Raw genomic sequence first — 50,362 nt, forward strand, 5'->3', positions numbered from 1 at the left:
GGGTGAAGACGGCCCGACGCACCAGCCGGTGGAGCAAATCGCTTCGCTGCGCCTGACCCCGAACATGAGCACCTGGCGTCCGTGTGACCAGGTTGAATCTGCCGTGGCCTGGAAACTGGCCATTGAGCGTAAAGACGCACCGTCAGCGCTGATCTTCTCGCGTCAGAATCTGGCTCAGCAGGAGCGTAACGACGCGCAGGTTGCGGATATCGCAAAGGGTGGTTACATCCTGAAAGACTGCGCCGGCAAGCCTGAGCTGATTTTGATTGCTACCGGCTCTGAAGTAGAGCTGGCTGTGAACGCAGCGGCCGAGCTGAGCGCCGAAGGCAAGCAGGTGCGCGTGGTGTCTATGCCATCAACCGATGCATTCGACAAGCAAGACGCCGCTTACCGCGAGTCTGTGCTGCCATCGGATGTGACCGCCCGTATCGCTATCGAAGCCGGTATTGCCGACTTCTGGTACAAGTACGTGGGCTTTGACGGCCGCATCATCGGCATGACCGGCTTCGGTGAATCGGCCCCGGCTGGTGAGCTGTTCAAGCTGTTCGGCTTCACCACTGAAAACGTGGTCAGCACAGCGAAAGAGCTGCTGGCGTAAGTTAACCAGACACGCACCCAAAGCCAGTCTGCGGACTGGCTTTTTTTTATCTGTAGGTCAATACACCACCTTCGGATACCACATCTACTGGTAATTGACTCTGGTTTGCTAATTCTACTAATACGCTGACAGGTTCAAGATACAGCGCATAGGTAGAGTGATGAATCGGCAACGTTCTTCCCGGCTGCAACTGCAAAATTGCCTCCCTAACTTCCTGCGCACCCATTGATATCATTCCCAGCGGTCCGGTTGTCCCTACCCTGCCGACATGAGGCACAAATACATCTGGCTGACCCAATTTACGTACCGTACTGATCAATTCTGGAGTCATGAAACTGTCGCCACTCCAGTAAAGTGATTTTCGCCAGTCGCCCTGCTCAAAAGTCATCCAGTAACCATTACCATGGCCCAGCAACGATTCCATTGCTGGTGCTAGCGTATGATAAGCAGGTATAGCCGTTATCGTAACTTTATGGCTGCCATCTTCTAATCGCCAAGTATCCCCCCAGATTAACGCCTGACTGTTGCTGAACTTCAGCGAAGACATTAAAGCAATATCAGACTCAGGTATCACCACAGGTAAGGATTTAGGCAAAATATCACGCGCCACCTGATCAAAATGGTCTTCATGCGTATGACTGATCAGTACAGCATCGACCTGCTGGAGATCGAAATCAGGCAAAGGGGCTAATCGAGCATGATCCTTCACATTTGGGCCTTGTTTAAGATCAAACGCTTCATTAGGATCCGCCATTCGGTAAGCTTTCTCTCCTTCACCCAACATAGGATCTGTCAGTAATTGTATGTTTCCAAACTCAATCAGCATTGTTGGTCCACCCAACCACTGTATATTCAACTCATTTGCTTGAGCTATGGGCAAGCTCATAACCATAGCAGCAGCAATCGCAACCCGTTCAAATCTCATTTTTATTCCTTTTTACTGTTCATCGACAATAAGTGAAGAATACGCTGAGATTTAGTGGTAAAAAATATGAGATATTCGATACAACTTGGCTGATTATTTTAGACAATGAACTTACTCGCCCCTTTTAACAGCTTTATACTGGTCGCTGAATGTTTAAACTTCTCAGAAGCAGCGAGGCGCCTGAACGTACCCAGAGCAACAATCAGCGCACGGATAAACGAACTGGAAAAACAATTAGGTGTCCGGTTATTTCTGAGAAATACACGGCATGTCTCTTTAACGCCAGAAGGCGAACAATACCTGCTGGCCTGCAAAACAGCTTTAAATACATTAGAGGCGGCAGGGGCACAATTTACGCAGGCAGCAACACTGGCAGGAGCCATCCGTTTATCCGTACCGGCAAGTTTACCAAATGCACACTTTCTCTCATTGTTACAGTCTTTTCACCACAAATACCCGCTAATTCGCATCGAATTAGTATCAAAAGATGATGTGCTGGATTTGGCTGAACACCGGATTGATATTGCCATCAGAGGCAAAGATCCTGTCAATACTGAACTTATAGCCAGACCGCTGCCACCGGCCGAGATGCTACTGGTTGCCAGCCCTGAGTGGCTGGAAAAACATGCGCCAATCAGTGAATGGCATAACGTCGAACTGCATGACCCGCTTGGCCTTAGCCCGTTCAGCGGCCAAAACCCAGCCATTCGTTCTTCCAATCTGGAACAGTCGTTATCCTTATGTCTGTCTGGTACTGGTATCGCACTACTGCCATTGCCGCTTTGCCAAAGCAGCTTGCAATCATCTGCCTTGAAAGCCGTTCCTCCGCCTGTACCTTTACCCTCCTTACCGCTGTTTCTGATTTATCAGCAACGTCGGCTACTGCCTCAAAGAGTTAAAGTGCTCATCGACTTTCTGCTTTCAGCGATGAGACCCTAACCAACCAGACACTGGTGATTCAGCCCAGTATTCTGGGCTACCCGCCACTGCGCCTGAAAACCTGTCGCCGTATCTCTTTTCCATCAGTCAAAGATTTTCGCAGTTCTGCGTCGACAATATTCTGATCCAGCCCTATATCATCCAGTAAATAGTCAGGTAATTCACTTAAGTGGCGTAAGTCACGCTCCCGCTGACGCCAGCGTCGATAATAAGAAAAGCCAGACTTAATCATATTCACCACTTCTCTGCTCGCGGTAAACGCAAGCTTATATGTTGTCATCCCCATATCAACCACCTATCATCATCGAAAGATAGATTTATCTTCGACCAGAGTCAGCCGTTCCTCAAACGATAGATCCTGACAGTCAGTTAAGGAAAACTAATGTCATCGCCAAATGAACTCCGACACCGTATGCCACCATTACAGGGTTTATATTATTTTTATCAGGCGGCACATTACGGCAGTTTTAAAGCCGCTGCCGAGCACCTGCATGTCACTGCGGCTGCCATCAGCCAGCAAATCCGGTTATTGGAGGACTGGTTGGGTACCGCCTTGTTTTACCGCCAGCACCGGCGAGTGGTACTAACCCCGGAAGGTCAGACTCTGTTTGAGCACAGTCAGGAAGGCTTCAAACACATTCAGAATGGCGTTTGGCTGATCAACAATGACCCGGAACCCCAACGTTTATCCCTGTCGACACTGCCCTCTTTTTCTGTCCATTGGCTGGTACCTCGCATGACAGCATTTCGTTCGGATCATCCAGACATCTCTGTGTTAGTTGAGTCGAAAAATGAACTGGTGGATTTTGAGCAATCTTCGTTAGATCTCTGCATCCGATACGGTGAAGGCTGCTATCCGAATTTAACCTGTCAGTGGCTGATGGATGACTTGCTCTACCCCGTCTGCCATCCGATTTATCAGAAAGAACATCAGATTTTTGCGGTTGAGGACTTACAAGATGCTCATCTGATTGGTGATCTTTTACCGGATATGGATTGGGAACGCTGGATGTCGATTGTTGGCGTTAAAGGTGGTTCCACCTCATTGGTATACGATGGCGCCAGCTATGTGCTTGAAGGGGCGTTGTCAGTGCAGGGCGTTGCACTGGCTCGGCACAGCCTGGCTCACCGATTTGTCGAAGATGGCACCCTGGTGCGTATCGGTAACATTGCGGTACGGCCCAATTACAGTTATTTCCTATGTGCACCGGAAGGTTATTTTAAACGTGAAAAGATCCGGTTATTCAGTGACTGGATTCGCCGGCAGGCAGAAGCGTTTCAGCACACTCGGCCTGCCGATCTGGTTATCAAAGAAGCATGAAGGCAGTAAACAAGGGGGGATAACAAGTACTGTTCGCTATCTCTGTCACTGCCTCTGCCTCTGCCTCTGCCTGAACATTTTACTACCTGCTATTTTTTCAGCGCCGCCTGTAACAGGGCAATGACAGCTTCAGGAGCAGGTAACGAGGGATGACCAACCATACGACTGAGCGACGCATCAAAATTCTCATGCCAAACCGGTTCAACCACGTCATAACCGTCTTCTCGCAGTTGCTGGACATTGCGCTGAACCGCCGGCTTCTTCCACATTACGGCTCCCATCACGGGCAAAAAGCACACGGGAAAATCCGCTGCCAGGATCACGGTCGTCAACCGATTGGTCGCACCACCCTGTGCCGCAGTCGCAAGTGTATTTGCTGTGGCTGGCATCACAAACAGCACATCATGATCGGCGACGATCCGGGAAGGTTTATCCGTCGGCCAGTCCCGGGGCTGCTCACCCGCGATCACCCGGTCACAATACAATGCCATGCTGGATGCGGGTATGAATGTTTCTGCCGTCGGTGTCATCAGAACGGTCAGTTCACAATCAATTCCCCCTTTGATCGCCTGTAAATACTTTGGCAACAACATAATATCCACAGAACCTGATGCTCCGATCAGTATCTTAGGCTTTGCTGTTGGTTGGTTCTGGAGCTTGTCCATATTTGATTTCCTTAATTATTGCCGAATCTGTCCCTGACACAGCTCAACATTTCTGTAGTGCTGTTCGATCTGAAGCCTTACATCAAGAGTGTGTCGAGTACCGTTAACATGCCGGACGCATCACGGCCATGTCTGTCTTTCGGGTAACCTAAAGACACTTCAACATGCGGTATTCCTTCCAGTACCGTGGAACCATGCATATGAAGATGCCCGTACACGACAAGGCAGACCGGATAACGGCTTAACCAGGATGCAACCTGTTGTGTGCCGCACCAGATTGAAAACTCCTGCGGTTGCACAGACTGAGTCAGGACCTGCAGCATTGGAAAATGATTGATAAATATCATGGGAAGCTGTCCCGATACTGCATTCAGTCGGGCTTCTGTGTACTGAACACGCTCGGTACACCAGCTTCGGATATCCGGATAGGGATACGTTTTGAGAAAAAACGCGTCTGAGCAAACCGCACCTGCCCGTCTTGCTCTCTCCAACCCCTGCTCTGGCGTGAAGTCAGAAGGGTGGCGAAACGAGTAGTCATACAAGGTGAAAATAGGGGCAATCAAAAATGATTGCCCATTCTCAGCGGTATAAACCGGATAGTCATCCTCCGGGGTCAGGACGCCATATTGGTGACAAATCTCGATAAGCTGGCGATATCGCATTTCACCGGGTAACGCCATTGGCTCTTTGGGTGTACACCAAAGCTCATGATTACCGGGCACCCAGATGACCCGGTAAAACCGCGCGGCGACCAATCGAATAACCCACTCAAAATCGGTGAGATCGTCGGCCACATCACCACCCAGAATAAGCCAATCCTCGCAATGTCCAGCGCACAGTGCTTCTACAGCCCGCCTGTTTTCCGGGTGAGAGACATGCAAATCACTGACAGCCACCAACATAGCTTTGCTCCTAAAGTGTGCCCGGAGGCGCTTCTCCCCATCCCCATCTGGGCACGGTATCTCGCTTCGAAGGCTTAGCGCCCGGTTGTGAATTAGCCATTGCCCTGCGAGATCCCCACTCTATGTATGCCGTAAACGCTGACCGGAATTCCGGATCACTTGGCAGTTCAATTTCATCCGCACTCTGCATCATCAAAGATACCCAACGATCACGCTGTTCCGCCTGAATCGAACGCCCCCTGTGCTTGCGGATCATATTTTTGAACCCTCCTCTGTCATTGGTATACAGGGGCTCACCGCCAAAGACTTCTTCAAACCACATAGCAACATGGACATGGTGATCTGGCGGCATATGCTGAAAAAGGGGCTGAAGTAAGTCATCTTTTTCGACTTTTGCGTAAAACACTTGCAGCAAGTGACGGATCGCGTCGCGTCCCCCCATCCACTCCAGCAATGTGGGTGTTGATGTACTCATCGCTTGGCCTTGTTCAGCTGTCTCAACGTTCTCAGCCATGGTTTCTGTCATAGTTTCTGTCATAGTGTTTTCACTCATGATTAACCAAGCTCCAATGACGCAATGCACCAAACCTTGTGCTCCTGCTCTTTCGGCGGCTCGCCGCGATACATACGAAGTGTATGGAAGATGGATTCAAATCCATGCTTTTCTGCCAGCTTGATCAACGTTGGATCTGCTTTTTCAGGGACATCTAATGTGACTTGTCTCCCCTGCGGTACAGCGGATAATGCCGCGACGAACAGAGATTCCACCAGTTCGGGAGAATTAGCGAACAACGGACCAAGCCGGTAACCGTCTTGCGACTGACGAACGCCGATAATACCCGTCACTTCCTGACCGGTTCGGCAAATGAAGCCGTAACGTTTTTCCCCGATGAACCAGTGTTTCAGTAAGGCACTGCGGTCGGTACCCGTACAGCTTTTATCGTATGCGATGAGATCGTCGATATCCGCAGCCTGTACCAACGCAATATTATCGGGGCAATGGTAATCCTGCTGGACCTGGCCCACCATGCGCAGATTATTCCTGTCCCCTGCAAACCCCCATTTGGCATAGTTATCAACCTGGACCGGCATGCCATCCAGTCCCATGCAACGGTCCCCACCGTGGTAGAACGCAGTTTGACATAACTTCAGGCCATAGCCTTGCCCACGGTACGCCGGGGAAACCAAATAGTGCCCGAGGAAACTAAAGCTGGACGAATAATTAACAACTGACATCGCAGCGACAGGCTCTTTACCCAAATAACCGATAAAAAAGCCCTGATCATCAACCTCAAAAAAGGCGTTGGCATCACCAATGCCCATATCCCAGCCTTCATCTTTTGCCCACGCCATCACCGCTTGCCATTCCGCCAGAGTAGCGTGTTCTACATGCCAGACGCTGTTGGATGTTTCCGTTTTGTTTTTTACGATATCCATTATTTCCTCTCTAAAGCCCCATGGATTTACTGACGACTTCCAGCATGATTTCACTGGTGCCGCCATAAATTTTCTGAACCCGGCTGTTGACCCACAATTTGCCGATCGACGAATCGCTCATATAAGCACTGCCGCCATGCAGTTGCAGACATTCATCCGCCACTTTGTTCTGCACTTCTGTTGCCCACCATTTCAGTCGGGCTGTATCTTCCAGACTTAACGATCCCGCATTAAAACGTTCAATGGCATCATTGAGATAGCTGCGGGTGACTTTGATTTGAGTATCCAGTTGCGCCAGCAAAAAGCGGTTGTACTGAAACGCACCGATCGGCTGACCAAACGCCTTGCGCTGCTTAACGTAAGTCAGCGTCTCTGCCATCATGATTTCCGCGCTTGCCACCGCCACGGTACTGATACTTAAGCGTTCGCGTGTCATTCCTGTCATAAAGTAATAACTGCCAAGATTTTCACGTCCGAGCAGGTTACTTTTTGGCACAACACAGTGATCAAACGCTAAGTTCGCCGTATCACTGGCATGCCATCCCAGCTTTTTCAGCGCTTCACCCTGAGAAAAACCAGCCATGCCTTTTTCCACCACCATCAGGCTGATTCCCTGCCCTCGCGGCCCGGCGTCAGTCTTCACAGCGACGATGAACAGATCTGCATTCACGCCATTGGTGATAAACGCTTTACGGCCATTGAGCACATAGTTATCGCCGTCTGCTGTTGCTTCCGTGCTCATCCCGGCCGAATCTGAGCCACCGCCTGGCTCGGTAATGGCAATGGCGGCAATCCGACGGCCACTGCACAAATCCGGTAACCAGCGCTGTTTCTGCTCTTCGGAAGCAAACTGGTTGATATAGCTGGCAATCACATCGTTATGGGAAATCACAATCGGCGCTGTCATTCCAATAGCCAGCATTTCTTCAGTGAGTGCCAGCGCGTAGCGATAATCTGATTTATCTTTTCCTCCCAGCTCCTGGCTGACGCCCATACCCAGCAAGCCATGCGCTCCCATGGTTTGCCAGAAATCGCGGTCAACCAGGCCCTGCATCTCCCATTTTTCAAGATGGGGCTTCGCGTAATGGTCAAAACACTCCCGGCAAGACAGCCGGAATTCCTTTAGCTCATCTGTGGTTGTACTCACTGAAACACACTCCAACTGTCCATTTTGTTTTCCGCCGCCAGCCTTAATGAGGCTTCGGTATCCATTGCCTGCTGAATCACAGGCCAGTGCCGGTAAACCGCAAAATGATCGCCATCCACCCGGATCATGCTTGTACGTTCCGAGGTATGCTGCCGCCACTTCTGAAGCTGCTCCTCAGTAACGTGCGGATCGTCCGATGCGGCCACCAGCAGCAGGGGCTGCACGACTCGAAGATCCCTGAGCGAAGGAAACTGACTGCGCACCAGAAAATCACAGCGCAACTGAGCCACATAGCGCCTGGCCAGCGCCGGTTCATTCAGCACAGTATTCGGTGTTCCCTGATCCTCACGCATTTTTTGCAGCAGCGATTCATCCGACCATAAGTGCAAATCATCGGTATCTTGCTCACTGGGCGGGACTGATCCCGACACCATGCTGTACACAGGCTTGATCCCATACTTTTTATGCATAACGTCTGTGACTGCTACACTGAGCACACCGCCGAAGCTGTGGCCAAATGTCGCCCAGCACTGAATCCCCTGCTGCTGCTTATGCCGAAAATCGCTATAGAGGGTATCTGCCAGTTTTTCAGCCAGCGTTTGCAGGCATGTCACCTCAGGTTCACGACCCAGCATCCCACGTCCGGGTATTTCAACCGGATGTAAAACAGCCGTCCCCTTGTCCTGATGAAGCTGGCAGAAAGGGCGGTAGACATTGGCACTGGCCCCGGCATGGGGGAAGGCATACACAACCAGATTTTTATTTGCTGACATCCAGGCCTCCTGTTTTCAATGCATGCGCGATACGCTCTGCTACCATGATGGTGGTTAAATTGGTCGGCATGGAGGGAATCACAGGAAACAGTGAGGCATCGGCAACAGTCAGACCACTGACCCCGTACACTCTGCCGTTCTGATCTGCCGCGCAATCCGGGTTATGTTCAGGCCCCATCCGAACCGTTCCGGATGCGTGCCAGCCCGGGTTGAGCATGTTTTTTACCGCGCTGTACATCACACGATCACTGTTAATCATGGCGTCAGACCAGAACTGAACCCCATCCAGAAAGCGGGCAACATCCGGGTCATGCAGTGCGCGCCACATTTGCCGTACAGCACCTACCATGCGGTGAACGTCCTGCTCGTTTTCACGTAACGGGAGCTGGATAGATGGCAGCACTTCTGCCTCGCGGCTGGTGATAAAAACCTGTCCCCGCGCAGCAGGCTGCATCAGCATGGCAGAAGCGCCAACGATCATGGGATACTCAAGCCTGTGCCTGAATTTGGGAACGGTATGACTTTCGACATTGTTGAGCAGACCAATCTGGACATCGGTTTCCTCACCTGCACCACTGCAAATACGGGCGGCAATCTGGCGCCACGGCAAGCCACGACGGCAGACACCGGCTTTGGGAAGCGCCCAGATCACCAGAGAGGCATGATCCTGCAAATTGCGGCCAACGGCTGGCCGGTCAACCCGCACAGGAATGTTCAGGGAATCCAGGTGGGCCGGATCACCAATTCCGGAACGCTGTAACAGAGCAGGGGTGCCTATTGCTCCTGCTGCCAGTACAACTTCACTGGCTTCAAAGCTATGGCAGCGCCCCTGATAAATCGCTTCAATGCCTGACACCGCCGTCCCGCTGAACCTGATGGCAGAGACAAGAACATCTGTCAGTACCGTTAAGTTCGGTCTGTCCTGAACCGGTGCCAGATAAGCCTGATAGGCATCCAAACGCTGGGCCTGCTGTTTAACGTTGGAAGGTACAGGACCGATACCGGGTGCTTCGCCAGCATTCAAATCTTCTACATAAGGAACGCCTTGCTTCTGGCAGGCGACAGAGAAAGCCACATCTAACGGATGCAAGCTGTCTGTGTCGGGACGACGCAGTACCATAGGCCCCTGATCGCCATGCAGGTCATCACCAGAAAAATCCGTATCGGTTTCCAGACGGCGATACCAGGGTAGTACGTGTTGCCACGACCACTGCGGACATCCCATCTCTGCCCAACGCGCAAAGTCACGAGGAAAAGTCCGCAGTGCAACGGCGCCATTCACTGCTGATGATCCGCCCAGCACTTTCCCCACTCTGTAGTCAAAGGGAGGCGGATATGTCTCCTTCTGTTGACCACGAACCAGGTCACAGGCCGGGCTAAGGCTGCCTTTTAATTGCGCTTGATACGACCAGTTGTAACCTTCGAGCACCAAACGTGATGCATCAGCAAGCGGACTGTCAGCAAGGTGAGCATCTGACTCGGGTCCGGCTTCGAGCAACAACACCCGTTTATTGCTGTCTTCCGTCAGGCGGGCTGCGAGCACACAGCCCGCAGACCCTCCACCGACAATGATGAAATCAAACTGGCTCTGAGCCAGTGGTTCTTCGGCTAGAGCACTCATCCCAGACTGACTCCATCCAGTTGTTTCATTGATTCAATAATCTGGGCAAACTGACGGATGCTGGTGTTCATGAAGAGGCCTTCGATCAGATCCTGTTCCTGTACAGCCGTGACCTTGAACTCTTCGCGCAGCGTGCTTAACAGCGCCACGGCAATCAGCGAGTCTCCGCCAACATCAAAGAACCCGGCATTCACATCCAGATCATCATGTTGAAGCAGATCCCGCCAGAGATTGAGCAACCGGCTTTCCGTAACAGAAACGGGGGTGCTCTCTGCTGGCTGTGCATGCTCTTCAGGCCAGGGTGCCGGCAATGCTTTTCGATCTATCTTTCCGTTTGCGGTGAGTGGCATGTAAGGCAGAATAACGAAGTAAGTGGGCACCATATAGGGTGGCAAGGTACTTTGTACCTGCTCCCTGCAGCGCTGTTTCAGGGTTTCATGGTCATAAGAATCCGCGCTCTCATGCAGTACCAGATAGGCGACCAACTGCCGTTGTCCCGATTTAGGATGAGCCGGCGCATCAATCACAACATGGTTGACAGCTTGCAAACCCAGCAAAGCAAATTCCACTTCACCCAGCTCAACCCGGTAACCATTGATTTTCACCTGGTTATCTTCCCTGCCCAGAATTTCTATCAAGCCATCCTGGATATAGCGCCCCAAATCCCCTGTTTTATACAGACGCTCTCCGGTTTTCGGATGGGTAAAAAATCGCTGCGCCGTTTTCTCCGGATCGGCCCAGTAGCCTTGAGCAACCCCTTCACCCGCGATATACAGCTCACCAATCCCCCATTTGGGACAATCTTCCAGCCACTCGTTAAGCACATGAAAGCGCTGGTTGGCCAGTGGCTTACCATACGGAATGCTGACCCAGTCTTGCTCAACATGCTCAATGGGATAGCAGATAGACCAGATGGAGCCTTCCGTTGCACCGCCAAGGCTGATTACCTGAGCGTCCGGCAGTGCGTTGCGGATCGCATCCGGTAAATCCACCGGAATCCAGTCTCCGCTCATTAAAATCAGTCGCAACTTGCTGCTGGCTAGCAGATCACTGGCCCTGTCAACCATCACTTTGACCGGGGCAGGAACGCTGTTCCAGATTGTGATGCCGTGATGAATCAGAGTCTCACACCAGATTTTGGGATCGTTCTGGGCATCTGCAGCCTGGAACACCAAACGGCCACCTGCACCCAACACCCCGAAATAGTCATACACAGATAAGTCAAACCCTGCCGGTGCAATAGAAAGGACGGCATCGTCGGCTGTAACCTGGAAGCGACGGTTAATGTCCTCAAGGGTATTGACGGCATTGTTGTGACTAATCATGACGCCTTTCGGCTCGCCGGTAGAGCCGGAAGTGAAAATCACATAGGCCAGATCATCAGCGCACTGAATGGGTGACACAGTTGCCAAAGGTGTGTCGTCCGGCAGGGTATCCAGATCGACTCTTAAAAAAGACTGATATTCGTCAGGGTTGGTGAAAACCTCTGTGCTGGTCACGACCGCTTTGGCCTGACAACGGTTCAGCAATTGCAGTCTCCTTTGTTGCGGTAAAGCAGGATCTATCGAGACATAGGCGCCGCCTGACTGCAAGATCCCCAAAATACCGACGATCAGTTCAGGCCCTTGCGGCAAGGACACCGCTATGATATCTCCGGCTTCAATAAGCGCAGATTCCCGTAAGGTCGCTGCCAGTTGCGTTGATTTGTCAACCAATTCGCCATAAGTGAGATGGTTATCACCTTGCTCTATGGCAACAGCATCCGGACGATTTTTCGCCGCATCCAGCAGCCCGTCCTGCAGTAGCCTGGGGCTTACATCAACAAAAGTGTCATTCGCCGCCTGGCGTTCTGCCCTGTCTGATTCAGGAATGCTCACCACAGCGCCGGTTTTCTGCCAGATTGTTTGCTCTGAGAGAGCTTGATCTGAGACAGCTTCATCTGAAAGAGCCTGATGCAGCAATTCCAGATAAGCGTCCATCATGTCTTCGGCCAGGTTGGGCGGGAACAAGCCATCCACATAATTAAAGTGAATTCCCAGACCTTGCTGTTCGAGGGTGATCTGGTTTTCCAGCCAGATCTGCGGTGTTTGATTGCTGGCATACACCTGCTTGCTGTCTGGTCCCCGCCAGTCAGGCACCCACTCTGCTAATTCAGGGGTCAATGTATTACTGAATACTACTGGCATTGAGATTGCGCGATTTTCCTGTTTACGACTGGTCAGCTCGCGCAACACTTGAATACCATTAAATGAGGCATGCAACTTTCCCTGATAAAGCAAGGTTTGCACTTCTAGCATCCGCTCTGAAAAAGTACTTTCCGCAACACAAGAGACTGGCAATAGTTGGGGCTGAAGAAAATTTCCTACCGTTTGGTCAATCGCATCTTCGTAAGGCCTGCGTCCCATCTGAGTCAGTGTCAGGGTGAAATCCTGGCGTTTTGACCACTGACGAATGACCTCGGTATAACACCCCAGCAACAAGGCTTCCGCTGTCAGGCCATGCTTATCAGCAGCTTGTTTTAATGACGCTAAGGTCTGCATAGGTAACAATCTGGAAAGGCGTTGAATATTGGGGTGTTCAATTTGTTGCGGGGAAATATTGAGTGGCAGTTCAGGCGCTGGGGGAAGATGATTAATGCGTTCAAGCCAGTATTGCTGGTCGTTCCGGCCCTGCGCCTCCCCCTGAAGTATGCGCTCTGCGGCGACATAATTCAGGAAATCCGGTAACTTTACCGGTGTGGCATCTCCCTTCTGCTGATATTCACGCCAGATATCTTTCAGCACTAGCCTTACACTGATCACATCAAGAAACATGAGATCAAAATGGCAATGCAAACGCCATGCCTTTTCCGTTAACCGGGTGATTCGTATTTCAAATGATGGCGCCTCGTCTAGCGTAAGCCGTTGCTTTTCCATGCTTTGGCGCAGTGTGGTGAGATAGGTGTCCTGCTCTGAAGCTTCCCAGGCACTAATATCTTTTGATTTAATGCAATACAGGCTGCAAGCCGGCACAATTTTTTGTTTGCCGCCAGATACAGCAACGGCCCTTAGCATGGCATGCCTGCCAATGATCTGATTCACGGCATACTTGAAACGCTCCTCATCCAGAGCGTCGACATCCAGTTCCAGATAGTAACTGCTGGATAATCCTCCGAGCTCCAGGCCTGTATTCCGTCCGATCAGATACGCATACTGGATGTCTGTTAATGGCTGTTCCTGTGGTTCAGAAACAGCGGTTGTTTGCTCGGCCGGTGGCTGATGCAAGGGCAGTTGCCCGCGGTACAGGGCATCAAGATATTCATCTTCCCGGTCTGCTTCGTGCGACGCTTGCCTGTCGTGCCTGAATGACAGGCGGCCATGTTTTTTAACTATCTGTTTATTAAAGACCTGTTTTTTAAGGGGTAGTTTGCCAACTTGATCAACGTTCATAATGGGTCATGTGTCCTTAGTTTGTATTTCAATATTTGCATTTAATAAAATTGTTATTATCTAAAACGCAAAAACCTATCTACTCGTTACTATGCAACAAGTAGATAGGTTACAAACTAGAAGGCGATATGTTATTCGGTCAAATAATCAATTGATTGTTTTTTATGCGCCTGTGACATATGTGATCAAAGACAATACTTACAGCAACTAGAGATGTCGCTCTTTAAGCACTTTATTGCTTCATATCACGGCTAACCTGATTGCTCACTCGCTGTTTGCACTGTCGATTGATATCGACGCCTGGTGATCAACCATGCCAGCAAGGCTGCCGCTACATAAATGCCCGCAGCTGTAGCAAACGCCAAACTATATCCCCCGACCACATCAGAGGCTATGCCCGTAATTACCATCAAAGAAGCCAGTCCGAATGTGGGGCCTAATTCCATAGAAGTATTCATCACACCTCCCGCCAGACCGGCCTGATGCTGAGGGACATTCATAGTGGACAACACAGCTGATCCCGAAAACATGAGCGATGTGCCCAAAGTCAGAATAACGATGCCCGGCAGTAATCCTGACACATAGGTGACTTCCTGATGAATGCCCGCCAGCAGGCTTAACCCGACAGCACCAATCACTAAACCGCTGATTGTTACTTTCAGTGCCCCCAGACGCCCGACAATGCGGCTTGCCGCCTGATTCATGATCAGTAAGGTTAAGGTATAAGGCACAAAGGCGCCTGCTGTTTCAAGCGGAGTCCAGTTTTGCTGAATCTGGAGGAACAGGGACAACAGGAAAGTGACCAGACCCATACTGGCGGCAGCCAGAAGAATACCCACCAGCCCCACGATACGGTTTGGTTCACCAATAAACCCTTTTGGCAGCAACGGATCATTGACACGCCGTTCAGCGACCAGAAACAGGGCGATAAGACAGAGGCCCACCAGTACGGGGACAAAAACGACAGGGGTTGACCAGCCCAGTTCGCCGCTGGCTATCAGACCATAGCTACCAATGGAAATACCCAGTGTAGCCAGCAAGGCGCCGAGAGGATCAAGCCCGATCTTATGTTTAACTGTCTGGCTATCCTCGTCTTTCGGTAATACCCATTTCACAGCCATTAATCCGATAATGGCGATAATCACAGGAACAACAAACATCCAACGCCAGGAAACCCAGGTCGTTACCACGCCTGAGGCCAGAAAACCCACGCCACCACCAAGCACAGACACGCCTCCCCATGTTGCCATTGCTCTCATAAAAGCGCTCGGATCCGGAAACAGTGTGCGCAAAACAGCAACAGCAGCAGGTGCTGTCAAAGCGGCACCCACTCCTTGCAAAAAGCGCATAGCAACCATCATGTTGAAGTGGGTTGAAAAAGCCGCAACCGCAGAAGCCAGACCAAAGACACAAAGGCCAACTGTGAATAGTTTCAATCCGCCAAATCTGTCGGTCAACCGGCCTCCGAACAACAACAATCCGCTGAAAGGCAACCCATATGCAGTGCTGACCAGAAGCAAATCTGAAGCCTGCAGCCCGAATTCACGCCCTATATCCGGCAATGGAATGCCTATCATAACAATGGTGAAAATCAGTGTCGCCTGCACCACAGCCAGCAGGGGGAAAGCCAGTTTAGAAGCAGACGACAGGTCCGTATCCATTGCCACCTGTGCATCCTGTTGTTCCTTGAGAGTCATCCCGGAATCCTTATGTAAATAGCCAACGAACGTCTGTTGAACCTTAAAATATCATTCAATTGAATTATTGATTGATGTTCAGCATAGGATACGGATGACCTATGTGTCAACGTTCAACTGATATTCTGGATGTTTATTCGGGGGGCTTACTCTGGATACTTAGAAAGACAGGTTTCTCACCGAACCCTCTCAGTGTGAAACCTGTCTCAATAGGAAACCCATGTCATTATAAACCATTAAAACACTCAGTTTTGATCAGGTAGCATCGACTTTAAAGCCGGCCGCTTTCCATTCAGGTACACCATCGTTTAAACGGCGGGCAGATAAACCTTTTTCTTTGAGCGCATTAACCGCAGTAATAGATAACGAACAATAAGGGCCACGGCAATAGGCCACAATTTCCTGCTCTTTCGGCAGCTCTGACAGTCGCACTTCGAGCTCGCCAAGGGGAATATTGATAGCGCCGGGCAAGTGCCCCTGTTCGAATTCTTCTTCAGGGCGTACATCCAGTAAAGTCACACTGTTTTCCTGCATTCGGACCAGTAACTCTTCCCGCGAAATGGCTTCCACATCCTGCTGATGATGCAAAGTGCCTTTAACCAGCATTCTGATCTCTGAGTGATTAAACTCGGCAAACTGACGCAATGCCATCAAGAGTTCAACAACAGGCGCATCAGCGAGACGATAAAACACATGCTTGCCTTCACGGCGGGTCTGGACATAACCATTTCGCTTGAGCTGCTGCAAGTGCTGGGACGTGTTTGCCACAGTCAGATCCGCCAGTTCTGCCAACTTTTCAACGGACTTTTCCCCTTGGGCGATATGTTCCAGCAGTATGAGCCGGTGGGCGTTTCCTAAAGGCCGGGCGAGGTCAGCCAACTCTGAATAAATATGATACTGATTGTTTATTATTGACATAGAAGATTAACTGCCCCATCATTCAATCGATTTATTGAATTATATAGCATTATCAGTGGATTGATACCGCCGCTGCCTCATTTGCTGACATTTTTATAGTTAACCGCGCAGCAGCCTGCGATAAACCAACAAGGAGAGAACCAAGATGGAACCTGATTTCATTCTACGCGCCATCGCTCTGGGTATAGGCGCCACCCTGGTCATGGACCTGTGGGCACTTTTCCTGAAAGTCTGTTTTAAGATCCCTTCTCTGAACTATTCCATGGTTGGCCGTTGGATCGGGCACTTCCCTAAAGGGCAATTCACCCACGCCAATATCGGCAAGGCAGAACCCGTCGCAGGTGAAACTCTGCTTGGCTGGACGGCACATTATGCGATAGGCATTTGCTTCGCCGCCGTGCTGCTGTGGGGCTGGGGACTGGAATGGGCGGCCTCTCCGACCTTACTGCCCGCTTTAATTGTGGGCGTGCTGACTGTAGTTGCGCCATTTTTCCTGATGCAACCGGGTATGGGGGCTGGCGTCGCTGCATCAAAAACCCCTCAGCCCAATACCGCTAGGTTACGCAGCCTGCTGGCTCATACCTCATACGGTGTGGGGTTATATTTAACGGGGATAATATTGTCAGTTTATTGAATGCCATTTCAGGACGGGACAGACAGAGTCAGCAAAAAGCCCCCGAACCATTCGGGGGCTTTATCAGAACTGGTTGATATTTTCACGGCAGCCAAGTGATTCAGCTTGGCGCGAGGCCAATTTCACTTACAGCGAAAACATCGGAGAAATACCGGCATCCTGCCCGTTCATAAGCAATGCGCCGATCACCATCAGCAACACGCCACCAAGTAGCTGAAGAGCATAACCGGCCAGTTGCCACCCTGCCTTCCTGTGACTGTTGCCAGTCATCAGATACCGCTGAACCAATTGTTTCCCTGTGAGTGTCATGATTGCAATCATGTGGATATCGGACTCGACTGCCCGGATCACCACGACGCCAGGCGAGATCCTTGTATGGCAAAAACGTCATCACAATCTTTCAGTCAACGTCTGATAAAAGTAACAGAGCTGTGGTACACCGTGAGCTTGGGAGCCTTCTCAAGCTCGAGCGTGGTGGGAAGACGAGCCAAACTTCCGAACCAATTCAACCCGTGTAAATACGCACCGACTGTGGGCATAAAAATGATCAGAAATGGTTTGGTTGGGCCGCTTGTGGATGCTCCAGGTGCCAAAAACCTAGAATTTTTTTCCAAGAATTTGTCTCTGTGATAAGAGAGATTTCAAACGGATATATCGCTTTTGGACATTGATGAGTTAGAACAAACAGCCAAATTTATGCATGAAGAACCACGTAGTTAGGGACGATTAGTTTTAATAAGGCGAAACACAATATGTTATTGCCACTATTTTCCTCAAATATATCTGCGAAGCGGTGAAAATGAATCAAGAACCCGGCCTACTGTTGATGTAACTGTGAATCCCCTCTCCTTGTTCTCTCGGTCGGCTTCTACGCTATGGCCGAATAAGTTAATTTTCATGACACCTCAATTATCCTCTATGCTTCTTAAATTGAATTAATTCGTCGGTGACATGCTGGAAGAAAGCAGTTAAAACAGCATTGTCATTCTTGTCGCGATACAAAGCACATAAGTGAGCCGGTAGATTTTCTCTGAGCTTGATAAAATGTACATTGCTCCAACGGTGATAGCTAAAACTAGTTGGAACAATAGACACCAAATTACTACTCGCTACAATCGAAACGAGAGTATTCGGCTCATACACTTCTTGGGCAATATTGATATAGTGTCCATGCGTTAAAAAAGTATCGACGATCAATTTTGACGATGCCGAATCTTGTCTTTGCATAAAGATAAATTGCTCATCTTTTAACTCTTCAATAGAGATCATCTTTCTGTCTTTGAAAGTATGATTGTTCGCGACAACTACGCACATTTCATCATCCACCATCTTTTCTGCAGTAAACGGCGAGGTATTGATGGTGTCGGCAAACCGAACTAACCCAATATCGATCTTATGCTTATCTAGGCTCGATTTTTGTTCCTCTGGCGTCATCTCAAAGATCTGAAAACCGTAATCAGGGTAAGCTTCTTTAAAGCTCCGTAGCGCATCACCCAGTCCAGCCCAGAAGAAAGAACTGATCAACCCAACATTCAACGATTTGTTTTCATTCCGACCTTGCTCAATCACTTTACGAACCGAAGTATCAAACACTCTGAAAATGGTTTGACACTCATCAAAGAGTAATTGACCCGTATTGGTTAGCTCGACGGTTCTTGTATCGCGGATAAACAGCGGGCTGCCAATGATTCGTTCCAGCTCTTTGATTTGTGCACTTAATGGCGAATTGGAGATGTGAAGTTTTTTTGCCGCATTACCGAAATGCTTGACTGTCGCAACTTGATAGAAGTAGCGAAGCATCTTGAGAGTGATCTTTGATGAATGATCTACCATGTCTTCCTCTGTGATCTGTATCACGTAATGTGAACGATATAACGAATCTCTGATTCCGAAAACTGGTTAAGAGGTCACAAAATTTAATTGCTTGTTTAATAAGAATATTTTTTAAACATCAACGAGCTGATTACTTATTAGCCTACAATATCCAGTTTTGATCGGTTTATAACGGTCACATTATGCTTATTAACAGCATAATAAACATATTTTTTGAGATGTACCAGACGAAGCGATTTCTAGATACTGCAACCAAGCAATCTTCAATAGGCGTTCATCATGGATATTTCATCAAACAATAAAGGCGTGTTTGTCGCAGGCTCTTACAACCTTGATATTGTCTCCCGAGTGGCATCATTTCCTCAAAAAGGAGAAACGGTTCGCGTCTTATCTAAAAAGTTTCTTTCTGGTGGTAAAGGGGCGAACCAAGCAACAGCATGCCGAAGAGTGACAGAAGATACTCACTTCTTTGCCAAAATTGGTCACGATGATTTTGCCAAGCGAGCTAAGCAGCATTTGGAGGAACAGCAGTTTGCTTCTCTCACGCTGGCCGAAACACACCATTCACCGACAGGTGTTGCGCTTATCATGGTTTCTGAACGTGAGAAAGACAACTACATTGTGTTGGATCTGGGTGCGAACTTAAAGGTGAGCGATGCGGATATTCAGGAAATCACCCCTCAAATTGAACAAGCATCCGTTGTGCTTGTACAGCTAGAAAACAATATTGAAGCGGTTTCCGCTGTGCTACGTAAAGCGAAGGCGCTGGCTAAAACCACGATTCTAAACCCAGCGCCTTACCATGATCAGGTACACACCTTGCTGCCACTGGTGGACGTTATCACCCCAAACGAAACCGAGGCTTCTGAGCTAAGCGGTATTGTGATTCATGATATTGAGACTGCTGAACAAGCTGCTCGTGTTATCCATCGCATGGGTGTAACCAACGTCATCATTACCTTAGGCGGTAATGGCTGCCTTACTTATGACGGCAATGAGTTTAAACGTTTTCTGTCATACCCAGCAGACGTAGTGGACACCAGTGGGGCAGGTGATGCGTTTAATGGTTCATTAGCGGCATTCTTATCACTTGGTAAAACCTTATCGGAATCGATCAACTTCGCTACAGCCTTTGCATCGTGCTCTGTAGAGAATGAAGGCGCGGCAAACATGCCATCAATGGCTCAAGTTGAAGCTAAATTAACGACAGTCAGGAAGTAAAGATGCGCAATATTATTATTGATACCGACATCGGTGATGATGCAGACGATATTCTGGCGCTAGGTTTAGCACTATCGACGGATCAACTGAACCTTATTGGCGTTACAACAGTATTTAAGAACACCCGGCTGAGAGCAAAGATGGCAAAGAGCGTTCTTCAGTTGGCGAATCGTGAAGACATCCCTGTGTATGCAGGCTGTGAACATCGCATTAATGGTGAAGAAAACGACGATAAAGAGATCCCTTGCCAATATCAAGGAAAAATGGATAGTCAGTTGATTGAAACTGAGCATGCCGTTGACTTCATGGCTAACGTGCTAATGCAGGAAAATCTCACGATTGTTGCGATTGGGCCACTAACCAATGTTGCAACACTTATCAAGGAACATCCAGAGTTAGTTAAAAATATTGACGAGTTAGTTCTAATGGGTGGCTGTTATTACCGACACGTCAATGAGTGGAATATTATTTGTGACCCAGAAGCCGCCGATATTGTTTTCAGCTCTGGCATTAATATTCGTGCAGTTGGTCTGGATGTTACAACCAAATGTCATTTCGATGGAGATTATCTTTCTCAGGCTCAAGATAACGCGAATACAGGATTGAAAAAAATTCTAATTGAGAGCTGTGACGCTTGGTTTAATAAAACCGGATTCACTCCAATACTGCACGACCCTCTTACAGTATTTTCTCTTCTAGAAGAGAGCGACATTGAGTATAACCAAGAACAAGTTCGCGTTGAATTAAAGGGTCAGTACACTACTGGCATGACGGTTTGTACTGAAGATGGAATTTGGGGAAAAACAACAAATAACCCAAATTGCTTGGTTGCTAAAAAATTAAATTATTCACAGTTCGTTGAGTTTTTCTTAAGAAACGTGTTTTTAAAGTAAAAGGTGAGGTCGTTATGACTTTAAATAGAATGTCGATCTTGGAGAAGATTGGCTTTGGTTCTGGTGATTCGGCAATCAACCTATCCATGATATCTGCGGGTATGTTGATTTATGCATTTCACGTTCAAATTGTTGGTCTAACTCCTGTTGATGCAGGTTGGCTACTTCTGCTTGTTCGTATTATTGATGCGGTGACAGACCCTGCAATGGGCTGGGCAAGCAACCGCTACAAGTCTCGTTGGGGTCACTACCGTCATTGGATTGGTTTCGCTGCGATTCCAATGGGTATCTCAATGTACCTGATGTTCACCACAGTTGGTGACACTTACGAAATGAAACTTATGTGGGCATACGGCACGTATATCTTTAATACGTTGATGTTCACTATGGTGACAATCCCTTATATATCAATGATCGGTGTTGTTACTGATAACCCAGACGAGCGTATTACGGCGAACTCATGGCGTTTCACAATGGCGAAGACAGCAACGCTACTATGTACGTCATTGGTTCCATTCTGGGTGACATCACAAACAAATCAAGTGGAAGGCTATGCGACCTCCTTCGCTATTCTTGGTGCAATTGGTGCGGCATGTCTACTGTTCTGTTCGTTCACAACTCGTGAGCACATTGATATTGAACCAAACAAAGTACCAGTTATTGAACAACTAAAAAGCCTGGTAAAAAATGACCAATGGATCGTGCTTTGTTCAGCGTGTATCACGCTTATGCTTGCCTTCTTGGTGCGTGGCAACATCGCCTTTATCTATGGCACAGAATACGCAGGCGCAAGCTTTGGCGTTCAGATCTCTGTCTTCCTGGGTATGTGGTCGGTGGGTGGTATTCTTGCTGCCATCGTATCGAAAAAGCTAACCAAACATTTTTGTAAGATTCAGGTTTTCCGCGTATCAATGTACACATCAGCACTGATGGGTATCTCAATCTACTTCTTAGTAGGGCAAGATGAGTTTGTTGCAGCTGTTATTTGTTACTTACTCTACTGCTTCTTAACAGACCTTAATACTCCAATCTTCTGGGCACTGATTTCTGAGGTGAGCGATTACGGTAAGAAGAAAACAGGTATTGATTCATCAGGTATTTCGATGGGAGCAATCTCATTCTGTCAGAAATTAGGTATGGGTCTTTCTGGTATCGTGACGGGTTACACTCTTCAATACTTTGGTTATTCAGCAGAAGCTGAGAAAACACCTGAAGTATTAGAGGGTTTATCATTATCGCTTTCTGTAGCACCAGCAATCTTCTTCTTAATTACTGGCCTAATTATGCGTAAATACATCATCACAACCAGTTACTACAATAAGATGATGGGTAAATCTGAAGATAAAAAACACATTCCAGAAACACAAAACAAAACCATTGAATCAAGTTATTAATCTAATTGGATTACTAAACAAAAGTATTTTAGTGAACCAAACAAATATCTAAAATAAATAAAAGAGATACTGAAATGAACAAAGCATTACCTCTATCTATACTTGCAGCAAGCATGCTACTCCCTACTATTTCGACGGCAGAAAGCATATCTGAAACAGAAGAAATACTAGATAAAAACCCTGTATATTTAGAACTATATACTCGTTACGAAGAAGAACGAAATGTTGGTCTTCAAGGGCTTATTGGATGGATTACATTCTCAGATTTTTATGACATTGAATTCGGCGCTGAAGTAAATACCGACGGTTACTATGAATATAACTTGGGTAAATTTATTCCACTGACCGATAAAGCTTGGCTCCATACCTATGTCGGCTATACACAGTGGAACTATCGTTTATCTCTTCGCGCAGGATACAACTTTGACAATGGCCTAATGGTGAATGCGCGCGTTCGACCTGAATTCGGCTACGACGATTGGATCAGTATCGATGAAAATGGCAATGAGGTTAACTACGGTACTAACCTGTCTGTTCGCACCGATCTATTTATTGGTTACAACTCTGATCGCTATGAGTTCTTCTACAACCGTGTAGATAACTTTGAAACAGATAAGGAAATTGCCAATACATTCCGTAATGGCACTCATTTGGCTACGGACCACGAATTCCGTGTGACTTATACTGCAAATAAATGGCGCCCATACTTCCAGGCTACAATCATGAAAGATGGCTTTTTTGATGGCACATCCTACGAAGACGATCTCCGTTGGCAAGTTGGCTTTGCGCTACCTATGGACATCTAATGTAGTTTTGTTGTCGCAGAAATTTGTAACTATCTAAAACAAGATGGCTGTACGGCAGTTTAAATACATACAACATCATTTACTGGCGGAAATATAGTAGAAAATATTGTCGCGTTAATCGTTTGCGTATTCCGGTCCATGCTGAACACTCATTCCGGTCCAATGTGAACACCTATTCTGGTTTAACGTGAACACCCATTCCGGACTCAAGATGAACGCTTTTGCTCACCTTTCCGGAATCACTGTTCACGTTCCGCCGGAATCCATTTCAACGTATTGATCTTCAACTTATTTGGTAACCTGTTTCCTATTTGGAGCAGGACTATGCCAGCAAAGAGGATTGCAATGCGTAAAATTCGAGACGTACTCAGGCTGAAACTGGATGCCAGGTTGTCGATTCGGCAAATCAGCGCGAGCACAAAAGTCAGCGTTGGTGCTATCCAGAAACTGCTCCAGAAAGCGCAAACTCTGAACCTGACTTGGCCGCTTCCCGACTCACTGACAGATGAGCAACTGGCCCAACTATTTTATCCCGCAGCCGATACGCGGGCCTCGTGCCGATATCAGGTTCCCGACTGGCCTGCTGTCCATCAAGAGCTGAAACACAAGGGGATCACCAAGCAACTGCTGTGGGAAGAATATACCCAGCAATACCCCAACCGCTGCTACAGCTACTCACAGTTCTGTGACCGTTACCTTCACTGGAATAAGCAGCAAAGACGCACCATGAGACAGCTGCATAAAGCCGGGGAAACGTGCTTTATCGACTACTGCGGCCAGACGGTTCCCATTATCTGCCAGAGCACCGGTGAAGTCCGGCATGCCCAGGTGTTCGTAGCGGTTCTCGGTGCATCCAACTATACCTATGCGGAAGCCACAGAGTCCCAGTCATTACCGGACTGGCTGCAAAGCCATGTTCGGGCATTCGAGTTCTTCGGTGGTACACCGGAGATGTTGATCCCCGACAACCTGCGCAGTGGCGTCAGCAAGGCATGTCGTTATGATCCGGAACTCAACCCAAGCTATCAGCAGCTTGCTGAACTTTACTGGCACTCACAAAGGTATTCACCACGAGTCCTAGGGCAAACAGAGCCAGCAGCATCCATATCCGTGCAGCAATACTTAATCCAGAAAACCAGGTTTTCATTCTGTCCTCTCCTTTGTCCGTGCTCACTGACTTTCATGTGGTGCAGCCAATTCCAGACAGAGAGGATCTTGCCGGTGCAGTTCACGTATTGTGTCCTGATTCAGTGTCAAGTCCTCACCGCTATGCGCAACAAAGTGGTTCACAGCATCTTCAAGTGTGGCCAGTAAAATGTGCGACTGAGTTTGCTGTTGCTCAATCGTTTCTTTTTCTGCTTCTGCGTTATTAGTGGCTTGTTGAATGTGCTTATCGCTGGCCTTCTGAAATACCTTATTCATACGGTTTCCTTATGGTAATGAGGTTCATAGCAATAAATATCGACACTGTGCAGCATACAGCCTGAATACATCCCGCAATGATCGACCGCCATTTCCCGCCCGCGTATTCAGAGACACATTTCCAAAATGTATTTTGATAGTCTTCCTGTATGAATAGACGAGCATATGAGTAATGAAAAAAACGCTGTTGTGAAACTTGATAACGCTCAAAATTCACACAAAAGGTACAGATTCAGTGACAATAAAATTGGTAATTCCCAGAATGATGTTTTTTACCAGCGTCAATTTTTCGACAATGTAAGCCATTGAATGAAAAAGCCAGCCATGAGGATCCCTCTGGCTGGCTCGTACCGCGTCACGCAATGATGCGGGCTTTTTTTATTCTCTGAGTGAGGTGCAATTTATCGTTTTAACCGGGTGCGTTTATGAAGTTGTGTCTATCCACACCTCCCCTTTCTCTACTTTCACTGGCCAGACAGGCACACTGACGTCGGGCTGTTCCAGGCACTGGCCGGTTTGCAGGCTAAAATGCTGTTTATACAGGGGTGAGGCCACACACACTTCCCCTTTGATGTCTCCCACTATGCCTCTGGCAATCACAAACGCCTTACCGATGGGGTCCCAGTTATCCAGCGCAAAGACCGCTGGCTCTTGGGTTGGCAGGTAAAAAAGGGCCAGTTGCCGCCCTCCCACTATTGCGCCCATACCTGAATTGGTAATCAGGGCATCCAGATCGCAGACTTTATCCCAGCTCATGCGCCCTCCTGTTCTGTTTGCTGAATTAACTCCGCCTTAGGATCGACCATCCGGACCGGAATACGCTGACCGCGTTCGCGTCGGTAATCCGGTGTTGCAGCGGCGTCACCTTCATTGACAAAGCGGCGGAAGCGGGCCAGTTTTTCCGGCGTTGACAAGGTGGTTTTCCATTCACATTGGTAGGTATCCACCACATGATTCATTTGCGCTTCAAGCTCGGCGTTGAGGCCCAGGCTGTCTTCCACCACTACACTGCGCAGGTAGTCCAGACCGCCTTCCAGATTTTGCAGCCACACTGAGGTGCGCTGCAGCTTATCGGCCGTGCGGACATAAAACATCAGCACCCTGTCTATCATGGTCACCAGCTCATCGGTAGACAGATCAGACACCAGCAGATCCGCATGGCGCGGGCGCATGCCGCCGTTGCCGCAGACATACAAATTCCAGCCATTTTCTGTCGCAATCACACCGATATCTTTACTCTGTGCTTCGGCACATTCCCGGGTACAACCGGACACGGCAAACTTGAGTTTGTGCGGTGAGCGAAGCCCCTTGTAACGGTTCTCCAGCATAATGGCCAGACCCATGGAATCGTCCACGCCATAGCGGCACCAGGTGGAACCGACACAGGATTTGACGGTTCTCAATGACTTGCCGTAGGCATGACCGGTTTCAAATCCGGCGTCAATCAGCGCCTGCCAGATATCCGGTAACTGTTCGAGCTGAGCGCCAAACAGATCGACACGCTGGCCTCCGGTGATCTTGGTGTACAAATCATATTGTTTAGCCACTTCCCCTAACACAATCAGTTTTTCCGGCGTGATCTCGCCGGCCGGTATCCGAGGCACGACAGAATAACTGCCGTCTTTTTGCATGTTAGCCAGGAAGGCATCATTGGTGTCCTGTAGCGGCTGATGCCTGGCATCCAGAACATGTTCATTCCACAAAGAGGCAAAAATCGAGGCGGCAGCGGGTTTACAAACATCACAACCCATCCCCTGACCATGGCGGGCGATCAGCTCGTCAAAACTGCGGATTTGCTCGACTCGGGCAAGATGAAACAGCTCCTGACGGGTATAAGCGAAGTGTTCGCAGATATGGTTATTAACTTCCATGCCCAGGGCGGCCAGCTCTTCATCGAGTATGGCTTTCACCATAGTGCTGCAGCCGCCGCAGCCTGTGCCGGCCTTGGTGCAGCTTTTTAATTCAGACAGCTCGTGCGTCCCGGCCTGAACCGCGTCGGCGATGTCACCGCGTGTCACATTGTGACAGGAACAAATAATGGCACCGGCGTCTTTGCTGCCCTGCAAAGAAGAGCAGTCGAACAGCAGCTCGGCCGGATGTGCAGGCAGCGGCATGCCATTGAGGTAGCATTGCAACAGGGCGTCATAGTCCTGATTATCACCAATCAGGATCGCCCCCAGCAGTTTGTCGCCAGCATCATTCACCACCAGCTTCTTGTAGACACCAGCGCGCATGTCCTGCAGCACCATCTCCTGGCAGCCTTCGCCCTGACCCAGCGAGTTGCCTATGGCAGACACATCAACGCCCATCAGTTTCAGCTTGGTGCTCATATCCGCCCCGCTGAACCGGCTGTCACCGCCAAGAATCTGATCGGCTGTAATACGTGCCATGCTGTAACCCGGCGCCACCAGCCCAAAGATTCGCTGCTGCCACAGGGCGCATTCTCCGATGGCGTAAATATCCGGATCGCTGGTCTGGCAGGCATCGTTGATCACAATGCCGCCGCGCTCGCCGATCTCCAGACCACACTGGCGCGCCAGCGTATCCTGCGGCCGGATACCGGCAGAGAAGACGATCACATCCACTTCCAGCGGCTCATGGCCGCTGAAGTTCATTCTGTGAAAAGCGGTTTCACCATCGGTGATCGCCGTAGTGGCACGCTGAGTGTGGACCTGCACACCTAACTCGGACACTTTGCTTTTCAGCAGCGCACTGCCTGCATCATCAATCTGCACCGGCATCAGCCGGGGCGCAAATTCCACCACATGGGTTTCCAGACCCAATAAACGCAATGCGTTTGCCGCTTCCAGCCCGAGCAGGCCACCGCCCACCACGGCACCGGTTCTGGCACCGTCACAGGCGGTTTTGATGGACGACAAATCATCCAGAGTACGGTAGACAAAGCAGTTGTCCCGGTCGCTGCCCTGCACAGGCGGCACAAAGGGGAAGGAACCGGTTGCCAGCACCAGCTTGTCATAGGCCAGCTGGGTATCGCTGGCGAGTGTCACTCTTTGCTTGTCGCGATCGATAGCCACAACCTGCTCACCGAGCAGCAACTCAATGCCATTGTCCTGATACCACTGCTCACTGCTGAGCAGCAGATCCTGATGTTCGCTGCCGGAAAACAACGATGACAGATGCACCCTGTCGTAAGCGACAAAGCGCTCTTCACCCAACACAATAATCTGATAACGCTGATGAGCGTTCTTCGCCACCAGTTGTTCAATAAGGTGATGGCCGACCATGCCGTTGCCCACCACCAGTAATTTTTCTCTTTGCATCAACATAATACTCTCCTGCACATTCGCGATGTCACTGCTGCGCCCGATCAGGCCACTTTCTTGTTGCTTTTCTTGTCCGGGATCGGCTCCACTTTGCGTTGTTTCTCATAGAGGAAACGCAGCACGCTTTGTCTCAGCCGCTGATAAACCGGATCATCGGCCAGCGCGACCCTGTCCCTTGGCCGCGGTAAATCGATATCCAGCACCTCACCGATCGTCGCCGCCGGGCCGTTGCTCATCATCACGATGCGGTCTGACAGCAGCACCGCTTCATCAACGTCATGGGTGATCATAATGACGGTGTTATTCAGCTCGGCCTGAATTGCCATCAAAGCATCCTGCAGATGCGCCCGCGTCAGCGCATCCAGCGCGCCGAAGGGCTCGTCCATCAGCAGAACCTTGGGCTGCATGGCCAGCGCCCGGGCAATGCCGACCCGTTGTTTCATCCCGCCGGAAATCTCATCCGGCCGCTTGTCGTGGGCGTGATCCATCTGCACCAGTTGCAGGTAATGCATCACTTCATCACGGATCGCGGCCGAGGCTTTGCCTTTGCAGGCCTGCTTCACCGCCAGTTCGACGTTCTGGTACACCGTCAGCCAGGGCAGCAAAGCATGGTTCTGAAACACCACAGCCCGCTCAGGGCCCGGACCGTCAATTTCACGGCCTTCCAGGATCACCCCGCCGTCCGTTGCATCGAGCAAGCCCGCAACCAGATTAAGCACAGTGGATTTACCACACCCTGAGTGACCAATCAGAGAAATGAACTCTCCTTTATTGATGGTGAAGTTGACGTCTTTCAGCGCCACAAACTCGCCGTTTGGCGTCGGAAATCGCATTCCCAGATAACTGAGCAATAAATATTCGCGTGACATGGTTCTCTCCTTGTCTTCAGCTGACTCAGCGCAGGCTCAGCTGTTTATTCCATGAAAAATGTCGTTGCAGGCTGAGCATGCCGCGGTCGAGCAGCAAACCAATAAAACCTATGGTCACAACAGCCACCATGATTCTGCCCAGTGAGGCTGAGCTGCCGTTTTGAAACTCATCCCAGACGAACTTACCCAGCCCCGGGTTTTGCGCCAGCATTTCAGCGGCGATCAGTACCATCCATGCCACACCGAGCGACAAGCGCAGACCGGTGAAGATCATGGGCACAGCAGACGGCAGCACTATGGTTCTGACATGCTGCCAGCGCGACAGCTTAAGCACCCGGCTGACGTTGAGCAGATCGTTATCGACCGCTGTGACACCTACAGCCGTATTGATCAAGGTCGGCCACAGGCTGCACATCGCAACGGTAAACAGCGAATTGAGAAAAGACTTAGATACCAGCGGATCGTCGCTGACATAGAGCGCACTCACCACCATAGTGACGATGGGCAGCCAGGCCAGCGGCGACACCGGTTTTAACAGTTGAATCACAGGGTTAAAGGCCGCGTACAGGCTCTTGTTCAGCCCCAGCACGATCCCGGCAGGAATGGCTAAAGCAGAAGCCAGCAGGAAACCGGCGGCCACTGTCAGCAAACTGGTGCCAATCTGATCAAAGAAAGTCGGTTTACCTGTGTACTCACGGGTTTTCACCTCTGCCTGCGGATTTTTCGCCAGCGTGGCCGCATTGCGTTTTTCCTGACGCTCGTAGAACGCGGCTTCGCGGCTGCGTTCACGCTGATGTTCGTCCACCAGACCGCTAAATTGCTGCCAGGTCTGCGCGGGACCAGGTAAGGTTCCCAGCGAGGTATTGACCTGACTGGCCGCCAGATGCCAGATCACAAGAAAGATAAGCAGTCCCAGTGCTGGAAAAGCCAGTCCGCGACTGAAATGAATCACCTTGGCCGGTTTAGGGATAGCCGGTAATGTGAGAATCGATGCCATGAGCGGTACTCCTTACAGTGTGTCGTCGCCTTTCAGACCAATCGCGAACTTGTTGAGGTAGGCATTGGGCTGTTGGCCATCAAAAGTGATCTGATCGATAAAACCTTGCTGCGGAGGACGGAAACCGTCTTCCTGGTCAAAGTCAGGAAAATCGGCCGCAGTCAGCTTGCCTTCTTCGATTAAGGCTTCAGCGGCCTGACGGTAGATATCCGGGCGGTAGACTTGTCTGGCGATCGACATATACCAGTCATCAGATTTCGCTTCAGGGATCTGCCCCCAGCGACGCATCTGGGTCAGAGTCCAGACGGCATCGCTGTAATACGGATAGGTGGCGTGGTAGCGGAAGAACACATTGAAATCCGGCGCCGGGCGGATATCGCCTTTTTCATATTCGAAGGTGCCCGTCATACTGTTGGCAATCACCTTGGCATCTGCCCCCACATACTGGCTGCGGGCGAGTAAGGCCACCGCTTCTTGCCGGTTGGCATTGTTTTTTTCGTCAAGCCAGTGAGCAGCCCGGATCAGGGCTTTCACCACACGAATATGGGTATTGGGATAGGCATCGGCCCAGGCTTTGCTGACCCCGAACACTTTCTCCGGGTTGTTACGCCAGATGTCGTAATCGGTAATCACCGGCACGCCTATGCCTTTGGATACGGCCTGCTGATTCCAGGGTTCGCCGACGCTGTACCCCTGAATGGTCGCGGCCTCCAGCGTCGCGGGCATTTGCGGCGGTGGAGTAACGCTCAGCAGCACATCAGCCTGACGCTGGCCGCTGTTATCGCCGTGGGCCGGGTCGTAATACCCCGGATGTATTCCCCCGGCAGCTAACCAGTAACGCAGCTCATAGTTGTGTGTGGAAACAGGAAACACCATGCCCATGTTGAACGCCTTACCTTCCGCCTGATACGAGGCAATCACAGGTTTAAGCACGCTGGCACTGATTGGGTGCCGGGGGGTGCCGTTGTCCGTTTTCGCCAGGTTCGGCTTGATCGCGTCCCAGACGTTATTGGCAACCGTAATGGCATTGCCGTTGAGATCCATGCTGAAAGCCGTGATCACTTCCGCTTTGGTCCCTATACCTACGGTGGCGCCAATCGGCTGTCCGACCAGCATGTGGGCGCCATCCAGCTCGCCGTCAATCACTCTGTCCAGCAGCACTTTCCAGTTGGCCTGAGCTTCCAGTGACACGTACAGGCCTTCGTCTTCGAAGAAGAAGTTTTCATACGCCACGGCCAACGGGGCCATATCGGTCAGCTTGATAAAGCCGAACTTCAATTCATCTTTTTCCGGCGGACCTACCTGGGCCTGTGCCGACAGCGATATCAGACTGGCACTTGCGATGCCGGCTATCATCCATCGATTGATCGATTCCATATCCAAACCTCTTCCATAGATAAAAAACAAAGCGTTAAAAACAAAAAACGCCGCTCTCCCCGAAAGGAGCAGCGACGTTGCTGTATTGATCAATTTTTTCAGTGGCGCGTGACGTTAGCGCGGGTTTATACCGGCTAGACCACCTTACCTTTAATTCACCAGTCTCTGCTCTGTAGATCCCCGCCTACGCGGGGATGACAGGCTAATGCCACCGGCATTCTCTCGCTCTCTCGTCATTCCCGCGCAGGCGGGAATCCATTAGCGTATTACCGGGTCATAAACGGTTCAGGCTCAGCAGCAGGTTTTTCGCAATCTGGCCTAAACTCTGGCTGTTGTGCATGGCGGCCTCACGAAGCAGGCGATAGGCTTCTGCCTCATCCAGCCCCTGATGCTTCATCAGCAGTCCTTTGGCCTGCTCCACCAGCCGCCTGTCCTCAAGGCGGCGATTCAGCGTCGCCAGCGCATTTTCCATCTGGCTCTGGCTGTCCCTGACCTGGCATGCCCTTTCTACCCATACACTCAGCGCCGTTGCTGAGTCCGCCGGTAAAAGCACATAGCCATTAGGTGCAGGGAGCCGGTCGATATCCTGATGCTCAAGCTGCCGGAGCAGTACCACCAGCGGCCACCGTTGGCTGTCTGCATGGTCTACCAGCATCCTCAGCTCGGCATCAGCTCTGGCCCAGTTGATCACCAGTGCACTGCCCTGCGTCTCTGCCGTCAGTGCCGCAAGCTGGCTGAAGCGACAACCGATAACATTGTCATATCTGGCCGCCAGTTCGCCGGTCAGCTTTGCCTGTTCCCGGGTACAATCGCTGCAAACCAGTATCTGACTGATGTCTTTATGGTTGCTGGCGACTTGCTTTCGATCTGACTTTTCTGGCTTGGCCATTGGCCTGTCTTCCTTGTACACAATGGTTCAACACGCATTCATACATAAAGAAGCAAGCAATCAGCCACTTAGTCAAAATCAGCCGTAAAATACCTCTTTAGGGTTAGTCTCAGCGGCATCGTTGCAGTTAAGTGCTTGATTCAGGGTTGCACGCAGTTCAACAACATCGCCGATAATGAGTAATGCCGGTGACTGTCCTTTTAACTCCTGCCCCAGTTTGGTGAGCTTGCCCAATGACGACACATGGACTTTCTCCTCCGGTGTGCAGCCTTTAATGACCACAGCCAGCGGTGTGTCCTTGCTGAGGCCACCCAGTGTCAGGCCGCTTTGGATCTCTCTGGCCTGCTCAAGCCCCATATAAAAGACTATGGTTTGCCCCGCGCCGATTAACTGCGCCCAGGCAGGTAACGCGCCGGACACCACATGGCCGGTGACCAGAGTGACTGAACGGGACATTTCTCTGTGCGTCAGCGGGATAGAGGTGGATGCCGCGCAGCCAATGGCAGCGGTAATGCCGGGCACGAAATCAAACGGGATTGCCTCTGCCGCCAGCGCCAGCCCTTCTTCCCCGCCTCGGCCGAAGATCAGCGGGTCGCCGCCTTTCAGGCGCACCACATAGCGGCCTTGTCTGGCCTGCTCTATCAGTACCTGATTAATGGCTTCCTGTTTCATGCTGGGCTGGCCGCAACGCTTACCCACATAGATACGCTCAGCATCCGGGTTCGCCATCGCCAGAATGGCATCGCTGACCAGGCGGTCATACACCAGCACTTCTGCCTGCTGGATGGCCTTGAGGGCTTTTAAGGTCAGCAGTTCAGGATCGCCCGGCCCCGCTCCCACCAGACTGACGGAAGGGCGACGCGGCACTGACTGGAGCCGGGTTACCGTCGCTGCGCTGTGTGTCGATATCATTGGTTTTACTGTACTCATACCTGTTCTCCTTCCGTCACTGCTTCTTCCGTGTTCACTTGCGTCTGTCTGAGCAGCGCCTTTACTTCGCCAAGGCAAGACCCGCAGTTAGAGCCGCATTTCAGTTGCGCCTGCAATCCCGCCAGACTGGTCAGCCCATTGCGCTCAATGGCTTGTACAATCTGTCTGTCCGTTACCCTGAAGCAGCTGCACACCAGTTTTGAGGGTGCCTGTCCCTGCATCGCCAGTGCCAGAAAAGCACTGACCGAAAACGCCTTATCAAACAAGCCGGTATAGGGCTGGGGATCAGACCGGAGTGGCTGCTCGCTCACTAGGCACATGGCGGTTAACCGGCTGTCGGCTGTCATCAGAGCCGTCCAGTCGCCGTTACCTGTACCGTCCATCACCAATGCCTGCGGCGTGATGCCATACAGATGGGATTTAGACAGCGGCGTGCGGCAGGCAAAGCGCCAGATATTGATCGTTTCTCCGGTCTGGAAACTGAGGAAATCTGTCTCAAACGGCGGTGGCAGCGCGCCCATCCAGATCCCGTAACTGGCTGCCCGGGCCGGTGACAGCGTCACAGCAGCCGATTTAAAGGCAGGCTGGCCCGACACGGGATCAACCTCAGGCGCAACCATCTGATTGACCCGGCTGGCAAAACCAAATGCCCCTGCCCAGTGCATCGACATGTAGAGCTGGTTTGACGACAGGCCATCATCGACCGCCAGCTTGGCCAGCATGCTGTTGCCGTCATAACCCAGTGACACCAGCTGTCCTTCGCTGAGCTGATATTTACTGGCCGAGAGCGGATGAATATACACAGTCGGCTCCGTTTCGCTTTCGGCCAGCCTGGCTATATGCCCGGTGCGCGTCATGGTGTGCCATTGGTCGCGCTGGCGTCCGGTATTGAGCCACCAGACGCCGGGCTGGACCTCTTTTTCGCTATGATGAGCAGTGATCAGATTGGCGCGGCCGCTGGCAGTCGGAAAGACCCCGTCACTGAACAGGTGTGACTCTCTGCCCAGCGGCCAGCGCTGCGGCTGCCAGTTGGCATATTCGGCATCTGTCATTGACGCTAACTTTGAAATATCAAACAGATAAGGTGAATTTTGGTTAATGCGGCTCAAGGCCGCGTATTCGCGATACACATCCGCCACAGTGGCGAAATCAAACCCGCTGAAGCCCATTTCTTTAGCCACTTCACAGATAGCCCACCAGTCGGCTTTGGCCTCGCCGGGAGGAGGCAAAAACGCCCGCTGACGGGAGATCATTCTTTCAGAGTTTGTCACCATGCCGTCTTTCTCGCCCCAGCCGGCCGCCGGCAGCAGCACATCGGCAAATGCCGCCGTGTCCGCTTCCGGTGAAATATCAGACACCACCACGCACTCACAGCGCGCCAAGGCTTCCGCCACTTTGCAGCTGTCAGGCAAAGACACCACAGGATTGGTCGCAATAACCCAGACAAACTTGATCTTGCCCTGATGAATAGCCTCAAACAGCTCAACCGCTTTAAGCCCGGGTTGAGTGGCCATATTCGGCGCCTGCCAAAAATCGCCGACTGCTGAGACAGATTGCGGATCAAAGCCTCTGTGAACCGCCAGCTGATTTGCCAGCCCGCCGACTTCACGGCCGCCCATGGCGTTGGGTTGTCCGGTCAGCGAGAATGGTCCGGCCCCCGGTTTACCGATTCGCCCGGTGGCCAGATGGCAGTTAATAATCGCGTTGGCTTTGTCGGTGCCGTTGGCCGACTGGTTAATACCCTGACAAAACAGGGTCAGGGTACGCGGGGAATCTTTGAACATCGCGTAAAAAGCGTTGAGCTGCTCCCGGCTCAGTCCCAGCGTCTCAGCGCAGCGAGCCAGACTGTAAAGGTCACGGCTGATTTCAGCTTTCAGCGACGCAAAACCCTCACAATGCCTCGCGATAAAATCGTCATCCAGCGCATGATGATCAGACAAATAACGCAACAGGCCGTTAAACAACAGCACATCGCCGTCGTTCGCAATCGGCAGATGGAGATCGGCCTGCTCCGCCGTTGTCGTGCGTCTGGGGTCGATCACGACCAAACGCAGATCCGGGTTTGCTTCACGGGCCTGCTGAATACGGCGAAACAGTACCGGGTGCGTCCAGGCGGTATTGGCACCGACGATGACGATAAGATCCGCTTTTGCGATATCGTCATAATGAACCGGTACCAGATCTTCACCGAATGCCCGGTTATGCGCCGCTACCGCCGAGGACATACAGAGCCGTGAATTGGTGTCGATATTGGCTGTACCAATAAAGCCTTTCATCAGCTTGTTGGCGACATAGTAATCTTCTGTCAGCAACTGACCGGAGACATACATAGCCACACTGTCCGGGCCGTATTTGGCAACCGTCTCCTTCAGCTTCTGTGCGATAGCGCCGGTGGCAGCAGACCAGCTGACTTCCTTGTCCCCCAGGCGCGGATACAGCAGGCGATTAGGTATGTTCAGGCTTTCTTTCAGCGCAGATCCTTTGACGCAGAGCGCCCCATGATTGGCAGGGTGAGAGACATCACCGACTATTTCAGGCTGCTTGGTCAGGCTGCCGGGCTGAAACTTGCCTTTCACCGCCACACCACAGCCTACACCACAATAGGGACAGGCAGATTTCACTGCTTCACCTTGCTTACATCCTGCAACCTGACCGGCTGTGTTGCTCATATTCTTCTCCTTCGCGTCCCGCTTAGCGCCGGTTTCAGGCATAAAAAAAGCCACGCCCCCGGGAGAGGACGTGGCTGCAATGCCTAAAACCAAAGTATCAAGTGTTGAATGTCGTGTACTTTGGTTGTATTGCATCTTGTGTGCCAGTTTTCATCAAACAGCCAAAGTTGTTTTATTTCAGATAATTATCTCTGACAACAACACCACCACATGATGTCGCACAGGTTAAGACAGCCAATCTTAGTGCACAACTGCACTGAGTTGGGGAGCCCCTTAGCCAAGCCGCGCCTGCCGCTGCCTGAACCACACCGGGCCGAACGTGTTGAACAGGGTCGCCAGTACAATCAGGCTGACACCCACCACTTTGTTCCACACCAAAGTCTGCTCAAAGAAGCTGATCTGCCAGATGAAAGCAAACAGCAGGTTGGTCAGAATAAGGGGCGCCAGGCTGGAGCCGGATTCCACCAGGCGGTAGGCTTTGACCCGAAAGACCTGAGTATTAACGATGCAAACGGCCAGCAACAGCAACGAGGGTAACAGCAGCGATTGCAGATCGGTTAACTGCTGCCAGCTGGCTGCCAGCCTGTCAGTGCTATGAGTAAGGAGTACCAAAGGCAGCAACATCAGACTGGCGAGCGTAAAGCACCAGGCATTTAAGCCAAAGGCCGACATGCTCCCTTTACTCACCCGGTACAGGCTGACCTGGGATCCGGCATTGAACACCCCCGCCGCTACCCCGATGATCAACTCCGGCCGCAGGGCATAACCGCCGGCATTACCTGCCATTAACACCACCCCTAAAAAGGTGATCATCAGATTCATGACTGTCATCGGCGGAATCCGGGTGTGAAATAACAGTTTTTCTAACACAGGAATAAACAGCGGACCGGTACTGAACAGCACCACAGTTTCCACCAGACTCAAATGGCTCAGTGAAAAGAGGAAACACAGCTGAGCGGCAGCAACGCAAAAGGCTCGGATCCCCAGTGACTGCCAGAGCTTTTTGCTGTCGGGTACGGCCCACTGAGTCAGCGACATCAGCCACATCAGTAACACGGCTGGTATTGAGAATCGCAGAAAACTGAGCATTTCTATGCTGATCTGATCACTTAACAGTTTGGACACCAAACCGTTTACCGACAGACTGAAGGTGGAAGCCAGCATGAAAAAAAGAGGGCGCAAATCTGTTGTCATTAAGTACTCCTTAGCTGGTGAGGAGTCTAACGAGGTTACAAATGATAAAAAAGCGAATAATATTAACCAAAACTGTTAGAAAAACTTACAGATGAGAAAACTCGTAGCACTGAAATCACTCTATGCTTTTGTAGCAGTGGCAGAAACGGGCAGCATGACTGACGCCGCTGAAGTCCTGCATGTCAGTCATTCGGCTATCAGCCAGGCGATAAAGTCACTGGAAAACCAGCTTGGCCTGCCGTTGTTCCAGCGGGTGGGCCGCCGGGTGGAGCTGAACCGAAATGGCCGCAAATATTACCGCCAGGTGGCTCCGGCACTCGAACAGATAGTGTCAGCCGGTGAAGCCTTGCAGCAGCAGAACCCGCACCGGCTGACACTGAACATGGTGAACTCGCTGGCGCTGCACTGGTGGATCCCCAGAGTGCCCGATTTTCAGGCTCTGGCGCCTCAGATTGATATTCGTATTTCTACCCTGACCCATGTGTTTGATCTCGACAAAGAGGGGGTAGACGTTGCTTTGATCCACGGCCGTTCGGATGACTGGCAAGGCTATCATTGCGAAAAACTCGGTGACGACCAATTGATCCTGGTTTGCGCGCCGTCACTCATCGATACCGGCAGTGCTCTCAGCGCAGACGCCATGCTGTCGGCCCATCACCCCATTTTTGTCACCAACCCAAGGCGTGAGAACGACTGGCAAATCTGGTGTCAGGCCAATCAGCTGCCGGTGCCGGCACAGCGCCACAACCTTTGCTTTACCGCTTCGATCCAGGCGGTGCAGGCAACGCTGAGGGGATTGGGTATTTTGGTCACTCATCGCCTGTTTGTCAGAGATGAAATCAGGCAGGGACTGCTGACAGAAATCGGCCCGTCGGTGCGCAATCCATACCAGTCCTACTATTTTGTCTGCCAGAAAGAGAAGCTTGTTCAGGAAAGCGTATTGACGCTGCGGGCCTGGCTGCATCATGAATTCCGGCTGGCCAGTGCATAAAACACTGGCACTGATTACTCTTCTTCCGCCAGCAGCAGGTAATCTGAGAACAGGAAGTTGCCTAACAGCATTGACTGATTTTCAGCGCCATCGAAATAATCCAGATAAAAGCGCACCAGTACATAGCCGGGAGAATCCCCCTGACCGAGATCTAAAATGTTGAGGGGGATTTCCAGCGCTTTGTCCTGCTGATGCTGAAGTACGACAGGCTCGGCCAGAATCACAGTCTCATCATTCTCCGGCCCCAGGCTCATCCCTTGTGCGGGAACCGTGAGCCTTGGCGGTACATGCTCGCCGGGATAACCCGTCTGGGCCGGGGACGTGACAACAAATACCCGCTCACTGCGCACAGTATTCAGGGTCGCCTCCCTTGCTCCGCTGTTGGTAAAGCTGAAACGCAGTGTGGGCTGCAACCCGGCATTCACCTCATCTTCTATATAAGCCACAGGTTGGGGTAAATCACTCAAAGGCAGGTTGGATAACTTTCCCTGCTCGTCGTAGCGGTAGTAATGCTGCTCACCGTCATCATGGATATAAATATCCAGCCGTGACAGCAAACTGCCTTTGGCGTCCGGATCACGTTTGATATGGTATATGTACAGCGCATTCTGGCGCGTATTCGCCTGTAGCAGCCCTTCAACCACCAACTGAGAGGGAGAGGCAAACTGCTTCATCTGATCCGTATGCTGAAGGTAACCGGGATCGCCGCATAATAACCAGGGAGGCATGATGGCTGACCAGCGCTGGCACTCACCAGACATGGGATCTTGTTCAGTCGACGCCTCTCGCTCAGCAATCAGGGCGTTATACTCTTTCTGACTCATGATGATCAGTTCGGGCAAAAGGAACACCGACTTTTCGCCCGAAAACGGCGCCAGTTCAATGCCGGAAAGGTGCAACTCAGCCGGGCGGGTGTTATGGGTGTAAATATTAAGTACAACAGCACCCAGGATCATAGCGAGCAACAGCGGCAGTATGAACCTTAACAACAGATTTTTTTTGGTCATGGCGACAACTCAGCAATCAGCACCAGGAGATTGTGCTAAGTATAGCCTTCATGCGGGTACTATTATTTGCGGCTCTGACCGTTACGCTCGCTGAACCAGTGCCGCGATAGATTCGCCGGAATAAATAACACCTTGTTTCTTCAGGTACGTATCACAAAATCACACGATAAAAGGCAAAACCCGCATTCAATTATGAGCAGAAGGGCATACTCAGTCGCTCATTTAACCTATATTAGAGCACTCAACGGCACCTTTATGTTCCTGTCCTGTATCATCACCAGTCAGGAACTTCATCAGGTGGCAACAGTCGAATGCTTTTGTGCGACTGTATAACAGATGTATTTTTTCTAAATCTAAGGATGCTGACTATGTGGCAACTCTCCGATCTGGCTCCCCTGCTGTCTGACCATGACGGTTGGGAGGTCGACGTACAGGGTCAGGCGTTACTGATCCATAATGAAGACAACATTGAAGCTTTTCTGGCGGTTTCAGGTGAGCAGATTCTGGTTGAAGTCTTATTGTTTGACGCCGGACAGGTGAAAGACACCGATGCACTGAACCGTGAAATACTGCGTACACATAAAATGTTCCCGCTGTCGACCATAGGTATCAACGCGATCAACGGCAATGACTATTACGTTGCCTTTGGTTCACTGTCTTCCCAGTCAAAAGCAGAAAGCGTTGTGATTGAAGTCGCCACGCTTTTCCGTAATGTTGAAGCCTTTATTGATTTGTACCAGGACTTCCTCAAGGAGCAAACGGCATGAGTGTCTGGAAAAAACTCTTCACCGCAATGAAAGGCGGTGCCAACGAAGCCGCAGAAGCCGTCGCAGACAGCCAGGCGCTGCGTATTCTCGATCAGGAAATCCGTGAAGCCAAAGCGGAACTGCGCCGCTCTGATGAGGCACTGGTTGGCATAGTAGCCAAACGTAAACTGTCTCAGCAAAAAGTGGAAAGCTTTAATCTGGGGCTCACCGAATACGAAGCCTATGCCCGTAACGCGATGGAAAAAGGCCAGCAGGACTTAGCGCTGGAATGTGCACAGAAAGTCGCCAACCTGCGCAATGAACAGCAGGCAGAACAGACGTATCTGGATCAGTTCACTCAATCCGAGCAGACACTGAGAACCAACATCGCCCAGGCCAAAGATAAACTTCGTCAGCTAGAGCAACAAGTGGATGTTGTAAAAGCCAATGAAGCGGTGCAAAAAGCGCAGTCTGCGGTGTCATCCGGTCATGTTGGTGCCAATGCCAAAATGCATACCGCAGCTTCGTCGCTGGAGCGTATCAAGCAGCGTCAGGCAGAAAAAGCCGCTCAGCTGGAAGCTTCTGCGGAAATGGCAGCCGAACAATCAGGCAGTGCGCTGGACAAGAAACTGGCCGACGCCGGAATCAAGAGCGGGGGCACAGCCTCTGCCGAAGATGAACTGGCACGCATTCTTGGTCGATAATAAGCGGTAACTCCGGGGGCTGAGGTCATTGCTGTGGCTGCTCAGCCCTTAGGATTGAGGAGAAATGCATGTCTATCTGGTTGTTGGTCCGCCGTTGGGCCCATCAACAATTCAATCAACTCAATGGCCGAAATCTGCTCATTACGCTGCTGTGCTATGTCGGCTTATCCTGGCTACTTCTTGAACTTGCGGGTGAGCAGGCGCTTACACACTCATTAACTCACTTTTTCTACTATCTTGTCGTGACGGCTTCTACCGTCGGCTACGGTGATTATTCCCCGGCAACTCAAGCCGGAAAGTGGGTGGTCGCCCTGTTCGTCATTCCGGGCGGTTTGGGTCTGTTCGCCATCGGGATTGGCCGCCTGGCTACGCAATTTATTAGCTATTGGAAAAGTGGCTTGCTCGGAAAACGGAGAATTAACGTGGAGAACCATATTCTGGTACTCGGCTGGAATAACCAGCGAACCTTGCACCTGATTAAAATGCTGCAGCACGAAGAACGACAGCGTCGCCACATTGTGCTGTGCGTGCGCCCTGAAATGGAAAACCCGTTGCCGGGTGAGATTGATTTTGTACGTGTTGTCAGCTTTACTGACACCGCTGACATGGACAAAGCCGGTGTCAGCACAGCAAGCTGTATCATCATAGATAACGAGCAAGACGATGTGACGCTGGCGGCGGCACTGTATTGTTCAAGCCGCAATCCCGATGCGCATTTGCTCGCCTACTTCACGGATGAAGGACTGAGCGACTTGCTGAAATCACATTGCCCCAAAGCCGAATGTATTCCGTCCGTGGCGGTGGAAATGCTGGCCAAGGCCGCTGTCGATCCGGGTTCCAGCGAGCTTCACCATGAACTGCTGAGTACCCATCACGGCATGACCCAGTATGCGGTACGCTTTCCTGAGACCGCTTCCCCGACACAAGTCAGCCGACTGTTTACCCTGTTCAAAGAAGAACACGAGGCCACTCTGATAGCCATTGATCGCGGGCTGGGTGTGGAATTGAATCCACCGCTGGATCTGGCCGTATTGCCCGGTGCCAACCTGTTCTATATCGCCGATGAACGTGTCAATGATTTCAACTGGCCGTCTTAAACCGGCAAGGAGTAGCTATGTTCGACTGGTTAAAAAAACGCAAGCAAGCCGCAACCACTGAGCCGACAGCCCCCGAGCTCATCGGTCTTCGTTTAGGCGGTGCCTTTGAGCTGGATGATTTGAAACTGCGTCTTACCGAACCGTCTCTGATGATTGAAGGGGCTGCGCGTACCCAGCTCATCCAGGCTGTCGGGGAAGTCTGGCTGGACGAACAAACACGCCTGGTACGCTATTACACCGATGACGAAGGCTTTGTTCAGGTGCTGACCCACGGTGCCGGTGATGCTGATGTCAGCGAGGTAAAACTGTTTTACTTCTATGACAGCAAACCTGTCGATACAGACAGTGAATGGCAGCATTTACTGGACAAAGGGATAGTCAAAGGCCAGTGGCAACTGGAAGACTTCACTTATCAACAAGTGTGGGAAAACAGTCGCCCTGTTGCTATGACAGAGAAAACCTGGCTGCAGAACGGGACGGCCAGCTCTACCGATCAGTTTGTCATGGTGTACGAGCGAGACGCAGAAGCCGGGATGAAAGAAGTGCTTCTGGTGTCTGCAGAAGAGAAAATATTCAACAACAGAGCTGAACGCAGCCTGGTGTTGAGCACAGGATTTGACCTCAGCCCGACAGATTTTAAACTTATTGGCTGAGTCAGATAATAACCACTAAACATTTATAATTTCAGGGATTTCCATGGATCTTTTGACACAATCACTCGCCGGGCTAGGCTCATTTGTCGCTTATTTTGCTATCTCTATCGTGTTCTTAATGCTGTTCAAAGTCATCTTTGTCCGCATTACTCCTTATGACGAATGGAAACTGGTCAAAGAAGAAAAAAACACCGCAGCAGCCATTACCCTTGCCGGTTCAATTCTGGGTTACGCACTGGCGATTTCTGGTGCTGCCAGCAACTCAGTGAACTTCATTGACTTTGCTATCTGGGGTGTCGTGGCATTACTGGCGCAGATGCTTGCCTATGTGATTGTCCGGGTTGGTTTCATGCCCCGTATTGCCGAGCGCATTGAAGCGGGAGAAATTCCTGCCGGCCTGCTGATGGCTGCCACCTCAGTGTCAGTTGGCCTGCTCAATGCGGCCTGCATGACCTATTAAGGGGGACTGTCATGAAACGGACTAAAGACGTCAATCTTTCCGGCATGCGAAAACAATGGCGTCCCTTTGCCATTGCGCCTGTTACCGCTGCCATTACAGCGGGATTGCTGACAGGTTGCAGCGATCCGCAGGAAGATGCCGTGATCTACCATACGGTCAATGACTGTAAAGATGACAACCCGGGCTATTCCGAACAGTGTGAAGCGGCCTATCAGAATGCACTCAAGGAAGCTGAGCGCACGGCACCGAAATACAAAAACTTGCAAGAGTGTACCACTGAGTTCGGAACGAACTCTTGCATGAAATCAACGGAAAACAACTGGTTCATGCCTGCAATGGCCGGCTTTATGTTTGCCCGATTGCTGGACAGTAACCGCGGTTACTACAGCCAGCCAATGTTCAGCTCCTACTATCCGGGCAGCCGTTATTACGGCCGCTGGACCACTTCCGACGGCTACGACTACGGTTCATACCGCTATAAAAAGTCAAAGATCAAAGTCGGCCCGGAGCAGATGAAACCCAAGCCTACCGTCAGCCGCACCATCTCGCGCGGGGGCTTTGGCTCCAGTGCTGCAGCAAAATCCAGTTGGGGCAGCTCTTCCAGCCGGAGCTGGGGGGGATAATAGGTTCCGACTTGATCCAGAGCGCCGACAGGCGCTCTTTTCATTAAAACTTACAGCTCAAAACAATCGTCCACGAATTTTTATCAGCCACCCCCAAACTGATATATTTTCCTTAATAAACAACAATATATATTAACACTTAGAGCATAAACGCAAAAACAGACCAAGATCACACTTTGAACACTAAGCAAAATATTGATAATATCCTCACGTTTTTCATAAGCAGAAAATCTGAAATACCTGCTTTACATGAGGTCTGGACGCAGTATTTTGCGTCCAACATGGCCTATTTCACTGTCCGTTAAATTGATCTACATCAATTTTCACTAAGGCCTCTGCCACTATCATGGCGCTCCCCTAATCGGACATAGCAACCGTAAGATTTGAAGGATTTATGGAAATTAAGTCAGATTTAAATAAACCGGTATTTTTTACCTCGGCAATTTTCATTGCCGCGCTCTCTTTTATAGGTGTGATGTGGCCGCAAGCCATGGAATCCTATTTTAAAAACATTCAAGGCTGGATCATCACACAGGCTAGCTGGATCTACATCCTGGCTGTAGCCATCTTTTTGATTTTCCTCATTCTGGTCATGTTCAGCCGCCTGGGTGATATCAAACTTGGGCCCGATCACTCCGAGCCTGATTACAGCTACAGCTCCTGGCTGGCGATGCTGTTTTCCGCTGGCATGGGCATTGGCCTGATGTTCTTTGGCGTCGCAGAGCCAGTCATGCACTTCACATCTCCCCCGGTCGGTGATCCACAATCGGTAGAAGCGGCACGTGAAGCCATGAAGATTACTTTTTTCCACTGGGGACTGCATGCCTGGGGGATCTACGCGCTGGTGGCACTGGCGATGGCCTACTTTGCGTACCGCCATAAACTGCCACTGCTGCCACGCTCTGCCCTGTACCCTATCCTTGGCGACAAAATCTATGGCCCTATCGGTCATGTGATCGACATTTTTGCCGTGATCGGTACGCTGTTTGGTGTGGCTACCTCTTTAGGCTTTGGTGTGGTGCAGGTCAACGCAGGTTTCAACTATCTGTTTGATATGCCACAAAACACCACAGTCCAGGTGCTCCTGATTGCCGCCATCACCCTGATTGCCACCGTCTCCGTTGTCATGGGCCTGGACGGAGGTATCAAGCGTCTGTCGAACATCAATATGTTCCTGGCCGTTCTGCTGCTGGCCGTTGTCATCATTGCGGGTCCAACCGCTCTGATCATGAAGTCTTTTGTGCAGAACACCGGGGCCTACCTGAGCGATATAGTCAATAAAACCTTCAATCTCTATGCATACGAGCCGAAGGAAGACTGGATCGGTGGCTGGACCTTACTGTACTGGGGCTGGTGGGTGTCCTGGTCACCGTTTGTGGGTATGTTCATCGCCCGTATTTCACGTGGCCGTACAATCCGCGAATTCCTGGTGGGCGTACTGCTGATCCCATCGCTGTTCGGTTTCCTGTGGTTCACCGCCTTTGGTAACACAGCGATCGATGCCATCATGAATCACGGTGCAACTTATCTGAGTCAGGCGGTGAGTGAAAATGTGCCCGTTGCCCTGTTTAAGTTCTTCGAGCACATGCCTATGTCGACGGTACTGTCAGTCATAGGTGTAGCACTGGTGATCACTTTCTTTGTGAGTTCCTCCGACTCAGGCTCGCTGGTTATCGATACCCTGACCTCAGGCGGTGCGGCTGAGCCACCGGTCTGGCAGCGTATCTTCTGGGCCGTGATTGAAGGTGTGGTGGCCGCTGCGCTGCTGGCTGCGGGTGGTCTGTCTGCCCTGCAAACCATGACCATTGCCAGTGCCTTCCCTATCATGATTCTGATGCTGCTGTTCTGTTACTGCCTGTTCAAAGCACTGCGCAATGACTACATGCTGCAAAACAGTATCCAGACACACAACACCAGCGTGCAGTACACTCAGGCCAGTGTGAGCTGGAAGTCCCGCATTTCGGCCATGGTGAACCATCCGAAGCAGGATGAAGCTGAGAATTTCATGACCTCAACGGCCATACCGGCTTTAAAAAACCTGGTCGAAGAAATGAAACTTCAAGGTCTGGCTGTCAAGCTTCAGGTTTTAGATGAGTCTCGTGTCCGGTTAGTGGTTGAGAAAGAAGATGTGGAAGATTTTGCCTATGGCATTCGCCTGCGCCACTTCGCACTGCCGACCTATGCTAACGAATCGTATGACGATTACTACCGTGCAGAAGTCTTCCTGCTACAGGGCGGCCAGCAATATGATGTGATGGGTTACAACCAGGAACAGATCATTGCTGATGCGTTAACCCAGTACGAACGCCACATGCACTTCCTGCATCTGGCAACGTCGGAAAACATTCAGGAAGAGCCGGCCCTGTCATAAGGTTTCAGCTTTCTGAAAATACTGAAAAAGCCAGCATCGCAACACGGTGCTGGCTTTTTCCTTTATACCGGATGAGGTCATTACTTCATTACTGAGATACAGAAAGCACAGAAAACTCACTATTTCTCCATCTGAATAACAATATTTTCATTGCAGTTGATTGTCGTCAATAAAACATCACTCTCCCGGAGTTGGGGGATGTTCAAATGACATCATCTTGCTAGCATTGACATCCAGAACAGCTTTCCGGGTTTCATTATGCCGTCGAATATCGATCAAGCTCTGCTGAATATTGCGTTAAACCTCAGTTCCAATTGCTCACATGAACAACAGTATCAAACCATCATTGATACGATTGAAAAAGTATTCCCTTGTGATGCCTGTTGTTTGTTTATCTTCGATGAAGATGGTTTTCTGACGCCTGTTGCAGTGAAAGGCTTATCCCCTTCTGTCTTAGGAAGGCGTTATTTTCCCAAAGCCCATCCAAGGCTCAACGCTATTATTCAGAGCCACCAGCCTGTCCGTTTTGATGCTGATTGCTCACTGCCGGATCCTTTCGACGGTACATTACTCACAGAAGACCAGTGTATCGACGTTCATGATTGCATGGGATTCAGCTTATATGTGGAAGGCCAGCTGATAGGCGTACTGACGATGGATGCACTCTCTGTGGGTGCCTTTGAGCATATTGATCCTGTAGCCATCGAAACTTTCGCAGCATTAACCGCCGCAACACTGCGTAATATCTCTCAGCTAAGAGCATTGAAAGCACAAAACCAAAAGCAGAAAAATGTCACTCAGACCCTGATCCAGCAAGCACGCTCCCAGCACGGGGAAATCATAGGTCTCAGCCAGCAAATCAAACAGCTACGCAGCAATATAGCCACAGTTGCTCAATCAGATTATGCCGTATTAATCACAGGTGAAACCGGGACTGGTAAAGAGTTGGTTGCTCATTCCGTTCACGCACAATCGCATCGCAGCGACAAACCAATGATTTATGTGAACTGCGCTGCGCTGCCTGAAGGTCTGGCGGAAAGTGAACTGTTTGGTCACGTCAAAGGGGCTTTTACTGGCGCAAACTGTCATCGGACGGGTAAGTTTGAACTGGCCGATGGGGGCACCATTTTCTTGGATGAAGTCGGTGAATTACCCTTAATTTTACAGGCGAAACTACTGCGTGTAATCCAGCAGGGCGAGTTACAGCGGGTAGGCAGTGATCAACACTTGGTGGTGAATGTTCGCATCATAGCTGCAACCAACCGACAGCTTGAAAAAGAGGTGGAAGACGGCACCTTCAGGGCAGACTTGTTTCATCGTTTGAATGTATTTCCCATCCACGTCCCGCCACTGCGCACCCGAGACGGCGATATCCCTGTACTAGCCGGATATTTACTGGAAAAAGTGCGTCAACAGTTCAATACACCCAACCTCCATGTTCACCCGAAGGTACTGGCACATTTTGAGTTTTTCCCCTGGTATGGCAACGTTCGTGAATTAGAGCACACACTCACGCGGGCTGCTTTATACGCTATCCAGCAAGGTTCAAGCACCATCATGCTCAATCACTTTGATGCGTCTCTTACCTTAAGCGATGTCAAAAACACATCACATCACCTACCGGCCACAAGCCAGCCGATGCGTGAACTGATTGAGGACTATCAGAAGGATTTGATTGAGCACGCATTAAACAAAACGAACCGTGTATGGGCAAAAGCTGCCGAGTTTTTACAGATGGATCGGGGAAACCTCTATCGCATGGGCAGAAAACTTGGAATTAACCGATAGCAACCGAGCCAGCCTGGATGTCATTAAGACATCGCGCCTGTTGTTGTTATCACAACATTTAATTTTTAAAAACCATTAAATCACAATAAAATCAACAATTTAATATATGGCACACATCGTGCACTCTGGTGAGAGACAAAACCAAGTCTGGCTAAAATCACTGGAGAACCCAATATGTTCTGTATTCAATGCGAACAGACACTTCAAACCCCTGCGATCAAAGGCTGTTCGTTTGCACAAGGGATGTGCGGTAAAACGGCCGAAGTCTCTGATCTGCAAGATGTGCTGGTCTACATACTGCAAGGCGTTTCTTTTTGGGCAACAAAAGCCCTCGAATCCGGCATCATTGATAACGAAATCAACCAATGGGCACCAAAGGCATTCTTCTCAACACTGACAAATGTTAACTTTGACCCTGATCGCATTCTGGACCTGACCTCCCAAGCCGAATCCTACAAATTACGACTGAAGACAGCCGTCACCGCGACGGCGAGATTGGCAAACCAGCCCATTTCAGAACTGCCTGCCGTCGCAACCTTCGAACTACCGCAGACAGCCGAAGAAGTCATTGCGTTCGCACCTCAGGTTGCGGTAAACCGCGGTAAGGATAAGCTTCACGAAGATGTCATCGGTCTTCGCCTGTTATGCCTTTATGGCCTGAAAGGCGCTGCCGCTTACATGGAGCACGCTCGCGTACTTGAACAGACAAGCAATGAAATTTACACGGAATATCATGAAATCATGGCCTGGCTGGGGACGGACCCAGACGATCTGAACGCACTGCTTAATTGCTCCATGCGTATTGGCCTTATGAACTACAAAGTCATGGAGATGCTTGACCACGGGGAAACATCCACGTTCGGGCACCCAGAACCAAGCACTGTAAACGTCAAACCCGTCAAAGGAAAATGCATTCTGGTCTCCGGTCATGATTTGCATGACCTTGAAAAAATCCTGCAGCAAACCGAAGGGAAAGGCGTCAAGGTGTACACCAATGGTGAGATGCTCCCCGCGCATGGCTACCCGGAGCTGAAAAAATACGCCCATCTGGTTGGTAACTACGGCAGTGCATGGCAGAACCAGCAGAAAGAGTTTGCAAACTTCCCCGGCGCTATCGTGATGACTTCAAACTGCCTGCTCAATCCAAATCTGGGCCATTATGCAGACCGTCTTTTCACACGCAGTATTGTAGGCTGGCCAGGCGTAAGTCACATTGAAGGGGATGACTTCAGTCAAGTTATTGAATGCGCACTGGCTCTGCCGGGCTTCCGGCATGATGAAATCGAGCATCATATTACAGTCGGTTTTGGTCGCAATGCATTAATGAATGCTGCGCCGGCTGTTATCGATCAAGTCAAACAAGGCAACATCAGACATTTCTTCCTTGTGGGTGGCTGCGACGGCGACAAAGCGGAACGCAGTTATTACACCGATTTCACAGCAGAAGCACCGGAAGACACACTGATCCTGACGCTGGCCTGCGGCAAGTTCCGTTTCAACAAAAACACCTTTGGCGAGATCAACGGCATTCCCCGTTTACTGGATGTAGGCCAGTGCAACGATGCCTACTCAGCAATCCAGCTCGCCTTAGCTTTGGCAAGTGAATTCGAATGTAGTATCAATGATCTACCGCTGACACTGGTGCTTTCGTGGTTTGAGCAAAAGGCAATTGTTGTCCTGTTAACACTGTTTGCACTCGGTGTGAAAGGTATTTATACCGGCCCGACCGCACCGGCATTTCTTACGCCGAACCTGATTGCAGTTATGCAAGAAAAATTTGATATGCGCAGCATTGGCAATGTTCAGGAAGATCTGAAAACAATTCTGGCCGCGTAATACAAGTCGACGTCAATAAGCCCCGCCTCAGGGGCTTTATCTACCACAACCAAGAGATGACTATGTTTTTTGAATGGCAAGCTAATCAGGCTGTAACGCTCCGCTGCGTTGGCAAATATGCAGAAACTCACGATGCTGTCAGTATCAGGCTGTCTGAACTCAGTGAGTCACTGCTATTTCAATTCAAACCAGGACAGTTTATTAATCTGGGCGTCGAAATTGCTGGAAAAATGGAGTTTCGCGCTTATTCCATCAGCTCTGCTGTCGAAGATGAGCACCTTCAACTCACAATTAAGCGTGTGGCAGGCGGCAAGGTCTCTAACTACATTATCGATTCCTTATTACCAGGAGACACAGTTCAGGCCCTGCCTCCAGCGGGTGATTTTAACTGTATCGATCATCCGCCACAAACAATCAACGGGCACGCAAAAGCTCTGCTCATCAGTGCTGGCTGCGGGGTGACTCCTGTCTTCTCAATGGCAGCATACTGGTTAAATAACCGGGACAATGTTGATATCGCATTTCTGCATATTGCCCGCAGCCCGGAAGAAACGATTTATTTTGATCAGCTGGAAACGCTGGATGCCATCTATCCAAATTTTCGCCTTGAACTCCTGCTCAAAAACAATCATGGCACTTCTCATCCACAAGGTCGCCTGAACGCAGACTGGATAACTCAACTCGTGCCGGATTTTAAAGAGCGTACCATTTATTTATGTGGCCCAAATCAATTCATGCTTGATACTCAGCAATATTTAAAGCAACTTGATTTCGATATGAATCAGTTTTATCAGGAGAGTTTTACCCCGGCACCACGAGAAGATGTTCAGCTATCTGATGAAAACACAATGGTTGCGGTTCCAGACTTTTCTCAAAGTATTCAGGCCAGAAAAGGACAGGTTCTGGCAGACGTTTTGGAAGGTGCGGGTTTGCCGGTTATTGTGGCATGTCGAAGCGGCATTTGCGGTTCATGTAAATGTAAAGTGCGAGCGGGCAGTGTTTCGTCAACCAGCCAAGAAACGCTCACACCCGAAGAAATTGAACAAGGCTATGTACTGGCCTGTTCTTCAACAATTCAATCAGACTTAGACGTACAAATTGGCTGAAAGCGTTCAGGCCAGCCAGAATCGACGTCACTGACTGTAAGCACCGCTGGCATAATACAGCTCATAACTGTGACTTGTACTAATTCAGACCTGATCTGACAGTTACCCACTTTTCAACTCGGTGCCTGTCAGATTATATCTGAGCTAGATTCTTCTCTGCCCAGATTGATTTCCCATCCTCTAATGTTTCTATTGGC

43 protein-coding genes and 1 pseudogene are annotated in these 50,362 nt (G+C 50.4%); 20 read left to right on the forward strand and 24 right to left on the reverse strand.

Annotated elements, in window-relative coordinates; all coding sequences use genetic code 11:
- A partial coding sequence (locus IFO68_RS20695) for a transketolase-like TK C-terminal-containing protein (RefSeq protein WP_272872740.1) occupies positions 1 to 598 on the forward strand: 598 nt, incomplete at its 5' end.
- A 46-nt stretch (positions 599 to 644) separates the two neighbouring features.
- Here IFO68_RS20695 and IFO68_RS20700 read toward each other — a convergent pair.
- On the reverse strand, positions 645 to 1,523 hold the full coding sequence (locus IFO68_RS20700; RefSeq protein WP_192017674.1) for an MBL fold metallo-hydrolase: 879 nt from the start codon (positions 1,521 to 1,523) through the stop codon (positions 645 to 647).
- 105 nt (positions 1,524 to 1,628) lie between these two features.
- Between IFO68_RS20700 and IFO68_RS20705 the strand changes: the two genes are divergently transcribed.
- Positions 1,629 to 2,462 carry a LysR family transcriptional regulator gene (locus IFO68_RS20705; protein ID WP_192017675.1) on the forward strand — a complete coding sequence of 278 codons (834 nt, stop codon included), beginning with the start codon at positions 1,629 to 1,631 and terminating at the stop codon, positions 2,460 to 2,462.
- 37 nt (positions 2,463 to 2,499) lie between these two features.
- Here IFO68_RS20705 and IFO68_RS20710 read toward each other — a convergent pair whose 3' ends face one another.
- A complete protein-coding gene (locus IFO68_RS20710) occupies positions 2,500 to 2,742 on the reverse strand; it encodes a DUF1127 domain-containing protein (RefSeq protein WP_192017676.1) in 243 nt (80 codons plus the stop codon).
- Between the two features lie 102 nt (positions 2,743 to 2,844).
- Here IFO68_RS20710 and IFO68_RS20720 point away from each other — a divergent pair, with 102 nt between their 5' ends.
- Positions 2,845 to 3,783, forward strand: coding sequence for a LysR substrate-binding domain-containing protein (locus tag IFO68_RS20720; protein WP_192017677.1), 939 nt, complete (start codon positions 2,845 to 2,847; stop codon positions 3,781 to 3,783).
- Between the two features lie 89 nt (positions 3,784 to 3,872).
- Here the strand turns inward: IFO68_RS20720 and IFO68_RS20725 are convergent, their stop codons facing one another.
- The 10 genes from IFO68_RS20725 to IFO68_RS20770 form a co-directional block, all read right to left on the reverse strand.
- On the reverse strand, positions 3,873 to 4,448 hold the full coding sequence (locus IFO68_RS20725; RefSeq protein WP_192017678.1) for a flavoprotein: 576 nt from the start codon (positions 4,446 to 4,448) through the stop codon (positions 3,873 to 3,875).
- A gap of 77 nt (positions 4,449 to 4,525) precedes the next feature.
- Complete coding sequence (locus IFO68_RS20730; RefSeq protein WP_192017679.1) at positions 4,526 to 5,350, reverse strand: metallophosphoesterase family protein; 825 nt, start codon at positions 5,348 to 5,350, stop codon at positions 4,526 to 4,528.
- Between the two features lie 10 nt (positions 5,351 to 5,360).
- Positions 5,361 to 5,903, reverse strand: coding sequence for a group II truncated hemoglobin (locus tag IFO68_RS20735; RefSeq protein ID WP_218386034.1), 543 nt, complete (start codon positions 5,901 to 5,903; stop codon positions 5,361 to 5,363).
- Positions 5,904 to 5,905: 2 nt separating this feature from the next.
- Entirely contained in the window at positions 5,906 to 6,787 is an 882-nt protein-coding gene (locus tag IFO68_RS20740; RefSeq protein WP_192017680.1) for a GNAT family N-acetyltransferase, read from the reverse strand.
- A 10-nt stretch (positions 6,788 to 6,797) separates the two neighbouring features.
- Positions 6,798 to 7,934: an acyl-CoA dehydrogenase family protein gene (locus IFO68_RS20745; RefSeq protein ID WP_192017681.1), complete on the reverse strand. Its 1,137-nt coding sequence runs from the start codon at positions 7,932 to 7,934 to the stop codon at positions 6,798 to 6,800.
- The gene (locus IFO68_RS20750) at positions 7,931 to 8,707 is read right to left on the reverse strand and encodes a thioesterase II family protein (RefSeq protein WP_192017682.1); all 777 of its coding nucleotides are present in this window, start codon (positions 8,705 to 8,707) and stop codon (positions 7,931 to 7,933) included. Before IFO68_RS20750 ends, IFO68_RS20745 begins: the two co-directional genes overlap by 4 nt.
- The gene (locus tag IFO68_RS20755) at positions 8,694 to 10,328 is read right to left on the reverse strand and encodes a GMC family oxidoreductase (RefSeq protein ID WP_192017683.1); all 1,635 of its coding nucleotides are present in this window, start codon (positions 10,326 to 10,328) and stop codon (positions 8,694 to 8,696) included. The genes IFO68_RS20750 and IFO68_RS20755 overlap by 14 nt, the downstream gene beginning before the upstream one ends.
- Positions 10,325 to 13,756: a non-ribosomal peptide synthetase gene (locus tag IFO68_RS20760; protein WP_192017684.1), complete on the reverse strand. Its 3,432-nt coding sequence runs from the start codon at positions 13,754 to 13,756 to the stop codon at positions 10,325 to 10,327. The genes IFO68_RS20755 and IFO68_RS20760 overlap by 4 nt, the downstream gene beginning before the upstream one ends.
- A gap of 251 nt (positions 13,757 to 14,007) precedes the next feature.
- Entirely contained in the window at positions 14,008 to 15,453 is a 1,446-nt protein-coding gene (locus IFO68_RS20765) for an MFS transporter (RefSeq protein ID WP_225445374.1), read from the reverse strand.
- A gap of 255 nt (positions 15,454 to 15,708) precedes the next feature.
- On the reverse strand, positions 15,709 to 16,371 hold the full coding sequence (locus IFO68_RS20770) for an ArsR/SmtB family transcription factor (protein WP_192017685.1): 663 nt from the start codon (positions 16,369 to 16,371) through the stop codon (positions 15,709 to 15,711).
- Between the two features lie 145 nt (positions 16,372 to 16,516).
- Between IFO68_RS20770 and IFO68_RS20775 the strand changes: the two genes are divergently transcribed.
- Positions 16,517 to 17,005: a DUF2938 domain-containing protein gene (locus IFO68_RS20775; RefSeq protein WP_192017686.1), complete on the forward strand. Its 489-nt coding sequence runs from the start codon at positions 16,517 to 16,519 to the stop codon at positions 17,003 to 17,005.
- Positions 17,006 to 17,131: 126 nt separating this feature from the next.
- On the opposite strand, the gene IFO68_RS20780 is transcribed toward IFO68_RS20775, so the two are convergent.
- Both IFO68_RS20780 and IFO68_RS20785 read right to left on the reverse strand, forming a co-directional pair.
- Complete coding sequence (locus IFO68_RS20780; RefSeq protein ID WP_192017687.1) at positions 17,132 to 17,314, reverse strand: hypothetical protein; 183 nt, start codon at positions 17,312 to 17,314, stop codon at positions 17,132 to 17,134.
- A 600-nt stretch (positions 17,315 to 17,914) separates the two neighbouring features.
- A complete protein-coding gene (locus IFO68_RS20785) occupies positions 17,915 to 18,838 on the reverse strand; it encodes a LysR family transcriptional regulator (RefSeq protein ID WP_192017688.1) in 924 nt (307 codons plus the stop codon).
- Positions 18,839 to 19,117: 279 nt separating this feature from the next.
- Between IFO68_RS20785 and IFO68_RS20790 the strand changes: the two genes are divergently transcribed.
- The 5 genes and pseudogenes from IFO68_RS20790 to istA form a co-directional block, all read left to right on the forward strand.
- Positions 19,118 to 20,059: a ribokinase gene (locus IFO68_RS20790; RefSeq protein WP_192017689.1), complete on the forward strand. Its 942-nt coding sequence runs from the start codon at positions 19,118 to 19,120 to the stop codon at positions 20,057 to 20,059.
- A gap of 2 nt (positions 20,060 to 20,061) precedes the next feature.
- Positions 20,062 to 20,952: a nucleoside hydrolase gene (locus IFO68_RS20795; RefSeq protein WP_192017690.1), complete on the forward strand. Its 891-nt coding sequence runs from the start codon at positions 20,062 to 20,064 to the stop codon at positions 20,950 to 20,952.
- 14 nt (positions 20,953 to 20,966) lie between these two features.
- Positions 20,967 to 22,346, forward strand: a complete 1,380-nt coding sequence (locus IFO68_RS20800) for an MFS transporter (protein ID WP_192017691.1) — start codon at positions 20,967 to 20,969, stop codon at positions 22,344 to 22,346.
- A gap of 74 nt (positions 22,347 to 22,420) precedes the next feature.
- Positions 22,421 to 23,152, forward strand: coding sequence for an oligogalacturonate-specific porin KdgM family protein (locus IFO68_RS20805; protein ID WP_192017692.1), 732 nt, complete (start codon positions 22,421 to 22,423; stop codon positions 23,150 to 23,152).
- Positions 23,153 to 23,476: 324 nt separating this feature from the next.
- Positions 23,477 to 24,199, forward strand: a pseudogene (gene istA, locus IFO68_RS20810) (IS21 family transposase); the annotation flags it as partial.
- Positions 24,200 to 24,997: 798 nt separating this feature from the next.
- On the opposite strand, the gene nirD reads toward istA, so the two are convergent.
- The 9 genes from nirD to IFO68_RS20855 form a co-directional block, all read right to left on the reverse strand.
- The gene (gene nirD / locus IFO68_RS20815) at positions 24,998 to 25,330 is read right to left on the reverse strand and encodes a nitrite reductase small subunit NirD (protein ID WP_192017693.1); all 333 of its coding nucleotides are present in this window, start codon (positions 25,328 to 25,330) and stop codon (positions 24,998 to 25,000) included.
- Positions 25,327 to 27,855 carry a nitrite reductase large subunit NirB gene (gene nirB, locus IFO68_RS20820; RefSeq protein WP_192017715.1) on the reverse strand — a complete coding sequence of 843 codons (2,529 nt, stop codon included), beginning with the start codon at positions 27,853 to 27,855 and terminating at the stop codon, positions 25,327 to 25,329. The genes nirD and nirB overlap by 4 nt, the downstream gene beginning before the upstream one ends.
- Before the next feature lie 47 nt (positions 27,856 to 27,902).
- Entirely contained in the window at positions 27,903 to 28,727 is an 825-nt protein-coding gene (locus IFO68_RS20825; RefSeq protein ID WP_192017694.1) for an ABC transporter ATP-binding protein, read from the reverse strand.
- 25 nt (positions 28,728 to 28,752) lie between these two features.
- Positions 28,753 to 29,724 (reverse strand): ABC transporter permease, encoded by a 972-nt coding sequence (locus IFO68_RS20830; protein WP_192017695.1) that lies wholly within the window; start codon positions 29,722 to 29,724, stop codon positions 28,753 to 28,755.
- A gap of 12 nt (positions 29,725 to 29,736) precedes the next feature.
- The gene (locus tag IFO68_RS20835; protein WP_419555452.1) at positions 29,737 to 31,080 is read right to left on the reverse strand and encodes a CmpA/NrtA family ABC transporter substrate-binding protein; all 1,344 of its coding nucleotides are present in this window, start codon (positions 31,078 to 31,080) and stop codon (positions 29,737 to 29,739) included.
- 295 nt (positions 31,081 to 31,375) lie between these two features.
- Positions 31,376 to 31,990 (reverse strand): ANTAR domain-containing response regulator, encoded by a 615-nt coding sequence (locus IFO68_RS20840; RefSeq protein WP_192017697.1) that lies wholly within the window; start codon positions 31,988 to 31,990, stop codon positions 31,376 to 31,378.
- Positions 31,991 to 32,068: 78 nt separating this feature from the next.
- Positions 32,069 to 32,920, reverse strand: coding sequence for a uroporphyrinogen-III C-methyltransferase (gene cobA / locus IFO68_RS20845; protein ID WP_192017698.1), 852 nt, complete (start codon positions 32,918 to 32,920; stop codon positions 32,069 to 32,071).
- Positions 32,917 to 35,589 (reverse strand): nitrate reductase, encoded by a 2,673-nt coding sequence (locus tag IFO68_RS20850; RefSeq protein WP_192017699.1) that lies wholly within the window; start codon positions 35,587 to 35,589, stop codon positions 32,917 to 32,919. Before IFO68_RS20850 ends, cobA begins: the two co-directional genes overlap by 4 nt.
- Before the next feature lie 273 nt (positions 35,590 to 35,862).
- Positions 35,863 to 36,783 carry a DMT family transporter gene (locus IFO68_RS20855; protein WP_192017700.1) on the reverse strand — a complete coding sequence of 307 codons (921 nt, stop codon included), beginning with the start codon at positions 36,781 to 36,783 and terminating at the stop codon, positions 35,863 to 35,865.
- 91 nt (positions 36,784 to 36,874) lie between these two features.
- On the opposite strand from IFO68_RS20855, the gene IFO68_RS20860 reads away from it, so the two are divergent.
- Positions 36,875 to 37,774, forward strand: a complete 900-nt coding sequence (locus IFO68_RS20860) for a LysR substrate-binding domain-containing protein (protein WP_192017701.1) — start codon at positions 36,875 to 36,877, stop codon at positions 37,772 to 37,774.
- A 14-nt stretch (positions 37,775 to 37,788) separates the two neighbouring features.
- Here IFO68_RS20860 and IFO68_RS20865 read toward each other — a convergent pair whose 3' ends face one another.
- The gene (locus IFO68_RS20865; RefSeq protein WP_192017702.1) at positions 37,789 to 38,781 is read right to left on the reverse strand and encodes a hypothetical protein; all 993 of its coding nucleotides are present in this window, start codon (positions 38,779 to 38,781) and stop codon (positions 37,789 to 37,791) included.
- A gap of 368 nt (positions 38,782 to 39,149) precedes the next feature.
- On the opposite strand from IFO68_RS20865, the gene IFO68_RS20870 reads away from it, so the two are divergent.
- From IFO68_RS20870 to IFO68_RS20915, 10 genes are all read left to right on the forward strand, one after another.
- Positions 39,150 to 39,548: a DUF2170 family protein gene (locus tag IFO68_RS20870; RefSeq protein WP_192017703.1), complete on the forward strand. Its 399-nt coding sequence runs from the start codon at positions 39,150 to 39,152 to the stop codon at positions 39,546 to 39,548.
- Positions 39,545 to 40,231, forward strand: coding sequence for a PspA/IM30 family protein (locus IFO68_RS20875; protein WP_192017704.1), 687 nt, complete (start codon positions 39,545 to 39,547; stop codon positions 40,229 to 40,231). The genes IFO68_RS20870 and IFO68_RS20875 overlap by 4 nt, the downstream gene beginning before the upstream one ends.
- A gap of 68 nt (positions 40,232 to 40,299) precedes the next feature.
- Positions 40,300 to 41,328 (forward strand): potassium channel family protein, encoded by a 1,029-nt coding sequence (locus IFO68_RS20880; RefSeq protein ID WP_192017705.1) that lies wholly within the window; start codon positions 40,300 to 40,302, stop codon positions 41,326 to 41,328.
- A 17-nt stretch (positions 41,329 to 41,345) separates the two neighbouring features.
- The gene (locus IFO68_RS20885; protein WP_192017706.1) at positions 41,346 to 41,981 is read left to right on the forward strand and encodes a YjfK family protein; all 636 of its coding nucleotides are present in this window, start codon (positions 41,346 to 41,348) and stop codon (positions 41,979 to 41,981) included.
- A 43-nt stretch (positions 41,982 to 42,024) separates the two neighbouring features.
- A complete protein-coding gene (locus IFO68_RS20890) occupies positions 42,025 to 42,441 on the forward strand; it encodes a DUF350 domain-containing protein (RefSeq protein ID WP_192017707.1) in 417 nt (138 codons plus the stop codon).
- 11 nt (positions 42,442 to 42,452) lie between these two features.
- Entirely contained in the window at positions 42,453 to 43,064 is a 612-nt protein-coding gene (locus tag IFO68_RS20895) for a DUF1190 family protein (protein WP_192017708.1), read from the forward strand.
- A gap of 394 nt (positions 43,065 to 43,458) precedes the next feature.
- Entirely contained in the window at positions 43,459 to 45,435 is a 1,977-nt protein-coding gene (locus IFO68_RS20900; protein WP_192017709.1) for a BCCT family transporter, read from the forward strand.
- A gap of 258 nt (positions 45,436 to 45,693) precedes the next feature.
- Positions 45,694 to 47,223, forward strand: a complete 1,530-nt coding sequence (gene norR / locus IFO68_RS20905; RefSeq protein WP_192017710.1) for a nitric oxide reductase transcriptional regulator NorR — start codon at positions 45,694 to 45,696, stop codon at positions 47,221 to 47,223.
- 174 nt (positions 47,224 to 47,397) lie between these two features.
- Entirely contained in the window at positions 47,398 to 49,059 is a 1,662-nt protein-coding gene (hcp, locus tag IFO68_RS20910) for a hydroxylamine reductase (protein WP_192017711.1), read from the forward strand.
- Positions 49,060 to 49,121: 62 nt separating this feature from the next.
- Positions 49,122 to 50,165, forward strand: a complete 1,044-nt coding sequence (locus tag IFO68_RS20915) for an FAD-binding oxidoreductase (RefSeq protein ID WP_192017712.1) — start codon at positions 49,122 to 49,124, stop codon at positions 50,163 to 50,165.
- The last annotated feature ends 197 nt before the right edge of the window (positions 50,166 to 50,362 follow it).

This window comes from Photobacterium arenosum, assembly GCF_014841115.1.
Lineage (GTDB): Bacteria > Pseudomonadota > Gammaproteobacteria > Enterobacterales > Vibrionaceae > Photobacterium > Photobacterium arenosum.

Excerpts from the sequence above, each read along its gene's own strand:
- IFO68_RS20700 (WP_192017674.1), bottom strand. The coding sequence starts at position 1,523 with ATGAGATTTGAACGGGTTGCGATTGCTGCTGCTATGGTTATGAGCTTG.
- IFO68_RS20705 (WP_192017675.1), top strand. The coding sequence starts at position 1,629 with ATGAACTTACTCGCCCCTTTTAACAGCTTTATACTGGTCGCTGAATGT.
- IFO68_RS20710 (WP_192017676.1), bottom strand. The coding sequence starts at position 2,742 with ATGACAACATATAAGCTTGCGTTTACCGCGAGCAGAGAAGTGGTGAAT.
- IFO68_RS20720 (WP_192017677.1), top strand. The coding sequence starts at position 2,845 with ATGTCATCGCCAAATGAACTCCGACACCGTATGCCACCATTACAGGGT.
- IFO68_RS20725 (WP_192017678.1), bottom strand. The coding sequence starts at position 4,448 with ATGGACAAGCTCCAGAACCAACCAACAGCAAAGCCTAAGATACTGATC.
- IFO68_RS20730 (WP_192017679.1), bottom strand. The coding sequence starts at position 5,350 with ATGTTGGTGGCTGTCAGTGATTTGCATGTCTCTCACCCGGAAAACAGG.
- IFO68_RS20735 (WP_218386034.1), bottom strand. The coding sequence starts at position 5,903 with ATGAGTGAAAACACTATGACAGAAACTATGACAGAAACCATGGCTGAG.
- IFO68_RS20740 (WP_192017680.1), bottom strand. The coding sequence starts at position 6,787 with ATGGATATCGTAAAAAACAAAACGGAAACATCCAACAGCGTCTGGCAT.
- IFO68_RS20750 (WP_192017682.1), bottom strand. The coding sequence starts at position 8,707 with ATGTCAGCAAATAAAAATCTGGTTGTGTATGCCTTCCCCCATGCCGGG.
- IFO68_RS20755 (WP_192017683.1), bottom strand. The coding sequence starts at position 10,328 with ATGAGTGCTCTAGCCGAAGAACCACTGGCTCAGAGCCAGTTTGATTTC.
- IFO68_RS20760 (WP_192017684.1), bottom strand. The coding sequence starts at position 13,756 with ATGAACGTTGATCAAGTTGGCAAACTACCCCTTAAAAAACAGGTCTTT.
- IFO68_RS20765 (WP_225445374.1), bottom strand. The coding sequence starts at position 15,453 with ATGACTCTCAAGGAACAACAGGATGCACAGGTGGCAATGGATACGGAC.
- IFO68_RS20770 (WP_192017685.1), bottom strand. The coding sequence starts at position 16,371 with ATGTCAATAATAAACAATCAGTATCATATTTATTCAGAGTTGGCTGAC.
- IFO68_RS20775 (WP_192017686.1), top strand. The coding sequence starts at position 16,517 with ATGGAACCTGATTTCATTCTACGCGCCATCGCTCTGGGTATAGGCGCC.
- IFO68_RS20780 (WP_192017687.1), bottom strand. The coding sequence starts at position 17,314 with ATGACACTCACAGGGAAACAATTGGTTCAGCGGTATCTGATGACTGGC.
- IFO68_RS20785 (WP_192017688.1), bottom strand. The coding sequence starts at position 18,838 with ATGGTAGATCATTCATCAAAGATCACTCTCAAGATGCTTCGCTACTTC.
- IFO68_RS20790 (WP_192017689.1), top strand. The coding sequence starts at position 19,118 with ATGGATATTTCATCAAACAATAAAGGCGTGTTTGTCGCAGGCTCTTAC.
- IFO68_RS20795 (WP_192017690.1), top strand. The coding sequence starts at position 20,062 with ATGCGCAATATTATTATTGATACCGACATCGGTGATGATGCAGACGAT.
- IFO68_RS20800 (WP_192017691.1), top strand. The coding sequence starts at position 20,967 with ATGACTTTAAATAGAATGTCGATCTTGGAGAAGATTGGCTTTGGTTCT.
- IFO68_RS20805 (WP_192017692.1), top strand. The coding sequence starts at position 22,421 with ATGAACAAAGCATTACCTCTATCTATACTTGCAGCAAGCATGCTACTC.
- nirD (WP_192017693.1), bottom strand. The coding sequence starts at position 25,330 with ATGAGCTGGGATAAAGTCTGCGATCTGGATGCCCTGATTACCAATTCA.
- nirB (WP_192017715.1), bottom strand. The coding sequence starts at position 27,855 with ATGCAAAGAGAAAAATTACTGGTGGTGGGCAACGGCATGGTCGGCCAT.
- IFO68_RS20825 (WP_192017694.1), bottom strand. The coding sequence starts at position 28,727 with ATGTCACGCGAATATTTATTGCTCAGTTATCTGGGAATGCGATTTCCG.
- IFO68_RS20830 (WP_192017695.1), bottom strand. The coding sequence starts at position 29,724 with ATGGCATCGATTCTCACATTACCGGCTATCCCTAAACCGGCCAAGGTG.
- IFO68_RS20835 (WP_419555452.1), bottom strand. The coding sequence starts at position 31,080 with ATGATAGCCGGCATCGCAAGTGCCAGTCTGATATCGCTGTCGGCACAG.
- IFO68_RS20840 (WP_192017697.1), bottom strand. The coding sequence starts at position 31,990 with ATGGCCAAGCCAGAAAAGTCAGATCGAAAGCAAGTCGCCAGCAACCAT.
- cobA (WP_192017698.1), bottom strand. The coding sequence starts at position 32,920 with ATGAGTACAGTAAAACCAATGATATCGACACACAGCGCAGCGACGGTA.
- IFO68_RS20850 (WP_192017699.1), bottom strand. The coding sequence starts at position 35,589 with ATGAGCAACACAGCCGGTCAGGTTGCAGGATGTAAGCAAGGTGAAGCA.
- IFO68_RS20855 (WP_192017700.1), bottom strand. The coding sequence starts at position 36,783 with ATGACAACAGATTTGCGCCCTCTTTTTTTCATGCTGGCTTCCACCTTC.
- IFO68_RS20860 (WP_192017701.1), top strand. The coding sequence starts at position 36,875 with ATGAGAAAACTCGTAGCACTGAAATCACTCTATGCTTTTGTAGCAGTG.
- IFO68_RS20865 (WP_192017702.1), bottom strand. The coding sequence starts at position 38,781 with ATGACCAAAAAAAATCTGTTGTTAAGGTTCATACTGCCGCTGTTGCTC.
- IFO68_RS20870 (WP_192017703.1), top strand. The coding sequence starts at position 39,150 with ATGTGGCAACTCTCCGATCTGGCTCCCCTGCTGTCTGACCATGACGGT.
- IFO68_RS20875 (WP_192017704.1), top strand. The coding sequence starts at position 39,545 with ATGAGTGTCTGGAAAAAACTCTTCACCGCAATGAAAGGCGGTGCCAAC.
- IFO68_RS20880 (WP_192017705.1), top strand. The coding sequence starts at position 40,300 with ATGTCTATCTGGTTGTTGGTCCGCCGTTGGGCCCATCAACAATTCAAT.
- IFO68_RS20885 (WP_192017706.1), top strand. The coding sequence starts at position 41,346 with ATGTTCGACTGGTTAAAAAAACGCAAGCAAGCCGCAACCACTGAGCCG.
- IFO68_RS20890 (WP_192017707.1), top strand. The coding sequence starts at position 42,025 with ATGGATCTTTTGACACAATCACTCGCCGGGCTAGGCTCATTTGTCGCT.
- IFO68_RS20895 (WP_192017708.1), top strand. The coding sequence starts at position 42,453 with ATGAAACGGACTAAAGACGTCAATCTTTCCGGCATGCGAAAACAATGG.
- IFO68_RS20900 (WP_192017709.1), top strand. The coding sequence starts at position 43,459 with ATGGAAATTAAGTCAGATTTAAATAAACCGGTATTTTTTACCTCGGCA.
- norR (WP_192017710.1), top strand. The coding sequence starts at position 45,694 with ATGCCGTCGAATATCGATCAAGCTCTGCTGAATATTGCGTTAAACCTC.
- hcp (WP_192017711.1), top strand. The coding sequence starts at position 47,398 with ATGTTCTGTATTCAATGCGAACAGACACTTCAAACCCCTGCGATCAAA.
- IFO68_RS20915 (WP_192017712.1), top strand. The coding sequence starts at position 49,122 with ATGTTTTTTGAATGGCAAGCTAATCAGGCTGTAACGCTCCGCTGCGTT.